Origin of the sequence: Afipia sp. DC4300-2b1, assembly GCF_049895725.1 — a bacterium.
GTDB classification, from domain to species: Bacteria; Pseudomonadota; Alphaproteobacteria; order Rhizobiales; family Xanthobacteraceae; genus Afipia; species Afipia broomeae.
In genome coordinates this window covers 576,138-632,744 of sequence record NZ_JAFCSX010000004.1, presented here as the reverse complement: position 1 = coordinate 632,744, position 56,607 = coordinate 576,138, and the positions used below count along the sequence as shown (strand labels likewise).

The following is a 56,607-nucleotide window of genomic DNA, read 5'->3' as shown; positions in this document are numbered from 1 at the left end:
CGCGGCTCGACGGTCGGGCGCAGGCAGCCAAGCGCATCGACGTCAGCATGAAACTGTTTTTCCGTCTCCTCGGTGACCTTGCGGATCGCCTCGTTCAGAGGAAGGCCCGGAAAGTCCCGCGCGGCGCGATCGTTGATCTTGTCATCGACATCGGTGATGTTGCGGACATACTTGACGTGGTCCGCGCCGTAGATGTGCCGCAACAAGCGAAACAGAACATCGAACACGATGACGGGACGCGCATTGCCGATATGCGCGAAGTCATAGACCGTCGGCCCGCACACATACATGCGCACGTTCTTCGGATCGAGCGGCCGGAACGGCAGCTTCTCCTTCGTCAGCGTGTCGTAGAGCTTGAGCTCCATGGAAATCGAATCCCTTGCCTTGCGGCCGGGTCGTCCTCCCATGATCTCGTTTGAGAAAAGACGGCTCCAGCCAGCGAATCGCTAGCTAATAATCTCGCGGCAAATGCCGAAAATGGAGACCGAACCGTTCATGGGCCGCACAATGGTCCAGCCGAGGGGACCGCGTCAAGGTCACACCTCCAGGATTTCGGCGTCTCATACCCCCGTTGCCACGGAATTGCCGCCCTTAATCATTCTTAACCGTTCGGGCTTAAGAATGGAGGCGCCTGTGCTTCTCCCGAACCGGTGCCACCATGCGATTCCTGCTCACACTGACTGCCTGCGTATGCCTGCTTGCCGCGACCGAGACCCGCGCCGACAGCCGCGTTTTCATCGTTGCCAATCAGTCTGACGGCTACGGCGTCGATGAATGTCTTGCCAAGGGTGAAAAATGCGGGGCTCCGGCGGCGCGCGCCTATTGCGAGTCACGGGATTTTGCGCAGGCTACCGGTTACCGCCGCGTCGATCCCGATGAGGTGACCGGCGCTATTCCGGCTTCCACAGGCGGGGCCCGCAGCAGCGGTGAGTTCGTCGCCATCACCTGTCAGCGCTAATAGCCTCGGTTCCACGGGGCTTCTTTTCGTCACGATTCTCTGCCTTATCTGGCCCCTGAATCGACGTGACCTTGCCGCCGGAAGCTTGTATGTGAGCCCGTCGGCCGCGCCGCGGCCAGCCAGGATCGTGACAGCTTGCCGAATTCTACTTTCTCGCGATGGACTTTTGCCACCGCTGCGCTTGTGAGCGCGGCGCTGTTGACCCATGGCGCGATGGGACAACAGGGTTTTCCGCCCCCACCGGCGGCCCAGCCCGGAACCGCAAATCCGATCTGCCAGCGGCTGGTCGGGCAGTTATCGGCCATCGACGGCGGCGGTGGCGACAACGCCAAGGCGGATCAGATCCAGCGTTATGTAGAGGCGCAGAGCCGGCAGCAGGCCGAACTGGAGCGCGTGCAGGACCAGGCCAAGCGCCAGGGCTGCGACAGTTCGGGATTTTTCTCGCTGTTCAGCGGCCAGTCCGCGCAGTGCGGCCCGATCAACACGCGAATCCAGCAGATGCGGTCGAATCTCGATCAGATCACCGGCAATCTTGAGCGGTTGCGCGGCGGCGGCTTTGGCGGCTCGGAACGCGAGAACCAGCGTCGCTCAGTGTTGATGGCGCTCGCCCAGAACAATTGCGGCCCGCAATACGCGGCACAACTTCGCAACAGCGGCGGCGGAAGCTTCCTCGACAATCTGTTCGGCGGCAATAATAACCCCGGCAGCGCGCCAACGGACAACGGTGCGGCATCCGGCACCTATCGCACGGTCTGCGCACGAAGCTGCGACGGGTTCTATTTCCCGATCTCGTTCGCCACTGTGCCCAGCCGTTTCGCCGACGATGAACGCACCTGCAAGGCGCTGTGCCCCGCCGCGGACGCGACGTTGTTCACCTATCGCAATCCCGGCGAAGACATGAATCAGGCGGTGTCGATCAGCGGCCAGCCGTATTCGCAGTCGCCGAATGCGTTCAAATATCGCCAGGCATTCGACAAGTCATGCAGTTGCAAAGCGGTCGGCCAGACCTGGTCCGACGCGCTGAAGAATATCGACGACAAGGCGGCTGCCGCCCAGCAAGGCGACATCATCGTCACTGATGAAAGCTCGAAGAAGATGTCACAGCCGCAAAAGGCGGCTCCAGCATCGGCGCAGAAGAAATCAGGCACCGTCGCAACGCCCGCGAACGCACAACCGTTGCCAACCGGCACGGCGCCAGAAACGCCCCCTGCTTCAGGTGACAAGCCGATCCGCTCGGTAGGACCGACGTTTATTCCGGCGCGTTAGCGTTCAGACGCCCCTCACGTAAAGAGCTGCCGCGGGTTGCGATTGGCCTCGGCGAAGTCGACGAGCAGCTTGTTGACCTCTTCCGGCCGCTCCTGCTGAATCCAGTGTCCCGCACCGTCGATGATATGCTTGCCGGACAGGTTGGGCACGTTCTCGTGCATCGACTTGACCTCATCCGCCGCCATCAGCAGTACGCCATCAAGGGAGCCGGCGATGAAAATCGACGGCTGCCGCAACTTGGCCTTGTCGAGAAACGGTGTCAGCAGCCAGTTACGATCGAAGTTGCGATAGAAATTAATCGGCCCGCGAAAGCCAGATTTTCTGAATTGCGCGGCAAAGAAATCGATGTCGGCTTCGGTGAGCCATGCTGGCATCTTCTCAGGGATCGCCAGATTGTCGACCATGCGCGTGTTCTTGGGAAACGACGCGAACGTGAAGGACGCATCGCTTCGCCGGCAGTCGCCTGATGCTGAATAGAGAATGCCCAGCAGTGAACGGCGCACATCCTCCTCCAGCTCGCGCTCAACACGGCCGGGCTGCTGGAAGTAATCCTGATAAAAATGCTTCTCGCGCGTCAGATTGAAGAACCTGACAAGCGGGCGCACTGCCCGACGCGGAAGAAACGGGACGCTGAGGTGCGCGACAGCGTGAAACATATCCGGGCGCAGCAGCGCGGTCGGCCCCGCGATGATCGAGCCCCAGTCATGGCCGACCAGAATCGCCTTGTCTTCGCCGACGGCATGGACAAGCCCGACAAGATCGCTCGCGAGATGAAGAATGTCATACTCTTCGATAGAGGCTGGCGCTTCGGTATCGCCATAGCCGCGCAGATCAGGGGCAATCACACGAAAACCGGCCGCGGCGAGCGCCGGAATCTGATGACGCCACGAATACCAGGATTCCGGCCATCCATGACACAGCAGCACCAGCGGCCCCGTCCCCGCCTCCACGTAATGCAACCGGATGCCATTTGTGTGAGCGAACTTGTGCTGAACGGTATCGATCGTCATTTTCACCCCCGGATAATCTCGGCAACGCCGAAGTATCCGGACGATTTAGATGACGAAAATCATATGAGTCCATTGCGGCGAAGCGCATAGCCGCAATCCGGATCGATCGGAATTCTGTTTTAAACTTAGCTGTGTGCGAAAATGACCGATCCATACGTGCAAATCAAATGAGCCGGATTTTTCCCGCGCGCACGCATGACTGATCAGCCTTCGAACGCCTCGGCCGAGCCGCGGCTCGATCGCGTCACCAGCGAATGATCCGGAGCGGCAGGCGCTTTTCCGTTGTCGCGAAACTTGTTGATGATCGGATAGCGGCGATCGCGGCCGAAATTCTTGCGCGTCACCTTCACGCCGGGCGCGGCCTGACGGCGCTTGTATTCTGCGATGTTGAGCAGACGCGCGATTCGGGTCACCGTGTCGATGTCGAAGCCTTCGGCCACGATCGATGCGACCGAGTCTTCGCGCTCCACCAGCCGCACAAGAATGGCGTCCAGCACATCGTACGGCGGCAGCGAGTCCTGATCGGTCTGGTTCTCGCGCAATTCGGCAGTCGGTGGACGCGTGATGATGTTGGGCGGAATGACTTCGCCGGACGGACCAAGCGCGCCCTCGGGCTTCCATGAGTTGCGCAAGGTCGAAAGCCGGAAAACCTCGGTCTTGTAGATGTCCTTGATCGGATTGTAGCCGCCGTTCATGTCGCCATAGAGCGTGGCGTAGCCGACTGACATTTCCGACTTGTTGCCGGTGGTCACCACCATTGAGCCGAACTTGTTGGAAATAGCCATCAGCAGAACGCCGCGGGTGCGCGCCTGCAGGTTTTCCTCAGTGACGTCCCGCTCCCGGCCCGCAAAGACCGGCTTGAGAATGTCCTCGAAGCCGTGAACCGCAGCGGCAATCGGCAATACCTCGTACTGGATGCCGAGTTGCTTCGTCAGCTTCGCCGCATCATCGAGTGATTCCTGCGCGGTGAAACGGAACGGCAGCATCACGCCGCGTACCTTGTCCGCGCCAAGCGCATCGACAGCGATGGCCGCGCACAGCGCTGAATCGATACCACCTGAGATGCCGAGCAGCACGCCGGGAAAACCGGCCTTACCCACATAATCGCGCAGGCCGAGAACACAGGCAGCATAGTCGCCCTTGTCGCCGTCGAGCACCGGCGTCACCGGCCCCTTGCAGGTCCAGCCGCCGTCGCCCTTTGTCCATCGGACGGTCGTGATGTTTTCAACGAACCCCGGCAATTGAAACGCCAGCGAGCGGTCGGCATTCAACGCGAACGACGAACCGTCAAACACCAGTTCATCCTGTCCGCCGACCTGATTGAGATAAACCAGCGGCAATCCGCTTTCGGCCACACGCGCGACCGATACAGACAGGCGCATGTCGTTCTTTTCGCGCGTATAGGGCGATCCGTTCGGCACGATCAGTATTTCCGCGCCGGTCTCCGCGAGGCATTCGACAACGTTCTCGTAATCTTCGGACTCTTCCATCCATGTGTCTTCACAGATGGGGACGCCGACCCGCACGCCGCGGATGGTCACCGGCCCCGCCGCCGGCCCGCGCGCGAACACGCGCTTTTCGTCGAATACGCCATAGTTCGGAAGATTGGCCTTGAAGCGCAGCGCCGCGATCCGCCCCGCGTCGAGCAACGCGCAGGCGTTGTAGAGCTTGCCGTCCTCGACCCAGGGCGTGCCGATCAGCACAGCCGGACCGCCGTCGGACGTTTCGCGCGCCAGCATCTCGATCTCGGCGCGGCATGCGGCCTGGAATGCCGGTTTCAGCACCAGATCTTCCGGCGGATAGCCTGCGATGAACAGCTCAGGGAGGACCAGCAGATCAGCGCCGTCGGACACCGCCTGTTTCCGGGCAGCACGGGCCTTCGCGGCATTGCCGGTGACGTCACCAACGATGGGATTGAGCTGTGCGAGCGTGATCGTGAGCTGGGTGGCTTTGGTCATGACCGCATTTAGCCCGCTCCGCGAGAAGTCCGCAATTGCTCAATATGAGCATAAATCAGATGAGACCTATGCGCTCCGCGATGGCGAACAGCCAGACCCCTCCGGCGATCACCAACGTGACGCCGACGGCCGCCGACCCCATGTCCTTGACCCGGCCGATCTGCTTGTCGTGGTCGGTCGTCAGGCGATCGGCCAGTTTCTCGATGGCCGTGTTCAACAATTCGACCACCATCAGCAGCAGCACGATACAGATCAACTGGATCTTGCGTTCCGGCGACACGCCGATCAGGAAAGCCAGCGGCACGGCGATAACAAGTGCGACGACCTCTTCACGGAAAGCCTGCTCGGAACGGAAGGCAAACGCCAGTCCGTTCCGGCTGTTGATCGTGGCGCTCCACATCCGCGACAGCACCTTACGGAGCATTAGAAGCCCGCGACGGCCGGCATTGGCTTCGCTTTGCCGGAGCGATCCTGCTTGAGCAGTTCGGCAATCAGGAACGCCATGTCGATGGACTGCTCGGCATTCAGGCGCGGATCGCAGACCGTGTGATAGCGGTCATTGAGATCCTCGTCGGTGATCGCGCGCGCGCCGCCGATGCATTCGGTGACGTCCTGTCCGGTCATTTCCAGATGGACGCCGCCCGCATGGGTGCCTTCGGCCGCATGGATGGTGAAGAACGACTTCACCTCCGACAGCACGCGGTCGAACGGCCGGGTCTTGTAGCCGGACGTCGACGTGATCGTGTTGCCGTGCATCGGATCGCACGACCAGACCACCGAACGCCCCTCCCGCTGCACGGCGCGGATCAGTTGCGGCAGATGCGCGTCCACCTTGTCCGAACCGAACCGGTTGATCAGCGTCAACCGGCCGGGCTCGTTGTCCGGATTGAGGACATCGATCAGCTTGAGCAATTCATCCGGCTTCAGCGACGGGCCGCACTTCAGGCCTATCGGATTCTTGATGCCGCGGAAGTATTCGATGTGGCCATGATCGAGCTGACGGGTGCGGTCGCCGATCCAGATCATGTGGCCCGTGGTCGCGTACCAGTCGCCGGTCGTGGAATCCACGCGCGTGAAGGCCTGCTCATAGCCGAGCAAGAGTGCCTCGTGGCTGGTGTAGAAATCGGTCGAACGTAGTTCCGGATGACTCTCCAGATCGAGACCGCAGGCGCGCATGAAGTTGAGCGCCTCGGAAATCCGGTCGGCCAGTTCCTTGTAACGGCGCGACTGCGGCGAATCCTTCAGGAAGCCGAGCATCCACTGATGCACGCTGCCGAGGTTGGCGAAGCCACCGGTCGCGAAGGCGCGCAGCAGATTCAGCGTCGCTGCCGACTGGCGGTACGCCATCAACTGGCGCTGCGGATCGGGCGTGCGCGCTTCCTTCGTGAACGCGTTGTCGTTCACGATGTCGCCGCGATAGCTCGGCAGCTCGACGTCGCCCTGCTTTTCCGTCGGCGACGAGCGCGGCTTGGCGAACTGGCCGGCGATGCGGCCAACCTTCACCACCGGCAGCGCGCCGGCATAGGTCAGCACCACCGCCATCTGCAGCAGCACGCGGAAGAAATCGCGGATGTTGTTCGCGCCATGTTCGGCGAAGCTCTCGGCGCAGTCTCCGCCCTGAAGCAGGAAGGCCTCACCGGCAGCTACGCGGGCCAGCGACTTCTTCAGGTTGCGCGCTTCACCTGCAAAAACCAGCGGCGGAAACGTAGCAAGCTGCGCCTCGACATCGGCCAATGCCTTCGCATCGGGATAGTCTGGCACTTGCATGACTGGCTTCTTGCGCCAGCTGTCGGGCGTCCACCGCTCGGACATGACTGAAACTCCTCAGGAAACGGCAATCTTGTGATGCGCCGGGTTATACACAGGTGGGTACGGTCTTGCCAGATGCAAATCGGCATGAAGTCTCAAGGACTTGCCCGGACTGAAAGCCCGCTTCCGCTCACTGTGGCGCAAGGAGACGGCTATTCCGCCGCCTGACGGACGTGCCGGGCGCTGGGCGTGCGCAGGGTCACGAGTTCTTCGGCGGCCGTCGGATGGACCGCCATTGTCGCGTCGAAATCGGCCTTGGTCGCCTTCATCTTGACGGCGATACCGACCACCTGGATCAGTTCGCCCGCCTCCGGCCCGACGATATGGCAGCCGAGAATCCGGTCGGTCGCGGCATCGACGATCAGCTTCATCATGATCCGGGATTCGCTTCCCGACAGTGTCGATTTCAGCGAGCGGAAGTCGGTCTTGTAGATGTCGACGTGGGTGAACTGCGCCCGCGCCTCCGCCTCGTTCAGTCCGACCGTGCCAACCTCGGGCTGAGTGAAAACCGCCGTCGGAATGTCAGCATGATCGACACGCGTCGGCCGCTTGCCGAATACTGTATCAGCGAAGGCATGTCCTTCGCGGATCGCAACGGGCGTCAGATTGAGACGATGCGTGACGTCGCCAACGGCGTAGATATGCGGCACGTTGGTCTGCGAAAAACCATCCACGGCAATGCCGCCGTTGATGGGGTTCAGCTCGACACCGGCCTTCTCAAGTCCGAGACCTTTGACATTCGGATGCCGGCCGACCGCAAACATCACCTGGTCCGATGCAATGCTTGAACCGCTCGACAGATGCGTGGTGAAGGCGTCGCCGTGCTTTTCGACCTTCGTGACGATGCAGCCGGTGATCACGTTGATACCCGACTTCTCCATCTCCTTGCGAACGTGCGCCCGCACATCATCGTCGAAGCCGCGCAGGATATTTTCGCCGCGATAGATGACGGTCACGTCAGAACCAAGTCCGGCGAAGATGCCGGCGAACTCCAGCGCAATATAGCCGCCGCCCTGAATCACGATGCGTTTCGGGAATTTCCGGAGGTGGAACACCTCATTGGACGAGATCACATGCTCGATGCCCGGAATGGCTTCGCCGTGGTTTGGCGCGCCGCCGGTGGCGATCAGCACATACTTTGCGTTGACGGTTTCGCCGGTCGAAAGCCGCAGCCTGTGCGCATCCTCGAACGTCGCGCGCGCCTTCACGATTTTGGCGCCGGCCTTTTCCACGTTGAACGTGTAGGCCGCCTCGAGCCGGGCGATTTCCTTGTCCTTGTTGGCGATCAAGGTCGGCCAGTCAAACGTCGCGGGTGGAATGGTCCAGCCGAAACCCGCAGCGTCCTCGAGTTCATGCCGGACATGGGACGCATAAACCATCAGCTTCTTCGGGACGCACCCGCGGATCACGCAGGTGCCGCCCATCCGGTATTCTTCGGCGACCATGACGTTTGCACCATAACCGGCGGCGATCCGGGCAGCACGTACGCCGCCGGAACCACCGCCGATTACGAACAGATCAACGTCCAAGTCCGCCATCTGGAATTTCCGATCGTGCTTAGATTTCCTTGCCGCGCTTCTTCATTTCAGCACGAAACTTTCCGTTGATTTCTTCGCCGAACTTCTGCGCCCATTGATCCATATATTGACGCGCGGCGTTGAATGCCACGGGCTCCTGCGCGATCACCTTGACGCCAAGCGGCGACTTGTAGAACGCGGCGAGCTCTTTCAGTTCCTGCTCGGTGAAGGCCGTGGCGTAAATCCGCGCCATTTCCTCGCCGATCTCCTTTTCGCGGCCGGCGAGATCCTTCGCGACCTGAACTGCAACCTCGTTGAGGTCCTTCTGGTAGTTCAGGTTGGCCTGCAGCAGCACGTCCTTGGTCCGCTGCACGAGACCGGGAACGGCGCCCTGATAGATCGCGCTGACATTCTTGGACGCCAGGATTTCCTTGGCATAGCCGATGGCCGCGGGGGTCGGCGGCTTCGGAGCCTGCGCCACCGCGCTGCCCAGCATCAGGCCCAGCACTGCGCCTGCCGCGAGCAGAACGTTCGAAAACTTCCTCATATCAATTCTCCTCAATTGCGCACCACACTAGCGCCGTTCAACAACGCGAATACCCTGAGGGCCTGCGAGCACAGCCGTCCGCGCAAGACCGATAAACAAGCCGTGCTCCACCACGCCAGGGATCGAATTCAATGCTGCCGCCAGTCTGGGGGAATCCGGTATCCGCCCAAGGTGGGCATCGATAATCCAGTGGCCGCCATCGGTGACGAAAGCATGGCCATCCTTGGCCTTGCGGACACCCATTTGCCCGGAAACGCCTTTTTCAGCAAAGACCGCCTCGATGGCCCGGCGGGTCGCGCCGAGGCCAAACGGGATGACTTCGATCGGAAGCGGGAAGCGGCCGAGGGTCGGGACCCATTTCGATTCATCCGCGATCACAATCATTCGGTCGGATGCTGCCGCGACGATCTTCTCGCGCAGCAAGGCCCCGCCGCCGCCCTTGATAAGCTCGAGATTGGGGTCGATTTCGTCGGCGCCGTCCACGGTAAGGTCGAGCCGATCGACCTCGTCCAGTGTTGTCAGCAGGACACCGCAGCGCTCGGCGTCAGCACGCGTCGCTTCCGATGTTGGAACGCCAACGACTTTGAGACCTGCCTTCACGCGTTCGCCTAGCAGCTCGACGAAGTGTTTGGCCGTAGAGCCCGTGCCGAGCCCAAGCTTCATGCCGTCCCGCACCTGCTCGACCGCGCGCGCCGCCGCCTGCTTCTTTAGATCGTCCATCGACATCGTATCCTCGACGTTCCGTTCCCGTGGAACGCGAGGCATATAGCGCGGTTTCCGCGGCGGTGGATACGGCCTTGAGACTGAAAAACGGCCAAAAAGGCCGGACATAAGTCCAATCCTGCCGCAGCCCTTGCATGATCCGGCTTCGCCCGCTAGCGATCCGCCATGACCTCCTCCCCCCTTATTGTCTTCGATCTCGACGGCACTCTCGTCGATACAGCTCCCGATCTCGTCGGTGCGCTGAATTTCGTCCTCCAGCGCGAGGGGCTGCCACTCGTGCCGGTTGCATCCGCTCGCACCATGATCGGCGCCGGTGCGCGGAAGCTGATCGAGCGCGGGCTCGAACTCGAGGGCCGCGCCATGAGCGTTGCGGACATCGACCGGCTGACCGTCGACTTCATTGCCTATTACAGGGAGCACATCGCGGACGCTTCCAAGCCGTTCGAGGGCCTCTATGCCGCCCTCGACGAACTGGAGGGACGCGGTTTCAGGTTCGCCGTTTGCACCAACAAGCTCGAGGGGCTTTCAAAGCTTCTGCTCGCGAAACTGGACATGACAAAGCGCTTTGCGGCGATTTGCGGCGCCGACACATTCGGTGTGGCAAAGCCCGACCCGACCATCCTGCGCCAGACCATCGCCCGGGCCGGCGGAGACGTCTCCAGATCGATCATGGTTGGCGATTCCGGCCCGGATGTTGGGGTTGCGCGCCGGGCCGGTATTCCGGTAATTGGGGTCGCGTTTGGGTACACAGAAATCCCGATCGCGGAACTTAAACCCGACATTGTCATCGGTCATATGCGGGAACTGCCAGGGGCCGTGAAAAATCTGGCGGCTTCTTTTGCAAGCCAATGAAAGGTATACGGTTTTGCCTGTTCACACAGATTCGGAACCGGCGTTAACCTTTGCGTAAGGAATGTACCGCGCCCGGTTGCGCGGACATAATGACACTTCTAAGGTCCCGCGCGGGGACTATGCGGCTATCACCGCATCACATGACGGATGCACCATGCGTATCATTGTTGTCGTCGCGGCGGGCCTTGGCCTGGCGGGCTGCTCATCGTTCTCCATGCCTGACATGTTCAAATCTACGCCGCCGAGCGCAACGATTCAGCTTGAATCGCTGCCGGCGGGCGCCGAGGCGCGTGCGTCGAGCGGCGAGACCTGTAAAACCCCCTGCTCGCTTTCGGTGGTGGCCGCCGAGAATTTTTCCGTGACATTCTCGCTGCCGAAGTACCAGCCTGAAACCGTGCCCGTTCAGCTCCTCAGAGATCCCAGCGGTCCTGGCGTGACGGTCGACCCGAATCCTGTCTATGCGGAGCTGCAACCGGCGCTTCCCGGCAAGAAAGGCGCGCGCGGTGCACCCAAGGCCGCTCCAAAAGCCAAAAAGCCACGCTCTGCGCCGGCCGCAGCCGCGCCCGCAGAGGAGTCGCCGTTTCCGCCGCCGCCGGCCCGCTGACACCGTTCCATTAGTGCTGTCTGCATAAGCTGGATTCGTTTGTAAGCGCGCTTCATCGTGCCTAGATTGTGCTTGGGATACCACGGCGGGCGCGGCCCGCCGGGTAAAGCAAATATGCATGGCGCTGAATGAGCGAACCTTTTACAAGTTCCCTGTCCACGACATCTGCGATGACCGACCCCTTCGGGCGGTCGATCAGCTACTTGCGCGTCTCGGTGACGGACCGCTGCGACCTGCGCTGCTTCTATTGCATGTCCGAAGACATGACGTTTCTGCCCAAATCCGACCTGCTTACGCTTGAGGAATTGGACCGGCTGTGTTCGGCGTTTATCGCCAAGGGCGTCCGCAAGCTGCGCCTGACCGGTGGCGAACCTCTGGTTCGGCGCAATGTGATGTCGCTCGTACATTCCCTCTCGCGCCATCTCGAAAGCGGCGCACTGAATGAATTGACACTGACGACCAACGGTTCGCTGCTCGAGAAATTTGCCGCCGAGCTCAAGGACAACGGGGTACGTCGTATCAACGTCTCGCTTGATACCCTCGACGCCGCGAAATTCCGGGCCATTACGCGATGGGGCGACCTCGACAAGGTGCTGCGCGGCATCGAGGCTGCGCGCTCCGTGGGCCTCAAGGTCAAGATCAACGCCGTGGCGCTCAAGAACTTGAACGAGGACGAGATTCCCTCGCTGATGGAGTGGGCGCACGGCAAGGACATGGACCTCACCCTGATCGAGGTGATGCCGATGGGCGATATCGGCGAGGGCCGGATCGACCAGTACCTGCCGCTGTCACTGCTCCGTGCCCGCCTCGCCGCCCGCTATACCCTGACCGACCTGCCGGACGACACCGGCGGACCGGCGCGCTACGTCCGCGTCTCCGAGACCGGCGGCAGGCTCGGCTTTATCACGCCGATGACCCATAACTTCTGCGAATCCTGCAACCGCGTCCGGGTCACCTGCACCGGGACACTCCACACCTGCCTCGGCCACGAGGACGCCTCCGACTTGCGCAAGCCTCTGCGGGCATCCAGCGACGACGCCCTCCTCGCAGCCACCATCGACCGGGCGATCGGGCTCAAGCCGAAGGGCCACGATTTCATTATCGACCGCCGCCACAACCGGCCAAGCGTCAGCAGGCACATGAGTGTGACCGGCGGCTAGGCTGCAAATATTGCTGGAGTGCCCAAGTTTCTTGACATTAATTTCCTGCCGGTTGGCTCAGTTGTGAGTCAGCCATCTTTCCGTCGCAAAACCTCCAAACTTCCAATTGACGGCGGCGTAAGTCGCTGAAATGGTGCCGCCGCGTCATAATGCCTCGGCAGAGTAGAGCCGCGCCTCGCGCATACGAGGCAAGAAAAGGCAAATGCATGTAGATTGATCCGGGGGGATGAATTGGACATCGTAAAATTCACGCGCGTTGTTGACGGCATCAGTGATGTCGCCGGCTACATAGCGAAATGGCTAGTGCTTCTCGCCTGCCTGGTGAGCGCAGGCAATGCGGTGGTTCGTTACCTGATCAGCTACAGTTCGAATGGACTGCTGGAAATCCAGTGGTACATGTTCGGCGGCATTGTGCTTTTCGGGGCGGCGCAGACCCTTCGTCTTAACGAGCACGTCCGCGTCGATCTTCTGTATTCGTCCGTCTCAGACAAGACGCGGCTGTGGATCGATATCTTCGGATTTACGATCTTTCTGCTGCCGGTTATGGCGTATCTGACCTATCTGACGTGGCCGTTCTTCTACAATTCCTTCCAGTCGAAGGAACTGTCGATGAACGCGGGTGGATTGATTCTGTGGCCCGCCAAGGCTCTGCTTCCCACTGGTTTCGCATTGCTCTTCCTTCAAGGTCTCGCCGAACTTGCCAAGCGCATTGCGGCGCTCGCCGGTGCGATCCGCATCGACACGCACTACGAAGCTCCTCTGCAATAGCAATCGAACGCACGAGACGGGATTAATTGATGTTTTCGCACGGCATATTCCCCCCGTTGATGTTCGGGACCATGATCCTGTTCATGCTGATCGGGTTTCCGGTCGCATTCTCGCTGGCCGCGGTTGGATTGTTCTTCGGCATTCTCGGAATCAATACAGGACACTTCGATCCGTCTTTTCTGCAGGCCCTGCCCTTCCGTTTCTATGGAATCATTTCAAACGATCTGTTGCTGTCGATTCCGTTCTTCACCTTTATGGGCGCGATTCTTGAGCGCTGCGGTCTCGCCGAAGACTTGCTGGAGGGCACCGGCCAGTTGTTCGGAAAGATCCCGGGTGGTCTCGCCTATGCCGTAATCATCGTCGGCGCCATTCTTGGCGCAATAACCGGCACCGTTGCGGCCTCCGTCATCGCCATGGGCGTGATCTCGCTGCCCATCATGATCCGCTACGGTTACGATATGCGGCTCGCGACCGGCGTCATTGCAGCGTCCGGCACGATCACGCAGTTGATTCCTCCGTCGCTCGTGCTGATCGTCCTCGCCGACCAGCTCGGCAGGTCCGTCGGTGACATGTATCTCGGTGCAATCGGCCCTTCGATCCTGCAGGTCGCGATCTTCTTGCTCTACATCGTCGGCGTATCCCTTCTCCAGCCGCACAAGATGCCGCCCATCCCTGAGTCCGCACGTGAGCCGATGGACTGGAAGCTCGTCCGCCGCGTGCTGTGGGGCATGATCCCCTCCATCGTCCTGATCTTCCTTGTTCTCGGCACCATCGGCCTTGGTCTCGCAACCCCCACCGAGGCCGGCGCCATGGGTGCAGTGGGCGCGATGGTTCTGGCAGCGATGCATCGCCGCCTGACCTGGCCGCTGGTCGAACAGGCCATGACGTCCACGATGCGCCTGACGTCGATGGTCGTGTTCATTCTCATCGGCTCGACATGTTTCAGCCTCGTGTTTCAGGGCATGGACGGCGCACGCTGGATCGAACACCTGCTGACCGGCCTGCCCGGCGGGGTCGTCGGCTTCCTGATCTTCGTCAACATCTTCGTTTTTTTCCTGGCGTTCTTCCTCGACTTCTTCGAGATCGCCTTCATCATCATTCCGCTGCTTGCACCTGTCGCCGCCAAGCTCGGCATTGATCTCGTGTGGTTTGGCGTCCTGCTGTGCGTCAACATGCAGACGTCGTTCATGCATCCACCGTTCGGCTTTGCGCTGTTCTATCTGCGCGGCATTGCCCCGCCTGAAGTCAAAAGCTCTGACATCTACTGGGGCGCAATGCCCTGGGTGCTGATGCAGGTCATCCTCGTCATCATCGTGATCTACTGGCCGGGCGCGGTGACTTACTGGATCGACACCACCAAGATCGACACCACCAACATCAAGATCGAAATTCCTCAGATCGAAATGCCTCAACTCGATCTCGGACCATCGAAATAATCGAAGCCAACCGAATAACGAAAGAGCCCGGCCTCGTATGAGGCCGGGCTCTTTGTTTTTCAGCTTAGAGCGATCAACTCAGCTCCGTGTGCGCGACCTGACCTGGAAACTGTTGAAGCCGTATTCTGCAACCTGCCACCACGTGTACTGGTCGTTGCGGTAAGCCGCCATCGCTTCATAGATCTTCTTGAAGTTGGGATTGTTCGCCGACGTTTCTGCATAGACCTCATTGGCGGCCTTCAGCGAGGCATCCATGATCGATGCAGAGAACGGACGCAATTGCGTCCCCCCGGCCACCAGCCGCTTCAGCGCGGGAGGATTGTAGGCATCGTAGCGTGCCTGCATCGTTTCGTTGGCAAGCGTCGATGCCGTCTTGATGATGGACTTGTAGCTCGCTGGCAGCGATTCCCATTTGGCGAGATTGACGAGATTGTGCAGCGTCGGTCCGCCTTCCCACCAGCCGGGATAGTAGTAGTACTTCGCGACCTTCTGGAAACCGAGCTTCTCGTCATCGTAAGGCCCGACCCACTCGGCTGCGTCGATGGTTCCTTTCTCAAGCGACGGATAAATGTCGCCGCCCGCCACCTGCTGCGGCACCACGCCGAGCTTGGTAAGCACACGGCCGGCAAAGCCGCCGATCCGCATTTTCAAGCCGCTCATATCGGACGGGTCTTTCAGCTCCTTGCGAAACCAGCCACCCATCTGGCAGCCGGTGTTGCCAGCCGCGAAGCCGATGACGTTGTGGCCTTTCAGGAATTCGTTGAACAGTTCGCCGCCACCGCCGACCTGTAGCCACGAGGTCTGCATGCGGCTGTTGAGGCCGAAGGGAACGGCGGTGCCGAGCGCGAAGGTGGGATCCTTGCCGACATAGTAGTAAGCGGCCGTGTGGGCCATCTCCACGGTGCCGTTCGAGGCGGCATCCAGCGCCTGCAGGCCCGGCACGACCTCGCCCGCGGCAAAGACCTGAATCTGGAACTTGTTGTCGGTGGCTTCGGCAACAGCCTTCGAAAACACCTCGGCCGCACCGTAAATGGTGTCGAGAGATTTCGGAAAACTGGACGTCAGGCGCCATTTGATTTCAGGCGACGACTGGGCAATGGCGGGTGATGCAATCGCCGCACCGGCTGCGCCGATACCCGCGACCTTGATAAACTCGCGACGTTTCATGATGACTCCCTGAATGTGATTTTGTGTGTTTTCTGCCCTTCTTTTCGAGGCTTGGAACCGGAGCATGGAGCAACCCGGTACCAATATCCATGCTGATTTCTTCCACTGCACCGCAAAATTAAAGCCCGGCCTCTTTCGAGGCCGGGCTGGTTCAGACTGCTTCGGTGAACGAAATCAGCCGCGGGTGCGCGAGCGGATCATGAAGCTGTCGTTGGTGTATTCGGCGACCTGCCACCACAGATACTGGTCCGAACGGTAGGCCTGCATCGCATCGATCGCCTTCTTGAAGTCGGCGTTCTTGGCGGAGATTTCAGCCCAGAGCTCGTTGGTCGCCTTCAGGCACGCGTCGAGCACCTCATTGGTGAACGGACGCAGTTGCGTGCCGCTGGCCACCAGACGCTTCAGTGCGCCCGGATTCTGCATGTCGTACCGTGCAGGCATCCAACCGTTTACGTGTGCCGCCGCGTTGGTCAGAATCGCCTGATAGTTCTTCGGCAGCGCGTTGAACTTCTCGAGGTTGGTGAACGCGTGAACCGTCGGTCCGCCTTCCCAGAAGCCTGGATAGTAGTAGAACTTCGCAACCTTGTTGAAGCCGAGCTTTTCGTCGTCATACGGACCGACCCATTCGGCTGCGTCGATGGTGCCTTTTTCCAGCGACGGATAGATGTCGCCGCCAGCAAGCTGCTGCGGGACGACGCCGACCTTCGCCAGCACCTGACCGGCAATGCCGCCGATGCGCATCTTCAGGCCCTGAAGATCGGCGACGGTCTTGATCTCCTTGCGGAACCAGCCGCCCATCTGCGTGCCGGTGTTGCCGCAAGGCAGACCCATAACGCCGAACTTCTTGTAGAACTCGTTTGCAAGCTCGTTGCCGCCGCCCTGATCGAGCCACGAATTCTGCATGCGCGTGTTGAGACCGAACGGCACCGACGCGAAGATCGCGAACGTCGGATCCTTGCCGACATAGTAGTAGGAAACCGTGTGGCACATTTCGACCGTGCCATTCGAAGTCGCATCAAGCGCCTGCAAGCCGGGAACGACTTCGCCGGCGGCGAATACCTGAATCTGGAACTTGTTGTCGGTCATTTCGGCGACGTACTTCGAGAGCTGCTCGGCGCCGCCGTAGATAGTGTCGAGCGACTTCGGGAAGCTGGACGTCAAACGCCACTTAACTTCCGGGGACGACTGGGCGATGGCTGGCGAAGCGACCGCAGTGGCGGCGGCTCCGGCAGCAGTTACTTTCAAAAAATCACGACGCTTCATTAGGCATCTCCTTTTGGGGGTGTTTCTTTTTGAAATCCCTCTGGAACGGTCTCTAGCACGGAAGTCGATTTGCGGAAAACGCGGGAACGCCGCATCAGGAGCGGATTAAACGAAAGTCGAATAAGGCCTCAAATCAGGTAAAAAGAGGCATTCCAGGGCGTCAGGTGGAGACCGCCGCGCCCACCAGTTGCCTTTTGATCTCGGTGCCGATGGCCCGATAGATCGCCGCATGGGCACCGCCCGGCTCGCTGTCCACCACTGGTGTGCCGGCATCAGACGACGTCCGGATGGTCATGTGCAGAGGGATTTCACCAAGGAACGGAACCTTGAGCCGCTCCGCCTCCTGCCGCGCGCCGCCATGCCCGAAAATATCGGAGCGCGTACCGCATTCAGGGCATTGGAAGTAGCTCATGTTCTCGACAATGCCGAGCGTCGGGACGTTCACCTTATCGAACATCGCGATCCCCCTGCGCGCATCGATCAGGGCGAGATCCTGCGGCGTCGAAACGATGACAACGCCCCGCAGCGGCACCTGCTGGGCAAGCGTCAACTGCGCGTCCCCCGTTCCGGGCGGCATGTCCACCACCAGCACATCGAGTTCACCCCAGGCGACGTCCCACAGCATCTGCCGGATCGCGGACATGACCATAGGACCGCGCCAGACCATCGCGGTCTCTTCCTCGACGAGGAAGCCGATCGACATCAGCGGCAGCCCGAAGCGGACAATGGGGATCATTTTCTTCGCGTCGTTCAGCGCTGGCTTTTCGCGAACGCCCGTCAGGCGCGGTACCGATGGGCCGTAGATATCGGCATCGAGCAATCCCACCCGCAGACCGAGATCGCGCAGCGCGAGGGCAAGATTGAGCGCCGTGGTCGATTTACCGACACCGCCCTTGCCGGACGCCACCGCGATAACGGAGCCAATACCGGGAATGGCGGCCTGCTTGCTCATCGGAGAATCCGCTGGCGCGCCTTGCGGCCGATGCTGAGCAACGGGCTTTACCCCGTGCGAATGCTGGTGCGGCGCCGGGGCTGCGGCAGGGCCGGGTTTCCGCTCGGCGGTTAAAGCGACCATCACTGTCGTGACGCCGGGAATCGCCCGAACCGCGGCCTCGGCCTTGGCGCGAACGTCTTCCCATGCCCGCGCCTCTTTGGCGTCGACATTGATCGAGAAGAAAACCTTGCCGTCCGAGGCCATAATTTCGGAAAGCACCTTGGCATCGGCAAGCGGCACGCCACGCGGCGATGCTATGGCGCGAAGCGCTGTAAGAACCTGGGTTTTATCGACTGCCACAACATATCTCCCGGCATTACCCCCGGGGGCCGCCGCTTGTGGCCTTCATACGCGCGTCACCTGTGCCGTCAACGGCCTTGCAAGGCCGTCCATCATTCGCATAGCTGTCGGCATCCCACATGCCGGGAACTCCGGCCAAAACACACCAGCAGTTCAGAGAGCAAGATATGGCAAAAGTCGCATTTCTCGGCCTCGGCGTCATGGGATTCCCCATGGCGGGACATCTCGCCGCCAAGGGCGGCCATGAGGTGACCGTGTACAATCGCACCGCTGCCAAGTCGAAGGCATGGGCCGAGAAATTCGGTGGCCGCGCCGCCGCGACACCGAAGGCGGCCGCCGAAGGTCAGGATTTCGTGATGGCCTGCGTCGGCAACGACGACGACCTCCGTGCCGTGACCATCGGCGCCGACGGAGCATTTTCGGGCATGAAGCCCGGTGCCGTTTTTGTCGATCACACCACGGCATCAGCCGAGGTCGCCCGGCAACTTGATGCCGAGGCCACCAAGCGCGGATTCCAGTTCATCGACGCGCCAGTTTCCGGTGGCCAGGCCGGCGCGGAAAACGGCGTGCTGACGGTCATGTGCGGCGGCGCAGAAGCCGCCTACAAGCAGGCAGAGCCTGTCATCGCCTCGTATGCCCGGATGTGCAAATTGCTCGGCCCTGCCGGCTCCGGTCAGCTTACCAAGATGGTCAACCAGATCTGCATCGCGGGTCTCGTCGAGGGATTGTCGGAGGGAATTCATTTCGCCAAGAAAGCCGGGCTCGACGTTGGGGCGGTGATCGACACCATCTCGAAGGGAGCAGCACAATCCTGGCAGATGGAAAACCGCTACAAGACCATGAACGAAGGCAAATTCGATTTCGGCTTCGCCGTCGAATGGATGCGCAAGGACCTTTCGATCTGTCTCGCGGAAGCTCGCCGCAACGGTGCAAGCCTGCCGGTCACCGCGCTGGTCGATAATTTCTACGCTGAAGTCGAGAAAATGGGCGGCAAGCGCTGGGATACATCGAGCCTGCTGGCACGGCTGCAGCGGTAACAATCCTCCGCCTGGTACGACACACAAGGCGGCGCGGTATCCCGTGCCGCCTTTCTTCTATTTGACGGGTGCGAACAGACCATCCCGCGACACCGAAATTCATACTTCCTTAACCCGATTAAATTGACCTTTAAGCCACCTCTTAATGATTTAGCGCCAGAAATAGCGGGGAGCAGTGCGCGCTCGTATGAGCCGGCGCAGCATTGGCAATTGTTCGGGAATTTGTCGCGTAAAAATGAGTGAGACCGCCGACAAAAAAGAGCTCTCCGCGACATCGGCGGAAACACCGGCGCGCAGCCGCCGGGCCGCTTCGCAGCGCGTGCGCGAAGCCCGTGACCGCCTGACGTCGACCAGCGGAACACGGCCGGCCTTCGACCATGAGTTGTTGCGGCAATACGCGCAGACGCGCATTTCAGCGTCGCTGGTCGTTATCCTCCTCGTGGTCTCGACGGGCATCCTCGCGAGCTTCTGGATTCCGGCCGTCGCCGCCGTGGTCTGGACCGCCGGAATCCTTGCGATCCACGGCATCGTCATTCGCTTCTGCTCCAAGTTTCTTGCCGTTACGTCCTCATCGCCTGCGATCACGCGCAAGTGGCGCATGCGATTTGTGGGACTGGATCTGCTTTACGGATTGGCCTGGACCCTCGTCCTGATCCATCCATCAGGCATCGATGTCGTCTCGAACACGTTGATGCTGTTCGTGATGCTGCTGGTCATTGCCGTTTCCAGCATGCTGGCGGCAAGCCTGCCGATCGCTGCCTTTGCGGCAACCGTTCCGGTTTCGGCGGCAATCGCGGTGAATTTCATCCTTCGCGGGACCTTCGATGATTACATCCTCGCAGCGCTCGCGGTGACTGCGGAAGGCTATTTCGCCCTGCTCGCTCATCGTCTGCATTCGACCACGCTTGCGACGCTGGAAGCCCGCGCCGAGAAAGATGCGCTGATCGGCGAACTCGAGCAGGCCAAGGCGATCTCCGATGAGGCCCGCTACCGGGCCGAATCCGCCAACGTTTCGAAGTCGCGCTTCCTCGCCCAGATGAGCCACGAGTTGCGCACGCCGCTCAACGCGATTCTCGGATTTTCCGAAGTCATGAAGAGCGAGATTTTCGGCGCACATGCCGTCGAGGTTTACAAGGATTACTCCGCCGACATTCACAACTCCGGCGTCCACCTCCTGAACCTCATCAACGAAATTCTCGATCTGTCGCGCATCGAGGCCGGGCGCTACGAACTCAACGAAGAGCCTGTCTCGCTGGTGCATGTTGTCGCGGATTGTCACCACCTGCTGAAACTGCGCGCATCGAGCCGCGGCATCACGATTCATGAAGTTTTCGAACAGGACATGCCGAAGCTGTGGGGTGACGAACGCGCCACGCGTCAGGTCGTGCTTAACCTGTTGTCGAACTCGATCAAGTTCACGCCGCAGGGTGGCGAAATCTGGCTCAAGGTCGGCTGGACAGCGTCGGGCGGACAATACCTCAGCGTCAAGGATACCGGCTCGGGCATTGCCGAAGACGAGATTCCGATCGTGCTGGCATCCTTCGGCCAGGGTTCGAACTCGATCAAATCCGCCGAACAGGGCGCCGGCCTCGGCCTGCCGATCGCCAAGAGCCTGATCGACATGCACGGCGGGACGTTCACGCTCAAATCGACCCTGCGGGTAGGTACGGAAGTGATCGTCACCTATCCGCCTGAGCGCGTGATGACGGCGCTGGCGCCGATGCGTGAGGAGTCCCCCCCCCTCCAGCCCGACAGGTCGCCAGAAGGACTCGCCGGGGATCGGAGCCGTCCGCGTTACAAGCCGATCATGAATGCGGGAACCGGTTTGTAGAACATCTTGCGCGAGCGATGAAAATGTCCATCAGTACAGTTCATGAAACAAGAAACGCCTTGCATCGCCGTCTGCTTCATCGATCCGAAGAGCAAGCTCTGCCTCGGCTGCGGGCGAACCCTGCCCGAGATCGCGCGCTGGCACAAAATGGACAACGGCGAGCGGCTCGGCATCATGGCAACGCTGCATCAGCGCATGCTCGATGCGGGTCTGGAGATTCGAGCGCCGCGACCCGAGCGTCAGACCAATCCCTGAGCGCGGCAGGTGCCGCATGATACGCGCCTTCACAATCCTCGCCGTGGTGGTCTCGTCTGTCGGCTTCCTGCTGTCGATGTCGCATCCTGTTGCGTTCGCCAGCATGAAGGGCGCCTTGATCCGCGCCACGGACCAGACCCTGAATGCAAAACCGGCACGCGCGGTTGAAATTGCGCGCAGCGACAGCGGTGAATTTTCGCTGCGCGCGAAGATCAATGGATTCAGCACGCCGATGGTGATCGATACGGGCGCCACATCCGTTGTCCTGACCTATGAAACCGCGAAGGCCGCCGGCCTGCCACTGGAACTGCTGGACTACAGTGTGGATGTCGAAACCGCCGGCGGGCGCGTGCGAGCTGCGCGCCTGACCCTTGATCGTCTGTCGGTCGGCAAGCTGGTGGAACGCTCGGTGCCGGCGCTGGTGGTGCCGCGCGGCCAGATGAAGTCCAACCTGCTCGGCATGAGCTTCCTCAACCGGCTGGAAAGCTGGGAAGTTCGCCCCGACAAGCTGATGCTGCGCGGATATCCGTAAATCTGTCTTACGCTGCGATCGGCGCTGCGGAACGCGGTTCGACAATCGTGAGCGCCTCACGCAACGAATCCGTACCCGCGCCCGGCTTCGTGCAGACTTCCGCAAGATAACGGCGAAACGCCCGGGCACCCGGTACGCCATGAAACGCGCCGACCAGATGCCGCGTGATCGAATGCAGCCGTGTCCCGGCGGCAAGCTCGCGCTCTACGTATGGCATCAGCGCTTCGATGGCGTCATGCATGGTCGCGTGCGGCGCGGCTTCGCCGAATAGCTCCGGATCGACACTCAGCAACCGCCATGGCTCCTGATAAGCCGCACGTCCAAGCATCGCACCATCGACATGATCGAGATGCTGCTTGGCGGCTGCGATCGAGGTGATGCCGCCATTGATGACGACCGGCACGGCGGGCAACGCCGCCTTCAGGCGATAGACCCGGTCGTAGTGGAGCGGCGGGATGTCGCGGTTCTCTTTCGGCGACAATCCGTTCAGCCAAGCCTTTCGTGCGTGAACGACCAGCGCATCCGAGCCTGCCGCGATCACCGCCCGGCTCAGCGTGTCCAATGCAACTTCCGGATCCTGATCGTCGATACCGATGCGGCACTTCACCGTGACCGGAATTCTCACAGCCTGCTTCATGGCGGCGACGCATTCCGCAACGAGTTGCGGCTCTGCCATCAGGCACGCGCCGAAATTTCCGCCCTTCACGCGATCAGAAGGACAACCGACATTCATGTTGATCTCGTCGTAGCCGAAATCTTCGCCGATCCGCGCAGCTTCCGCGAGATCACGCGGATTGGATCCACCGAGCTGAAGCGCGACAGGATGCTCGCTGGCGTCGAAGCTCAGCAGGCGCCGGCGAGCGCCATGAATAATGGCGCCCGTGGTCAGCATCTCTGTGTAGAGCCGGGCACGCCGCGTCAGCAGACGGTGGAACACGCGGCAATGCCGGTCCGTCCAGTCCATCATCGGCGCCACGGAAAATCGGATACTGCTGTCAATCACGCGTCAGCCTCGGTCACCGGCTATCCATGCCGATTTGATCGGTCATTTCATAGCACCGGCTGCAAGCTATACCAGCCACAAACGCGTAAATATCCGATGCGTTTCACCGCGCAGGGCTGCTTCGCAGGCAGACCGCTTGACAGGTTCCTTTCTGGAACTAACCTGAAACCCATTGCCCACGGGGTTTTCGGGGCCGCAACAAAACACGCGACGGATGTCAGTACATGGCCGACAAGACAATAACCGCGGAACTGGCGGGCCGGGTCATCTCCTTTCCCGAGATCGGCACCGAGGTGAGCGCGGGTGACGATCTTATGCTGATCGAATCCATGAAGATGGAAATTCCGGTTGCCTCGCCTGCAAGGGGCAAGATCAAAACCATTCTCGTCCAGATCGACGACATGGTCGATGAAGGCCAATCGCTCATGGTTCTTGAGATCTGAGCCACAACCGCGTCCGGGAGAAACACAATGCGTTCGACAGCGTGGCAGGACAAAACCGACGAAATCGACGAGCGGCGCAAGCTGGCGCTTCAGCAAGGCGGCGAGATCGCAGTCCGGAAGCAGCACGACAAAGGCCGCCACACCATCCGCGAGCGGATCGAGCGTGTCCTCGACACGGACAGCCTGAAAGAGGTCGGTCCGATAGCAGGATCGGGCGAACGCGCGGAAGACGGCACGCTGTCGTTCACGCCAGCCAATTTCGTGCTTGGCATCGGCAAGATTGCCGGACGTCACTGCGTGGTGGCTGGCGAGGATTTCACCATGGGCGCGGGATCGCCCAACGCCGCCGGCCTGCGCAAGAGCATCTACACCGAAGACCTCGCGCTGCAGTACCGGATTCCGCTGGTGCGTTTTCACGAAGGCTCGGGTGCGAGCATCACCGGCAGCGGGGGCAAGAAAGTTCAAACCCTCCCCGGCGCTGTCTACGAACGCAGCCGTTTCGAATCCATCGCGCGATGCCTGGGAACAGTGCCGGTCGCCAGCGCTGCTGTTGGGGCAGTCGCCGGATTTCCAGCCGGACGCCTTGCGGCGTCGCATTACACCGTGATGACGAAAACGACGTCGCAAATTCTGACCGGCGGCCCGGCGCTGGTTGAGCGCGCCCTCGGCGTCAAGCTGACCAAGGAAGAACTCGGCGGTGCGCAGGTCCACGAAAAGAGCGGTCTCGTCGATGACGTGGTGGAAGACGAAAACGCAGCCTTCGATGCCATCAAAAGGTTTCTGTCCTATATGCCGCAGAACGTATGGGAGTTAACGCCACGCGGAGCCAATGATGATCCGGTCACGCGCGAAGCTCCTGAACTGGCCGATATCATCCCGGCCAACCGCAAGCGCATCTACAACATGCGGCATGTGGTGGAAGCGATCGTCGATCGCGGCTCTTTCTTTGAAATGGGAAAGAAATACGGACCGGGGCAGATTACGGGGTTCGCGCGCCTGTCAGGCTATGCGGTGGGCATCTTTGCAAGCGATCCAAAACACAACGCCGGATCGCTCACCGCGGCAGGCGCGCAGAAACTGAGACGCTTTGTCGATCTGTGCCAGACCTTCCACCTTCCGATCGTCACCTTTGTCGATGAGCCTGGCTTCATGATCGGCCCCGATGCAGAGCGCGACGCCACCATCCGGCACGGCGCTTCGGCGCTGATCTCGGTCGCACTCTCCACCGTTCCCTGGATGGCGGTGCTGGTGCGCAAAAGCATGGGCCTTGCCAACTACGCCCATATGCCATCGGGCTGTCATGTGCTGGCGTGGCCTTCGGCCGAAAGCGGCGCGTTGCCCGTGGAAGGCGGTGTCGCTCTGGCGTTCCGGCACGAAATTGCGGCGGCGGCCGATCCTGCGGCGAAACGGCTCGAACTCGAAGACCAGTTCGCCGCGTTGCAATCACCCTTCCGCAAAGCCGAAGCTTTCTCGGTTCACGACCTTATCCATCCGCGCGAGACCCGCTCTCGGCTGTGCGACTGGATCGAACTGGTACAGCCCGGCCTGGCACATCAGCTCGGGCCTCCGCAGTTCTCATTCAGACCGTAGCCAATGCCGGCGCCAGGGATGGCGCCCGCTCGGGGAAGACCTGTCGCTCCCCGTGCGTGCCGTCGGAGTTTCACTCGGCGGCGGTGCGCACCTCTGCACGTTCCGCTCGCGCGGCGCAGAATTTGAACTCCGGAATTTTACCGAACGGATCGAGCGCGGGATTGGTCAGAAGATTCGCCGCTGCCTCGGCGTAGCAGAACGGCATGAACACCATGTTCTCCGGCACATCCCGGTCCGAGCGAACCTTGACTTCAATGGCGCCGCGGCGCGTTTCCAGCTTGATGAAATCTCCCGGCCACACGTTCAGCCGCCGCATGTCCTTTGGCGACATGAAGGCGACGGCTTCCGGTTCGATGCTGTCGAGCACGCCGGATCGGCGCGTCATAGACCCGGTGTGCCAGTGTTCGAGCACACGGCCCGTCGAAAGCACCATCGGATACTCGTCGTCCGGTATCTCGTCCGGCGCAGTGACACGCGCCGGCACGATCTTGCCGCGGCCACTCTCGGTCGGGAAACCCGTGGTGAAGATGATCTCGTTGCCCGGCTTGAAAGGATCGTCGACCGGATAGGTCACCGCTCCTTCGCGTTCCAGGCGCTCCCAGGTGATGTTCTTCAGCGACGGCATCAACTGCGTCATCTCGTGGAATACATCGGCAGGACCGCTGTAATTCCAGTCCAGCCCCATCCGCTTTGCGATCTCCTGAATGATCCACAAATCCTGACGCGCATCGCCGGGCGGCTTGACCACCTGCCGCGCGATCTGCACGCGGCGGTCCGTATTGGTGAACGAGCCGACCTTCTCGGCAAACGCCGAGGCCGGCAAGATCACGTCGGCATGAAACGCGGTCTCAGTCACGAACAGGTCTTGCACGACCAAGTGGTCGAGCATGGCCAGCGCCTGACGCGCGTGCTGCAAATCCGGATCCGACATCGCGGGATTTTCACCCTCGATATACATGCCGGTAATGTCACCGGCATGGATCGCATCCATGATTTCAACCACGGTCAACCCGCGCACCGGATCGATCTCGTGCCGCCACAGATGTTCGAACGGATCACGCAGATCGGTACGCCCGACCGGCTGATAGTCCGGCAGGAACATTGGAATCAAACCCGCGTCCGAGGCACCCTGCACATTGTTCTGTCCGCGCAGTGGGTGAAGGCCCGTACCGGGACGGCCGACCTGCCCCGTGATCAATGCCAGAGCAATCAGGCAACGCGCATTATCGGTACCATGGACGTGCTGGCTGATGCCCATGCCCCAGAAAATGAGCGACGACTTCGCCGTCGCGTACATGCGGGCGACTTCGCGCAGCGTTTCAGCGGGAACGCCGCAGATCGGCTCCATCTTCTCCGGCGGGAATTCCTTGATCTTCTCCTTGAGGTCGTCGAATCCCTCGGTGTAGCCGGCGATGTACTGGTCGTCGGTCAGACCTTCGATGATGATCGTGTGCAGCATCGCATTGAGCATCGCGACATCGCTGCCCGGCTTGAATTGCAAATGCATTGTGGCTTGGCGTGACAGCGTTTGCCGGCGCGGATCCATCACGATCAGCTTGGCGCCCTTCTTCGCTGCGTTCTTGATGAAGGTCGCAGCAACCGGATGATTGACCGTCGGATTAGCGCCGATCACGATGATGACTTCGGCATCCGCCGCTGCGGCGAACGGGGCCGACACGGCACCGGAGTTAAGCCCCTCCATCAGTGCTGCGACCGACGAGGCATGGCACAGCCGCGTGCAATGATCGACGTTGTTCGATCCAAATCCGGTGCGCACCAGTTTCTGGAACAGATAGGCCTCCTCGTTGGAGCCTTTGGCTGACCCGAAGCCGGCAAGCGCCTTGACGCCCTTCTCGTCGCGGATCTTCACCAGACCCTGTGCAGCGATATCGAGCGCCTCTTCCCAACTCGCTTCGCGAAAATGCGTAAACGGATTGGCGGGATCGACCTGATCGGTCGAACTCTTCTTGGCGTTCGGCAGCCGCACCAGCGGCTTGGTAATGCGGTGCGGATGATGAATGTAGTCGAAGCCGAAGCGACCCTTGACGCAAAGCCGGTTGTGGTTGGCTGGACCATCGCGGCCCTCGGCATAGACAATCTTCTCGTCCTTCACCTCATAGGTGACCTGACAGCCAACGCCGCAGAACGGACAGAGGGAATCGACTTTCTTGTCCGGATAAACCGTCCGTGTCTGGTTGGCGTCGAGATACGCCGAGGGCATCAGCGCGCCTGTGGGACAGGCCTGAACGCATTCGCCACAAGCGACGCAGGTGGATTCGCCCATCGGATCGTCAAAGTCGAACACGATCTTGGCGTCATGGTTGCGGTAGGCCATGCCGATCACGTCGTTGACCTGAACCTCGCGGCAGGCGCGCACGCAAAGTCCGCACTGGATGCACGCATCGAGATTGACGCTCATCGCCGGATGGCTTGTATCGCTCGACCAACGATCGTTTGCCGGAAAGCGGCTTTCAGTGACGTTGACCTTGTCGGCCCAGTTCCAGAACTTGGAATCGGGATCGTGCGATGTCTCGCGCGCCGGCTGGTCGGCGACCAGAAGCTCCATCACCATCTTGCGGGCGGAGACGGCGCGCGCGCTCGCGGACTTTACCTTCATGCCGACGTTGGGCATGCGCTTGCAGGAGGCAGCAAGCACACGCTCGCCCTCGATCTCCACCATACAGGCGCGGCAGTTGCCGTCGGCGCGGTAATCCGGCTCCGGCGAATAGCAAAGATGTGGAATCTCGGTGCCTTCGCGCTTGGCCACCTGCCAGATAGACTCGCCCGGCTGGGCCTCGACCATTTTCCCGTCGAGCTCGAATTGAATCTTGGTCATTCTGCGGCTTCCTTGGGCGCGAATTCCTCGGGAAAATATTTGATGACGGTGGTCAGCGGATTCGAAGCCGCCTGCCCCAGGCCGCAAATCGATGCATCGCGCATCGCCTGACTCAATTCATCGAGCAGGTCACGGTTCCACACCTTCTGTTCCATCAGCGTCGCGGCCTTTTGCGTGCCGACGCGGCATGGCGTGCACTGGCCGCAACTCTCGTCCTCGAAGAACCGCATCAGGTTCAGCGCAGCGTCCTTGACCTGATCCTTGTCCGACAGGATGACCACAGCCGCCGAGCCGATGAAGCAGCCGTACTTTTCCAGCGTTCCGAAATCGAGCGGAATGTTATCCATCGACGCCGGCAAAATGCCGCCCGACGCTCCCCCCGGCAGATAGGCGTGGAAGTTATGGCCATCGGCCATACCGCCACAGAATTCATCGATCAGTTCACGCACCGTCACGCCCGCAGGCGCAAGCTTCATGCCTGGATTTTTCACCCGGCCCGAAACGGAATAGCTGCGCAGACCCTGACGTTCGTTACGGCCGTGCGACTTCCACCAGTCCGCGCCCTTCTCAACGATGTCACGCACCCACCACAGCGTCTCGATGTTGTTGATCAGGGTCGGCAAACCGAACAGACCGACCTGGAAGGGATACGGCGGCTTGTGGCGTGGCAATCCGCGCTTGCCTTCGATGCTCTCGAGCAGCGCGGATTCTTCGCCGCAGATATACGCGCCGGCTCCCCGGCGCAGATGCAGCTTGGGACCACCCGGCGGCAGTTTTTCAATTTCGCGCTCGATGATTTCGCGTGAGGCCGGATACTCGTCGCGCAGATAGATGTAGACATCAGGCGCCTCGACGACATACGCACCGATCAGCATGCCTTCAATAAAGCGATGCGGGTCGGTTTCGAGGTAATAGCGATCCTTGAACGTCCCCGGCTCGCCTTCGTCGCCGTTGATCGCCATCAGCCGCGGACCCGGTTCTCCCAGCACCGCGCGCCATTTGCGGCCGGTCGGAAAGCCCGCTCCGCCAAGCCCGCGCAGGGAGGCGTCATCGAGCGCCTTCAGCAAATCTTCTTTCGTCATCGCGCCGGAGCGCAGCCTGTTCAGAAGCGCGTAGCCGCCCTTGGCGACATAGGCATCGTAATCGACGTACTTCGGCAGATGCGCATGGGTGTCGCCGGCTTTCGCCGCAGCCAGCACACTTTCGACGCTCGCGTGATCGACAAAGTGATGTCCCACTTCGGCGGCCGGCGCAGTGTCGCAGCGGCCGACGCACGGCGCACGCACGACGCGCACGCCGGGACCCGCACCCTTCTTCAATTCGCCCAGCAGCGTCTCCGCGCCCATCGTCGCGCAAGTAAGAGAATCGCAGACCCGGATCGTCAGCGGCGGAACATCGGGCTGGCCTTCTTTGATCACGTCGAAGTGCGCGTAGAAGGTCGCGGTCTCGAACACCTCCGAGAAAGCCAGCTTCATCTCATCCGCGAGGGCGGCAAGATGCGCTGCGGAAATCTGATGGTACTTGTCCTGAATGAGATGGAGGTGCTCGATCAGGAGATCGCGCCGCCTCGGCCGGTCCCCCAGCAAAAGCTCGATTTCATGCGCCGCGGTCGGGTCGATCTGACGGCCCTTCGGGGTGGCCTTGGCTCGCCGCCTGCCCTCGCCAGGATGATCGAATGGCTGAACTTTCAGGACGTTATGGCTCATTCGAATATCTCATTTCCGGTGTTTCGAGCCCGAACGATAGCTTCTGGCATTCAGTATGCCAAGAATTATTCTATTCAAGAACCAGATAGTTCCATTCAGGAATCGTATCGCGGGCTATAGCCGCCGATCGTCGGCATCTCTGGCAATATGAAATCGAGTTCAGGTAGCGGTGGTCGGGAGCCGAGCGAGACCGGTGCCACCAACAGGCTCATCCGGCCCGTGTCTCAGCGGATACCGGGCTTATCCCGATCCAGACCTTTGGCGGCCAGATCGTCGAGATAACTCTGGAGGCGCAGATCGGCGTTGGCCCCAAGATCATACAGAAAGGCCCACGAGTAGATCCCGGTGCTGTGCATGTCGTCGAAACCGATTCGCACTGCATAGTTTCCGACGGGATCGACGGAGAGAATGGCAACGTTGCGCTTGCCGCCGACAGTTTTCCGCTCAGCCTCAGAGTGCCCCTGTACCTCCGCGGACGGGCTGGTCACGCGAAGCAATTCGGCAGACAGGCTGAAGGTTTTTCCGTCGTCGAACGCAATGCTCAGCGAGCGCTTGTCCTTGGCAAGCCGGATTTCCACCGGCCACGGGGTGGGCTCGCTCAAGCGACCGCCCCATCCGTCTTTTCAATCATGAATACAATGCGCTTTTCGGCGCGTTCGATGATCTCCACGCGATCACCGGTTTCCCGGATCAGGTTAGGAATGTCGATGACAGAGAGCGGATCAGTACAATGCACCTCCAACCGGTCGCCTGCGGTGAGGCCCCTTAGCGCCTTCCGCGTCTTTAGCACCGGCAGCGGGCATTTGAGCCCTGTCAGATCGAGCTTGGTCATGGTCATGCTTCTCAATGGCGGACACTCAATCCAGCGTCAACGATCACGAACGCTATTTCTTGCAGCGCATCATTTTGGGCGGATTTATTGCAGTTTTGCTTGATCCTGACGTGCGACGAAAGCGCGACAACAGGCAGCTTGCTTTGCCCGGTTCCCGGGCACAAAATGCAGCCAGAACAATTGATTTGCTGGGGAACGTCATGAAAATCTTTATCGTCGCATTGGTTTTCGCAGGGATCTCCGCCGCTGCGGTGTCGATGCTCCTCAACAAGTTTCAGGAGCCTGGCTACGTCGCGTTCACGACGAGCGGAGCGCGCGTCGGCGATCCCGGCCATAATCTGATCGGGCCGAGCTGAGCGCCTAAATCAGACTCCCGTAATCCAGAAAACCCACCGTCTGGCCGGGCTTTATTGACGTGACCTCTTCGCCGAGTTGAACGAGCCCATCGGTATCGACCAGCGACGAAAGTAGCCCCGCTCCTTCACGCGGAAATTTCACCGCTTCGAGGACGCCATCGTCCGCCATGCGCAGGCTGACCCGGACATATTCCCGGCGTCCGGTTTTCTTGGCGTAGGTAAAGGCAGAGCGCACGGGCATCGGCACCGGACTTTTCTGTGCTGTTCCGGCAAGTGCCAGAACTGTCGGACGAACGACGTAAGTAAACGTCACAAAGCTCGCCACGGGATTCCCCGGCAATCCGATAAACGGCGTGCCGCCGATGACCCCCATCGCAACCGGGCGCCCCGGCTTGATCGCCATCCGCCACAGCACCAGCGTACCGACGCTCTCGACCGCGGCCTTGACGTGATCCTCCTCCCCCGTGGACACGCCGCCCGAGGTCAGGATCAGGTCGTGACGGCTTGAAGCGTCTTTCAACGCTGCGGCAAGAGACGCGCGGTCGTCGCGCAGAATGCCAAGATCGCTGACCTCGCAGCCGAGCCGCTTCAGCAGCGCAGTCAGCATGAAGCGGTTGGAGTCGAACAACTGCGCGCCGGCGCGCGGAGCACCGGGCGAAACCACTTCGTTGCCGGTCGAAAACACAGCGACCCGCAGCCGCCGCCTCACCTCGACGCGCGTCAATCCAAACGCTGCGATGAGTGCGATGTCCTGGGGACGCAGCCGCCGGCCCGCCGGCAACGCGGCATGACCTTCGGCGATATCCTCGCCCACAGGCCGCACGTTCGCTCCAGCCTTGAGGCCCGGCGGCAGCACAACCTTGCCCGACTGGTCGAGACGCACATCTTCCTGCATGAACACAGTGTCCGCACCCGCGGGCATCGGCGCGCCGGTGAAAATCCGGATTGCCTGTCCCACTGCTAGTGCGCCTGAGATTGACGATCCAGCCTGGATGCGGCCGGACACCGGAAACGATCGCTCCTTGTCGCGCGGCAAATCGGCGCTGCGCACGGCATAGCCATCGACGGCGGAATTGGTGAACGGCGGCAGCGCCAACGGCGCTTTAATGTCGGAGCTGAGAATTCGGCCGTCGGCCTCACTCAGATCGACCCATTCGGTGTCTGCCACGGCCTCGACGCGACTCGCGATCGTCGAGACAGCCTCATCGACCGACATCATCGGGCCGCCGAACGCGAAGCAGTCGTCCGAGAGTTGTGCCATCGGCGATCAGGCTCCCGCAGCCTCATGGGCGAGCACATCCTCGATCCGCACCGCGGCCGCCCGCATGATGCGCGAGACAGCCGGAATGTCATCGAGATGCGCGGACGGCAGAGCCGTATTTACCGCGATATCGGCTGCGATGCCGACGATAGTCGGGTCTTTGGGAAACATCAGCGGTTTGCCATTCGCGGCGCGATGCACTTCGATCTTGGGATGCCGGTCAGCCTTGAAGCCTTCGACGATCAGCAAATCAACGCGTGACATTTTGGACAGCAACTCAGCCAGTGGCGGCTCGGGCGCGCCCCGCAGCTCATGCATCAATGCCCAGCGGCGGCCCGAGGAAATCAGCACTTCGGTTGCACCTGCCTGCCGGTGCTGCCACGAATCCTTGCCGGGAATATCGACGTCGAAGTTGCTATGGGCGTGCTTCATTGTCGAGACACGCAGGCCCTCAGCAATAAGGTGTGGAATCAAGCGGGTCAGCAGGGTCGTCTTGCCCGCACCGCTCCATCCCGAAAGACCAATCACCTTCATACCCTGCTCCGAAACTCAAAAGGACTGCCCGGCCACGCCGGACAGTCCTTTATATAGGTATGAGCCTTATCGATAGACGGAATTATTCGGCCGGCATGGCCCGTGGGCTGCCGGTGTCAGGGGCGCGGCCCTTGGCCTGTTCTTCCTCAACCCAGAGCGAGTGATGCTCCTTGGCCCAGTTGAGGTCCACCTCGCCGGTGCCCATAGCGTCGAACGCGCCTTCCATACCGACCGTGCCGATGTAAATGTGCGCCATAATGCCCGCGATGAACAACACGGCGATGATCGCATGAATCACCGTCCAGAACTGCAATGCAGTCACATTAGCGGGGATGTACGGAAACAGCATAAACCAGCCCGATACCGACATCAGCAAGCCGCCGATAATGACCATCCAGAAGATGCCCTTCTGGCCGGCATTGAAGCGCTTTGCCGGCGGGTGCTCGCCGTTCTTGAGCATGCCCCCGCCCTTCCTGATCCACACGAGATCGAGCTTCCCCGGGATGTTATCCTTCACCCAGATCAGGAACATGATCACGAGGCCAAGCATGAACGGGAATGCGAGATAGTTATGCGCGATCTTGCCCCACGCGGTCAGCGTGGAGAATGCTTCCGCTCCGAATATCGGAAGGATCAGTATGCGGCCGAAGCTGATATTCAGGCCCGACAGCGCCAGAATGATAAAGCAGCTCGCCGTCAGCCAATGGGTGAACCGTTCGAAGCTCGCAAAGCGAAGAATCTTGATGCCGGACAATCCATGCTCCACGCGGATGCGGCCGCGCACCATGAGAAAGATCGTGAGCAGCGCGAGCATGCCGAGGATGGCAACGCCGCCAATAACGGGAAGCGTGTGGCGCTGGAAATCCCGCCAATCCTTTCCGGCGGGCTGAATCAGACTCCTTGCCATCGGATCAGGAATGGTGATCCGCCCGGTAATTTTGTCGCCTTCCTTCAGCGCCTTGAGAAGCTGGTCTTCATGCACAGCGTCGGCGGTGGGCTTGAACGATAGCTGCGCGGCGGCTGGCTGAGCCAGCACAAACAGCACCGCGACGGCGGCACATACGGCCTTAAGGGTTGAGAGCGAGATCGACATCAGCACGACCTTCCAGTTTTCAATCAAGAACAACTTCGGACACGTTGTCCGAAGGCCGCTGGGGCCTTCGGGACTGCGCCCTAGCCTGTCGGCGAGTCGCTATAGGCTGTCTTCCAGCCCCACATGCCCGAACCGTAGCCGCGCTTCATCACGCGTTCCTTGTAGATCTCGGCAATGATGGCACCATCGCCGGCCAGCAACGATTTGGTCGAGCACATCTCGGCGCAAATCGGCAGCTTGCCCTGGGCAAGACGGTTGGCGCCGTATTTGGCATATTCGGCCGGCGAGTTATCGGCTTCCGGACCACCCGCACAGTAGGTGCACTTGTCCATCTTGCCGCGCGAGCCGAAGTTTCCGACCTTTGGATACTGAGGCGCGCCGAACGGGCACGCATAGAAGCAATATCCGCAACCGATGCAGAGATCCTTCGAGTGGAGCACCACGCCGTCTGCCGTGGTGTAGAAGCACGACACCGGGCAGACCGCGGCGCAAGGTGCGTCGGTGCAATGCATGCAGGCCATGGAAACCGAGCGCTCGCCGGGTTTGCCGTCATTGATGGTGACGACGCGCCGGCGATTGATGCCCCAAGGCACTTCATGCTCGTTCTTGCAGGCGGTCACGCATGCGTTGCACTCGATGCAGCGGTCGGCATCACAAAGAAATTTGACGCGAGCCATCGTTTATTCTCCTCTCACGCCGTTTGAATCTGGCACAGGGTCACCTTGCCCTCGTGCATACCTGTGACCGGGTCGTAGCCGTACGATGTGATCGTGTTCACGCTCTCGCCGAGCACGATCGGATCCGCACCCTTCGGATATTTCGAGCGCTGATCGACGCCCTGGAACCAGCCGGAGAAGTGGAAGGGCATGAACGCCACGCCCTTGCCGACGCGATCTGTGACGAGCGCCTTCATGCGCGCCTTCGACCCGTTTTCCGGTCCGGTAACCCAGACCCAACCGCCGTCCTTGATGCCACGCTCGGCCGCGTCGGACGTGTTCACTTCGACGAACATGTCCTGCTGCAATTCGGCGAGCCAGCGGTTCGACCGCGTTTCTTCGCCGCCGCCTTCGTATTCCACGAGGCGTCCGGAGGTGAGGATGATCGGGAATTGCTTGGCAAGTCCCTTGTCCACTGCCGCCTTCTGAATCGAGAAGCCGAGGTTGGCCATGCGGAACTGACGCCCGTCGGGCCGCGTCGGATACTTCGCCACCAGTTCCGGCCGCGCCGTGTAGATCGGTTCGCGGTGAACCGGCACCGGGTCCGGCAGATTCCACGCCACCGCGCGGGCCTTGCCGTTGCCATAGGCCATCACGCCATGCTCCAGCGTGACGCGGATGATGCCGCCGGACAGGTCAACCGCCCAGCCCACACCGTCCGGATTGTTGCCGCCGATCTTGTTGATGGTGGCGAGTTCGGCCTCGGTGAGATCCTTGTCCCAGCCGAGCTTCTTCAGCACGCCATAGGTGAATTCGGGATAACCATCGGTCAACTCCGAGCCCAGGCTATAGGAGCCTTCGGCCAGAAGATTGACGTTCTTCACCGAACCATCGGGTTGCTTCTCCTCGTACACCACACCGAAGCGCGCACGGAATGTGCCGCCACCATCCTTCACGTGAAGGTTCGTGTTGTAGAGAGTATGCGTTCCCGGGTGCTTGATCTGGGGCGTGCCCCAGCACGGCCACGGCAGCCCGTAATAGTCGCCGCCGACTTCGGGCTCGTCTTTCTTGGCGCGCAGCGTGACCAGGTCGAATTTGCCCTGGTTCTTCATGTGCGCTTTCAGCCGTTCCGGCGACTGGCCGGAATAACCGGTCGAGAAACCGCCACGATTGATTTCGCGCAGAATATCTTCAGGAACCGGACGATTGTTTTCCACCTTGATGTTCTTGAACATCAGATCGGCGAAGCCGAGCTTCTTCGAAACCCGATAGATAATCTCGTAGTCATCCTTCGACTCGAAGATCGGCTTGACGATCTGCTCACCCCACTGCAGCGAACGATTGGATGCCGTGCGCGAGCCTGATGTCTCGAACTGGCTACAGGCCGGCAGCAGGTAGGTGCCGTTCTTGCGTTCCGAGATCGCGGCGAACGTCGTCGGATGCGGATCGGCGACCACGAGCAATTCGAGCGCTTCAAGGCCCTTCACCATTTCGGTCATGCGGGGGATGGTGTTGCCACCATGACCCATGATGAACACACCCTTCACGGTGTCGCGCTGATCGACGTCATCCGGCTTGGCAAGCGTCGCATCGAACCAGCGGGTCCACGGAATGCCCGGCAATTCCATGTTCTGCTTGCGCGTGCGGGCCGGACGGCCCGCCTTTGCCGGCACTTCGTCGAAACGCGCCTGCAAGTAATCATAATCGACTTCCCAGACGCGGGCCCAATGCTTCCATGCACCTTCGACGAGACCATAATAGAGCGGCAACGACGTGATATCGAGGCCGATATCGGTCGCGCCCTGCACGTTGCAGTGGCCGCGGAAGATGTTTGCGCCGGTCCCGTAAGAGCCGACGTTGCCGGTCGCGAGCAAAAGATTGCAGTAGGCGCGGACGTTGGCGGTCCCGACGGTGTGCTGCGTGCCGCCCATGCACCAGATGAATGTGGCAGGCTTCTGTTTGGCGAATGTCTCGGCGACCTTCTTCAATTGCTCGCCGGGAATACCGCTGACGCGCTCGACTTCTTCCGGCGTCCATTTGGCGACTTCGGCACGAATCTGATCCATGCCGTAAACGCGCTGGGCGATAAACTGCTTGTCTTCCCAGCCGTTGTTGAAGATGTGGTGCAGCATGCCCCAGATCACCGCGATGTCGGTGCCGGAGCGGAAGCGCACGTACTCGGTCGCGTGCGCAGCCGTGCGCGTGAAGCGCGGATCGAGCACGAAGACGTTGGCACGGTTGATTTCCTTGCCCGTCAGAATGTGCTGAAGCGAAACCGGATGCGCTTCGGCGGCATTCGATCCCATGAAGACGATGGTCTTCGAGTTGCGGATGTCATTGTAGGAGTTCGTCATCGCGCCGTAGCCCCAGGTGTTTGCAACACCCGCGACCGTGGTTGAGTGACAGATGCGCGCCTGGTGATCGATCGAATTGGTGCCCCAGAACGCCGCGAACTTGCGGAACAGATAGCCGCCTTCGTTGGAGAACTTCGCCGATCCAAGCAGGTAGACCGAGTCGGCGCCGGACTTGGCGCGGATCTCGAGCATCTTGTCGCCGATCTCGTTGATGGCCTGATCCCATTCGATCTTCTGCCACTCGCCGTTGACCAGCTTCATCGGATACTTCAGGCGGCGATCGCCGTGCACCAGTTCGCGCACCGACGCGCCCTTTGCGCAGTGCGATCCGCGATTGATCGGACTATCCCAACCTGGCTCCTGACCGACCCAAACGCCGTTCTGCACTTCCGCGATGACCGTGCATCCGACCGAACAATGCGTGCAGATGTTCTTTTTGACCTCCGTCGGCGCACCGACGATTTTCGGTCCGGCCTGCGCCTTGCGCACCGATCCGAGTGGCATCAATCCGATAGCTGCGCCGGCGCCCGCAACGAGTCCTGAGCGGCGCAGGAAGGTTCGGCGATCGAGAACACCGGATGCGAGGCCCGCGGCAATGCCCTGCAAGCGTGCACGGCCGGCGATTCCTTCTTTTCTCTTGATCAGCATGTGCGTGCTTCCATCAATAACGGTTGACGCGATAGTAGTTTTTGACGTCCGGCGAATCGGCCTTGTAACGAGCCTTGACGCGCTCGGCCTGCGACTCGTCCGCCTCCGCCTCGGTTGCCAGCGGCACAGCAGTCGCGGCCGCAGCGACGACGGATCCGCCCATCATGAAGAAGCGGCGACGATCTAGACCCTTCGCATCCTGCGGCGCCTCTGGAGATGCCTTGCTCTTGGACGGTTTGCTCATCGCGGTCTCCTTCCAGTCAATTTTCCAGTTCAGCTCTCACGTCACTCGGACAGTGTGAAAGCCTGTGATTCCAGTTCCATGAAGATGCGGCCGACGCGCCCGACAGCGCGATAGAACTTGACCGATTGCGAAATCTCGAGATCGGCGAACATCCGCGCGGCCCAGGGCTTCAGATGCCGCTCGAAGAACCGCGCCTGCGCTGCGAAGTCCGTATCGAAGTCGCCGCGCGCAAGACCAGCCATGACCTCGAGCAGAATTGCGATGTGATCTTCCGGCTCGCGCGCCGGTCCAGCGCGCTCAATTCCGAGGACGTCGAAATCTTCACGGACGCGCGCGAGCGGCCGCTCGTGCAGGAAGCCCGTCAGATAATAAGAGGCGTAGGGCAGCAGTTCCCCTCGCCCCAGTCCGATGAACAGATCGAAAAATTCCTTGGCGACCACGCGCTCGTCGAACTGCGCCGCCGCGGCGGCGAGTTCGATATGCGCCATGCCGAGATCGGACGCGTCGCCTTTGAGCATCGCGACCTTGGACAATATGTCTGCGGTCGGCGCTTTGCCCAGCAGCAGCGACAGCAAGCCGTACTCCGCGGCGCGAAGTTGATCGATTTCGTCGATGTCTGATTTCGCTGGCATATGCTCCCCGGCTGATCCGTAGAGGTCGGGGCGGAGAACGAAACGGGGGACCTGTGTCAGAGACTCAACGGCCAAGACTCTCTCAGCCGGAATACGCGACCAAGCCGAAACCGAAGGCTGTGCAATTCCAATGGCCCTCGCCAGGGAGGCGACGCCGCCTGCTGCCTTTATGGCCTGCTCTAGTCCCGAGTCCCGCATGGTACGAACCGAGTTCCCCCCGCCGTGCCTTAAAATCAGGCATCTGGTCTGGAATTATTCTAGTTCCAACTAGTACCATAGGTTCGTCCTATGCCTCAAAAACTTTTGTCTAAATCCTTGGTTTTGCAGAACCATGCCGCCGCACCTGATGTTGCGACGCATTAGATCTGGTTTCGTCGACAGCTTGCGCAACCTCAATCCGGTCCTGCTCAGTTTGCTTGAAATCAGCGGCAACAGGCGTTGTGGTCGAGGACGGGTCAGACACTCTCACCTGTTGGAGTGGTAGATCCGCTTCTGAATTTTGCAGCGCAATACCCGAATCATCGCTCGCAGCGGCGGGTGCGTCACTATGAGGCAGGCTATCCGACGATTGCTGAGCGCTGGATGATTCCTCGCCCATGATCTGCAAAACCATTTTTGCAATATCAGTGCCGGCCGCGATCTCGCTGTTTCCCGGCACACCGCCCGGCGTGTTCCAGTCATACGCATAGTCCAGCGCCGGATTGACATAATTGCGGATCGCGGGATCCAGCGCCCAGGATTTTCGCAAGGCTGCGTTTCGCAAACTTTCGGGCACACCCTTGCGCAGGAAGCCGGTTATATCGGTGGTTTCCGTAATCTCTTCCAGCTTCGGCAAGCTTGAGAGATCAAACTCCTCGGCATCGCCTTCAACAACTGGCGCGGGTGCAGCATCGCCCTCTTCGGCCGATCCTTCAGCGGTGCCATCAGTCTCTGGCTGCTTCGCATCCTGTTTGCGTTGCGACCAGCGTGAAAGGAAACTCTTCTCGGTATCCTTCTCGTTCTTACTCATGCGCCGCCTTTCCGCTCCCCGGATGGATCGCCGCCGCGCCTGCGATTAACATTTGCCTGATCACGTTTACGCTTGTGGAACACCTGCTCGACGTGAAACTCATCGACGAAAGCCGCGATCCACGCAGCGATATCCGGTGGCATCGGTACGGTGCCGATCACGTCCGTGCCACTTTCGAACATCGCCTCACCTTCAGTCGGATCGGCGGTGACCTTGGTCAATTCGAGTTCCGGTCCGCCGTCCTGACGCCGCAGCGCGACCCATATCTGCGGCGACCCATCGACAAGATTGTCTCGGTAATTGGCCGTCTCTGCGCTGAACAGATCGATAAATGCAGCCCCAGCGTAGTATAGCGTCGCATCGGCCTCCTGCGACAACACCGTCCAGGGCGCGGTCGCGGGCACAGTCTCAAGAATGGAGACGGGCGACCACATATGGTCGATCCATGGATTGTCGATCGCGCGGCGACGCAAGACCACGCCGACTTCACGGGACGCTTCGGTCATATCTGAACCTCCCGTTACCGGTGAATCACGCAACATTCGCCGCTGGCGCAAGCGGCAATCCCGCAACAAGGTTCTGCGGCTTCAGGCGCACCACCTTGTCCGCGCCCATCGCCAGAATGAGATAAACCGGCTTGTTGCCGACGCGTTCATCCACGAACCGCGAATCCTCAAATGTCATACGCATCAGCGCCACGATCCGCTCGGCGGCATCTGCGCCGGGCGCATCGCCATTCCACAGCGCGTTACCGATCCGGGTTCCCTCGCTGTCGAGCCCGACGAACCAGCGCCAGTCGCGATCTTCGATCGAGGCGACAGGCTCCACCTTCACAGCGACACCCAGAAGATGGGCGATCCAGCGTTCGATCACCCGGCAGAGCGCATCACGCGCTTTCGGATTGCCGCCAAGATTCATAACCATCGCATGCGCGTCAGATCGCGACCAATAGGTCCAGGCATTTTCGTCATCCATGACGTCCATCTCGCCGAACGCCTGCGGCTGGAGCATGGCGGTCAACGGAGAGGTGTGAAGATCATGCTGTGCATGATGCTGCGCCTCAACGACTTCGGCATCAGCAAGCAGCAGCGCGCCATTGTGAACCGTGGCTTTCTGACTTCGATAGAACAATTCGGCCGCGCGCAGCACATACGGATCGTCGCAGCCTTCAAGGGCGTTGCGCAGGATCAGGTGACACAGTTGCGAGAGAAAGATCGGCGGCAGATCGCCGGCACCCTTACGCGCGAGTGCCACATACACGGCCTCGAGCGATGGCGCCGCCATCAGCCGATCGCGAAACGCCGTCATGAACGTCCAGTTTTCGCGCGCATCAGCGTCGGCGAGCGCCGCAATGTCGGCTTTCGATACTGGGCGAAGTGGGTCCGCGAGCAGACTCGCGTGCAGATCACGTTCAGCGTCGCAGGCATCGTCGGGCGGCATTAGTTCCGGCCGAGCCAGATACGCCATGATCAATTCCGGCGTCGCAATCAGACCGCCATGATCGGCCCGGCGCGTAAGATGATGGCCTGAAGCAACCCAGAATTCTCTCATGTCCGGTCCGTCTTTGTGAGCCCAAGAAGATCGACTTCCTCGGCGGGTTCGTCGCCTTCGACCTCATGAAAGGTAAAGGCGCGTGCATGGCTGTGCAATCGATCCCCGCCCGGTTCGGCCGCGCGCGGCTTTAACGTCCGAAAGCGCTCGCGGATTTCTCCATTCTCAACGCTCCGGGCGACCGCCAGCAACGTTTGTGGCTCGTGGTCACACAGCGAAGCCGCAAACGCGACTTCTTCTTCAGCGGCAGAGCGCGCGGCCTCGATGTTCGGTGCGCCGAACTTCGCCATCAATTGCTCCGCAAGCCGATCGATCACGCCTTGCCGCTCGGCCTCGGATGCCTCGATCACGACCGCAAGCGTCGACCAGCCCAGACTCTCGATTCCGAGAAAACCGGACCGCAGAGCAACCCGTTGTTTCTGTCCGAGGGTCGCGGGATCGCTGTCCCAGAATACGAACGCACCGGATACTGCCCATTCGCCGGGCTCGGCGGCACGCTCGAACACGAATGTGTCCGAGGGATCGAGCCTGATCGTGCGCGGCAGTTTCAGCATGTCCGCCTCACCCAAGTTTCGGGGCGCGGTATTCGGGATCATACCATGCGACCCTGGCCAGCCCATCGAGCAGGCTGTCGCGCTCTGGCGGATTTTTCGCGGAGGTACTGAGAAGCAGATCGCCATTGACGTCGATTCCGCGCCTCTGGCCGGCCGCGTGCGGCGTAAGCCGCTCCAGATAATCGCGCGCAATCGGCTCGAAACCCCGCTCGTTCCACCGGTCGAACGCCGCCATGAAATGGCGAGCGAAACTGCCGACGATCGCCTCGGTCTCGACCATTTCGAACCCTTCGTTGAGCAGGGCAACGCCGCCTGCCGCAACGGTTTCCTCGACATGCGCCATGTCTGCGGCGCGCAGAATGACGCCGAACACAAGCCACTCCGGAATTTCATCCTCGCGGCAGTCCTTCGGCCAGCCAAGCCGCCCGCCACCCAGCACACCGCCGTCGAACAGGATCGTGTCCGGCCAGGTGAACTGTACCTCCCGCTCCGGCGGGCAATGCACCGCGATAGCGTCCCCGATCGCATTCATGCCGGCAAAGAAAGCGCGGCGTGCCGATGTTAACGGCTGGTCCGGCTCGAGAATGACGGCGAACTCGACCAGGTCGTAGCGCCGGACCCAGACCAATGTTCCCGCGCCGGCTTCGGCTGCAATAGTGCAGCCGTGCGCAAACGCGTCGCCATACTCGCGAAGCGATACGAGCGTGTACCCCGGAGGCAGATCGAGCGGCTGTTCCGCTTGCGCGTGACGCGAAACCATCATCGTAGAAAATTTCCCTAAGCTCTTTGTATTTGGGCAGTCTATGCTATTCCGGTCAAGCGGCCGGGCGCTTGCGCGAGCCGTTACCACGGCACCATATGGTTGAAATAGCCACTCTGAGCAGACGCCAAGGGTCAAGGTTGCAGATCATGAACAGCGCAAAGTCCCGCCTTCTGGTTTGCAGTTGCGAAAAGAGCATGCCGCTCGATGCGCAGGCAATCGGACGCGGATGCGGGGCGCACATGACACAGGCCAACCAGCTCTGCGGTCTGGACCTCGCCCAGTTCAAGGCGGCGCTCGCGGAAGGCCAAGCGATCACGGTCGCGTGTACGCAGGAAGCGCCGCTGTTCAAGGAAGCCGCTGAGGACTTTCCCGACATTCCCCTTACCTTCGTGAACATCCGCGAAACCGGCGGATGGTCGAAGGATGCTGCGGCGGCTGGGCCGAAAGCCGCGGCGCTGATCGCCGCTGCTTCTGAAGAAATGCCGCCGATTTCGCTGGTCACACTGGAAAGCGGCGGTGTCGCGCTGATCTATGGCCATGATGACGTTGCCATCGACGCGGCCAGGCGTCTTGCTGACCGGCTCGACATCACCGTCATTCTCACCAAACCCGGCGAAATCACGCCGCGTGCGGTCAATGAGTTTCCGGTGCTGAAAGGCACGATCCGCAATGCGCGCGGATATCTCGGCAACTTCGAACTCGCCATCGACGATTACGCTTTGCCGGCACCTTCCTCACGAAGCAAGCTCGTGTTCGGCGCTTCGCGCGATGGCGCAACGTCGGCCTGCGACCTGATTCTCGATCTCAGCGGTGGCCTGCCGCTGTTTCCGGCGCACGAACTGCGGCCCGGCTATCTGCGCGCGGATCCGCGCGACCGCGCCGCCGTCGAGCGCGCGATTGCGGAAGCCGGCAACCTTGTCGGCACGTTCGACAAACCGCGCTTCATACACTTCGAAGAATCACTCTGCGCGCATTCGCGCTCCAACATCACAGGCTGCACGCGCTGCCTCGATCTGTGCCCAACCGGCGCGATCACACCGAACGGGAATGCCGTCGCGATCGATCCCAACATATGCGCCGGCTGCGGGTCATGCGCATCGGCCTGCCCGACCGGAGCGGCATCCTATTCCCTGCCAAGCGCCGATGCGCTGATGCGCCGCTTGCGCACATTGCTGCAAACCTATCGCAAGGCGGGTGGCGAACAGGCGGTCGTGCTCTTTCATGACGGCGACCACGGCGAACCGTTGATCGACGCGTTGGCGCGATTTGGCGACGGCTTGCCGGCCAACGTGCTCCCGGTTCGCGTCAACGAAGTCACGCAACTCGGACCGGAATCCCTCGCTGCGGTCTTCGCCTATGGCGGCACAGGCGCCGCGCTGCTGATGCGCGCACAGCCAAGGCACGAAACGGCCGGACTGCGGCGCGCGGCCGATATGTCAGGGACGATCGCCGCTGCGCTCGGCTTCGGCGACGGCCTTGTCCGTATTCTGGAAACCGACGATCCCGATCAGTTGCGCGCGATGCTCGACGCGATGCCGCGTGGCGTTGCTTCCTCGAATCCCGCGAGCCTCATTCCGCGCGGCGCCAAGCGCGGCGTGCTGGAAACCATGTTCCGGGAACTGCATCTCGCGGCCCCTGCTCCAGTCGATGTCGTTCCGCTCGCGGCCGGCGCGCCATTCGGCACCGTTAAGTTGAATGTGGAAGGCTGCACGCTCTGCCATGCCTGCGTCACCGCCTGCCCGACCAACGCGCTTTCCGACAATCCCGACCGGGCGATGTTACGTTTTACCGAAAGCCTCTGCGTTCAGTGCGGGCTATGCGAAGCGACCTGCCCCGAGAATGTGATCACGCTGGAGCCGAGGCTCGATTTCCAGGCCTGGAATGCACCGCTGCGTGTGCTGAAGGAAGAAGAACCCTTCCATTGCATCGCGTGCGGCACGCCGTTCGGCACCAGGAGCTCGATCGAGCGCGTGCTGTCGAAGTTGCAGGAAAAGCACTGGATGTTCGAAGGCGCCAACGCGCGGCGGCTCGACGTCATCAAGATGTGCGCGGACTGCCGGGTCGAGGCTGTCGTCAATGAAAGTTTCGATCCCCACGCCGCACCGCAACGGCCGCCCGTGATGTCCACCGAGGATTATCTGCGCGCGCGGGAAAATAAGAAGAACGATCCTTTCGGATCGCAATGAACCGGGCGCACCGCGAGCGCGATCGGTCGGGAGATCGAATTTGTCAGTTACCCATGCCACCCCCAACCCACCCGCGACATCGAAGGCCGCGGGCATTCCCGGCGTGAAGCACGTCGTTGCCGTGGCCTCCGGCAAGGGCGGCGTCGGCAAATCCACGACCTCGTGCAACCTCGCACTCGGATTCGCGGCGCTCGGACTGAAAGTCGGTATTCTCGACGCCGATATCTATGGCCCGTCGCAACAGAAGCTGTTCGGCCTGCGCGGCAAACCGCGTCTGCTCGGTCCGCGCATGCTGGAGCCGCTGGAGCGCTTCGGGGTTAAAGTCATGTCGATCGGATTTCTGGTCGAGGAAGACAACGCCATGGTCTGGCGCGGGCCGATGGTGATTTCGGCCATCACGCAGATGCTGCGCGAGGTCGCGTGGAACGATCTCGACATTCTCGTCGTCGATCTTCCGCCGGGTACCGGCGACGTACAACTCACGATGGCTCAACAGACACCGCTGGCGGGTGCGGTTATCGTTTCAACGCCGCAAGATATCGCTTTGATCGATGCACGCCGCGGCATCGAGATGTTCAAGAAGGTCAACATCCCGATATTGGGCCTGATCGAGAACATGGCGAGCTTCTGCTGTCCGACCTGCAACCATGTCACGCCGATCTTCGGCCACGGCGGAGCGCGGCTTGACGCGGAAAAGCGCGGCATCCCCTTTCTCGGCGAAATCCCGCTGGACATGGCGATACGCCAGACATCAGATGAAGGCCGTCCGGTCGTTGCCACCGACCCGGAAGGCGTTCATGCGAAGCACTATATCGGCATCGCACGCCAGCTCTGGACGTCCATCACCACCGGCGCCGCGGTCAGACCCGCGCCGCGTATCGTGATCGAGTAAGCCATGACGGAAACAGTTCAAGCCAGGTCGACAAATGCGAGAAAGGACCAGCCGGTCCCGCGCGTGATGCCGGACCCGAAGAACCCGCGCCTCACCGAGCGCGTCACGGGGATCGACCAGACCGGCGCGCCTGTTGAGATCGGCGTACCGGTCGAGCGGCCGCTAACCCTCTACCTCAATTCGCAGGAGATCGTCACCATGATGACGATCAACGACTATCCTGAATATCTCGCGCTCGGTTATCTCCTCAACCAGAACATGCTGAAACCCGACGATGTCGTGACCGAGGTGGTCTACGACGACGATCTCCAGGTCGTGGTCGTCTACACCGAGCGCGGGACCAACTTTGAAGAGAAGCTGAAGAAGAAAACGCTCACCTCCGGCTGCGCACAGGGCACCGCCTTCGGCGATCTGATGGAAGCCATCGAGGGCGCGGTCCTGCCCAAGGCGGAATTGCGCACATCATGGCTCTATCAGATGACCCATGCGGTCAACACCGCGCCCTCGCTCTATCTCGAAGCCGGCGCCATCCACGGCTGCGTGCTGTGCAAGGAAGGCGAACCGATCTGCTACATGGAAGATGTCGGACGGCATAACGCGGTCGACAAGATCGCGGGCTGGGCCTGGCGGCACAAGGTCGATGCTGCCGACAAGATCATGTACACCACCGGGCGCCTCACCTCCGAGATGGTGATCAAGACCGTGCGAATGGGCATTCCCATTCTGGTGTCACGCTCCGGTTTCACAGCGTGGGGCGTCGAACTGGCGCGGCAGGTCGGCTTAACGCTGATCGGGCGGACCAAAGGCAAGCGATTCATCGCACTGTCCGGACAGGAGCGGATCGTCTTCGACCAAAGCCTGCAATTTGTCGCCGAGGAATCCGCGCGGCACCGGCGCAAGGGCAGCGACGATGACTGAGGACCGGCCGTCGACAGTCGGTGTTCTTCTCGCAGGCGGGCTGGCGCGGCGCATGGGCGGCGGCGACAAGCCGATGAAAACCATCGGCGGCCGCACCATCCTCGAGCGCGTGATCGCGCGGCTTGCGCCGCAATGCGACGAGCTCATTCTCAACGCCAATGGCGACCCTGCCCGCTTCGCGGCGTTCGGGCTTCCTGTCGTCGCAGACACCGTTGAAGGATTTGCAGGTCCGCTCGCCGGCGTCCTGACGGCGCTCGACTGGGCGGCCGAACACAGGCCGGATGTCGAATGGGTCCTCAGCGCAGCGACAGACTGTCCGTTTCTGCCGCGTGATCTGGTTGCGCGATTGCAACGTGCGCGGATCGCGGAAGACGCCCAGCTTGCGGTCGCAGCTTCCGGCGATCAGACCCATCCGGTGATCGGACTTTGGAACGTCGCCCTGCGCGGCGACCTGCGGCACGCGCTGGTGGTGGAAGACATGCGCAAGATCGATCGCTGGACCGCCCGCTACAAGCTGGCGACAGTGACCTGGCCGGACAAGCCGATCGATCCGTTCTTCAACGCCAACACCGTCGGGGACGTCGTAGAGGCCGAGCAACTCGCGGCACTCGACGGCGCTTGACCTGGACCTACTATGCCGGACGGAATCCCGCCCGCTCCAGCGCTGCACGCGTTTCCGGCGATATGAGCGAGTCCAGAAAAGCCCGTACGGCGGGCCGCGGCTTTCGCGCAGTCACAAGTGCAAAGTCGTAGTGCTCCTCGGCAAACGGAATAAAGCCCAGCCCGGCGGCGCGCGCGACCGGCGCAATGGTCATGCCCCAGTCGGCACGCTTCTGCGCCACCGCCGCCGCGACGGCATTGTGCGAGCGCGGCTGGTTCCAGTAGCCATCCGGTTTCACACCATCGAGCAAACGATCGATCAGAATGCGCGTGCCCGCGCCCTGATTGCGGTTGACCATCAAACACGACGGGTCTTTCAGCGCAGCAAGCACAGCATCCTCCGCACTGAGACCTTCGAAGCGTTCGTCTCCCGCACGGAACACAATGCCTTGCATGCGCCGGTAGCCCGGCACGAGTTCAAGACCGGGGACAAGAAACGGCGTGTTGTATGTGTCGGTTTTCTCATCAAAGAGATGGATCGGGGCGAGATCGCATTCGCCGCGCCGCGCCGCGGCCAATCCGCCGAGGCTTCCCACCGAGATCGAACGGACAGATAGTCCGGCGCGCGCCAGCGGAGCTGTGACGACATCAAGCCCGGTGCAATGGCTGCCGACAATCACCAGATCAGGCACACGGACATGCGGTGTGAACAGCATCACCTCGGTGTCGGTTCCTGCCGGCATCTGGTCCGCGAGCGCATCGATCTTCAGGAATCCGTCGGCCTGCGCAAACGACGTGATCGCGCCGGAACCCTTGCCTGACGGATAGGCAATCAATCCCTCATCCCCCTCGACCAAGGACACCATGACGAATTCGGTGCGGCCAAGCTCCGATGCGATGCGCACCGGCACCTTTGCCGTCACACGCGCATCGTTGCGCGGCGGAAGTCCCGCGAGGCGGCGCAACACCGGCACGATCATGTCGTGAAATGTGAACATCGCCGACGTCGGAAATCCCGGCAGGATCACGACCGGCTTGCCATCGCACACTGCGAGGCACAGCGGCTTTCCCGGCTTCAGCGCAACGCCATGCGCGACGATGCCCGGTTTGCCGAGCCGCGCGACAATGCGATGGGACACGTCGCCCTCGCCTTTCGAGGTTCCTCCGGACAGAAGCAGCATGTCGCTGGTTGCCAGCGCCTCGCGCATTACAGCTTCGAGCCTATCCTCGTCGTCCGGGAACGCGCCGAGAAAGACAGCGTCGCCGCCATCTTCCGAAACCGCAGCCGCAACGATCGCGCCGTTGGTGTCGTAGATCGCAGCCGGACGCAGCGGGAGGCCAGGTTGAACGAGTTCGTCGCCGGTTGAAATGATCGCAACGCGCGGTTTCTTCGTTACCAAAACACGCGCGATACCCGATGCGGCGAGCATGCCGATCTCGCGCGAGCCCACCAGCGTGCCCGCGCGCAGCAAAATCTCGCCGCGCGCGATATCGGAGCCGGCATAGGACACGAACTGCCCCGGCGAGACAGCACGCCGGATCTCGATCGCGTCATTGCGCAGCGGCTGCGTATGCTCGATCATCACCACGGCATCTGCGCCGCGCGGAATGGGACCGCCTGTGGCAATCGGCGTTGCGGAGCCTTGCACCACCGGCAATTCCGGCGCAGTGCCGCAGGCAATTGTCTCATCGTTCAGCCGCAGGTGAACCGGCGACGCCTCGCCTGCAGCCTCCAGATCGGCGGAACGAACGGCAAACCCGTCAACGTTGGAACGGTCGAACGGCGGCACGTCCATGGCGGCCACCACATCGCTCGCCAAAGCCAGACCGAGCGCATCCGAAAGCGCGCGTTCCTCGACCGCAAGATCGCGCGGAAACAGCGCAGCCTCGAATCGCGCGAGCGCTTCCTCACGCGACAGGATCGTGAGAAACTGATCCTGATCCGCGCCATCGCGGCTTGAAGCTGGACCTGACTTGTTCATTTCACTTAACTCATGACACTTCGCGAAGGGAAAGCGCGCCGACCGGCATTCCGGCGGCATGACCCTCGCTGTTTCCCGCCACGGCGAGCCAGGCGTCGGCACTGATAATGGCATCGAGCGAAAGCTGTCCTGCCGCAAGCGGCATCCAGACCTGATCCGACATTTTCAGCAGCACGATTTCGGCAACACCGATAGCGGAAGAAATCTTGCGCGCAAGGGGGCGTACCATTTCCTGCCGCGGCAGTCGTGCGGTCAGCATGTCCAGCACCGGTTGAACCAGCGCAAGGCAAGCGCCCAGTGCCTGATCGGGCAAGCCCGGCAGCGCGACCACCGGCGTTGCGCCGATTTTACCAACGGCCGCCGTGCGTCCCGGCTGGAGTGCTAGTCCATACGCCAACAGCATGCCGCATTCCTTGATGGCGTGGATTGTCGCATCCGTCCGGCCGCCGCCTGTGCCGCCGACGGTTAACAGCAGATCGCAAGTCTCCACGCCAACCGCGGCGACTATCGACGCCGCGTCGCGTCCGTTGGTTTTCGACATCGTCACGCGAGCGCCTGCGGCTTTCGCGAAATCGAAAATAAATTGTGACGACGCTGTGCTGCTGTCCGCCGCCTGCACATCGATCACGCGAACTTGCGGAGATCGAACCGCCACGTGCGCAAGTCCAGCCGCGCGGGCAGCAAGCACATCGAGTGAGCCGACAATCCGGCCCGCTTCAACAATCGATCGTCCCGGCGCAAGATCATCTCCGGCGCGGCGGACTCCCTGACCGGGTACGGCTTCGGCCACAACCTGACACAACGGCCCAGCCTGCTCGACCAGATCGGCATCCAGCACGCAATCGCAATTGTCCGGGAGACGTTCCCCGGCCTCGACCCAGCGCGGCGACTTTGCAAGCTGCAACGGCGAATAGGACGATGCGCCCACAATGTCGTGCGCGCGCAACGCCCATCCGTCAGCGATTGCCGTATTGAAAGCGGGCAATTCCGCTTTCAACAGCGGAATCTCTGCTGCGACACAGCCGATCGCCTCCTTCAGCGGCACTTCAATGGCATCAACGGGCTTCAGGTCGCTGCACAGCAACCTGAGCGCAACATCGAGTGGCGTGAGCGCCGCCGTCAAACGCTGTGTCTGAATCATGCCTGATGGTGGACCATCTGGCGGCGGCTTAGCAACCACCGCATGGTCCTGCTCAGACACGCCGTCAGGAGGCCTTCTTTTCAGCGTTCGGGAAGAACAGTTGCTTGCCATTGACCTGATAGGCGGCGATCGCCGCTTGTCCCTCAGGCGAGATCAGCCAGTCGATGAAGCTCTGGCCGAGATCCTTCTTTACCGTGGGGTGTTTTTCAGGATTCACAAGAATAACGCCGTACTGGTTGAACAGCCGCCTGTCGCCTTCGACCACAATCGCGAGATCGCCGGGGTTCTTGAACGACAGCCAGGTCCCACGATCGGAAACGACGTAGGCATTCATCGCACCCGCGGTGTTGAGCGCGGCGCCCATGCCCTGCCCGATCTCGCGGTACCACGGACCCTTGGCGGTTTCGAGATCGACTCCGGACTGCTTCCACAAGGCAAGCTCGGCCGAATGGGTGCCTGACTTGTCGCCGCGCGAAACGAACGGAGCGGCCTTTTCCTGAATGGTTTTCAACGCAACGACAATGTCCCTGCCCTTGACGCCTGCAGGATCGGTTTTCGGGCCGATCAGGACAAAGTCATTATACATGACATCGAAGCGCTTCACGCCCTGCCCTTCGCTGACGAATTTTTCTTCCTGCGCCTTGGCATGCACGAAGACAACGTCGGCGTCGCCGCGCCGCGCCGTATCGAGCGCCTGTCCGGTGCCCTGCGCAATCACCTTCACATCAATGCCAGTCTTGGCTTTGAACAAAGGCAGGATGTAACCGAACAGACCGGAATCCTGCGTCGATGTCGTCGAGGCGACGACGATGGACTTGTCCTGGGCGGAGACTGGCGTCGCAAGCGCGGCGGCAAGCAGCGAGACGACGAGAGCATAAGCATATCGATGTGTCATAACCTGTCCTTTTAGTGTTCAAACGACGAGATCGCCGCGTACGAAAGCCGCAGCTTCCGGTGTCGACGGGTTCCTGAGAAAGTCTTCGGCAGGTGCCTGTTCGCGAACGGTGCCGCGCACCATGAAAACGACATCGCCGGCAAGCCGCCGCACCTGGCCCAGATCGTGCGATGCCATGACGATCTTGATTCCGGATTGCGCGGCAGCGCGGACAATCTCCTCGACGCTGCGGGTTGCCGCCGGATCGAGGCTGGCGGTCGGCTCGTCGAGCAGAAGCAATTCGGGATCTCGCGCCAGCGCCCGGGCAAGAGCCAGCCGCTGCTGTTCACCGCCGGACAAACGGCGGGCGGGACGCATGGCAAGTTCAGCGAGACCGACGCGTTCGAGCAGTTCCGCCGTGCGCGCGGCGACTTTCTCGCTCGGGTAGTCCGCGTGTGTCAGCCCATACGCAATGTTGGCGGCCGCAGTCCGGCGCAACATCACCGGGCGCTGGAACACGAACGCACGCCGTGTCGGCTTGACGTCAGCGCGGCCGCCCCAGGTGATCGCGCCTTCTGTTTGCACCGAAAGCCCCATGCAGAGCCGCAACAACGTACTCTTGCCTGCTCCGTTCGGCCCCACCACCACGGTCGGCGCGCCGGATGCGAGCGTCAGGCTCAGGCAATCGATAATGGTCGTCGCGCCTGCGCGAACGGAGACGCGATCGAAAACCACGGGCAGATCGGTGACCGGCGCGCGCATGCTCACCCCGCCTGCCGTTCGGACCAGATCCGCGCGCCCCACGCAGCGGCGTTGATCGCAAAAACCAGAGCGACCAGAATCAAACCGAGCCCCAATGCAAGCGGCAGGTTTCCTTTCGATGTCTCCAGTGCGATCGCCGTGGTCATCGTCCGGGTGAAGCCGTCGATGTTGCCGCCGACGATCATGACGGCCCCCACTTCTGCCGCGGCCCGGCCGAAGCCGGCGAGCAATGCGGTCAGCAGACTGAAGCGCGCGTCCCACAACAGCGTCGTCATGCGGCCAAGCGGACCGACGTCCATCGCCGACAGTTCGTCGCGATATTCTGTCCAAAGATCTTCAATGGTCTGGCGTGCAAGTGCGGCGATGATCGGCACGATCAGGATCGCCTGCGCAATCACCATGGCGGACGGCGTGAACAGAATGCCGAGCTCGCCGAGCGGTCCGGAGCGCGAAAGAAGCAGATAGACCACAAGACCCACGACCACCGGCGGCAAGCCCATGAAGGCATTGAGAAGGACCACGATGGCATTGCGCCCCGGAAAGTGCGTGAGCGCGAGGACGGCTCCGAGGGGCAAACCAATGCAGGCCGCGAGCACGACGGCCGAAAGGCTGACAGCGAGCGACAGTTTGACGATGGCAAACAACGCTGCATCGCCGCTCACGATCAATTGCCAGGCGTTCAGCCCATCCAGCATTCCGTTTCCTCCCTATGCGTTGTCCTGCATATTTTTCGATGGTGTCAATGAATTGAAAATATGCAGGAATATTCATATAAACGCAGAATGGAAATGCTGACGACCAGTGAGGCATCCGATTACCTCCGCCTTGGCGAGCGCAAGCTCTACGAGCTGGTCGCCGAGGGTGCGATCCCCTGCACCAAGGTCACCGGGAAGTGGCTTTTCCCGCGCGATGAACTCGACCGCTGGATGCTGTCGGGCCTGATGCGGCCGGCCGGAATGGCCACATCCCAGCCGCCTTTGATCATGGGCGGAAGCCAGGACGCGTTGCTGGAATGGTGCCTGCGCGAATCCGGCTCCGGTCTCGCCACTCTTGTTGAAGGGACCGAAAGCGGCGTCGGACGCGTCCTGCGGGGCCAAGCCATCGCCGCGGCAATTCATTTTCACAGCGACAATGAGGATTCAGGCGAAGATCCCAACGTCGCAGCAGTGCGCGCCATGGCCGGCCTGCACGATGCGGTGCTGATCGGTTTCGTGCGGCGTGAGCAGGGCCTTCTGCTCCAGCCGGGAAATCCGAAAAACCTCTCAGGGCTCGCGGATGTCCTCACGCGCGGTGCAACCATGGCCGTGCGGCAGCCCGGTGCGGGTGCTCAAATGCTGCTGGAAGTTCTTCTGAAAAAGCATGGCGCGAAGCCGAAAGACCTCCGCCGGCTCGAGCCCCCCTGCTTGACCGGACCCGATCTCGCAACAGCGATCCGCGCGGGCGAAGCCGATTGCGGCATTGCGACGCGGGCTGCCGCCAAATCAGCGGGTCTCGATTTCGTGCCGTTGCTCTGGGAAAATTTCGATCTGGTGATGCGGCAGCGCTCTTACTTCAAGCCGGCGCTGCAAGCCTTGGTCGGCTTTATTTCAAGAAAGCCGCTCCGACAACGCGCAACCGATCTCACCGGCTATGACGTTTCGCCCGCCGGGACCGTCCGCTTTTTTGCGTGAGTGAGTTACACCGCTATTTCGTTTTCGTGTCCGGCGGGCAATCCGGGCTCACCTGCATCGGCTTGCCGTCGCTTTGAACAGTTGGAGCAGCAGAATTGGCATGCCCTCCTGCGGACGGCAGAATAGCGCTTTTCTCCATCGCCATGGAATTCGTCGACGACGAATCCGCCGCCTTGCCCGTCGTTGTGCCGGGGGCCGTGTTGCAACTCGTTTCCGGCTTGTCAGCCGACGGTGCCGGCGTCTGTGCGAAGACAGGCGTCGTTGTGAGAACGCCCACAAGAATCGCTGCGGTGATCCGGTCAATCATTTTGAGGCTCCTGTGAGCGGAAAACATCAAGTATCCGAACAAGGCAAACGCCCATCCGTGCTCATTGTTCCGTTGCAGCCAGTGACGCGCTGACGCAGTGCCTCTTGGGCAGCACTTTATTGGACAGGACTTTCATGCTTCTCTGGACAAGGAATGAAAATGGCTTTCCGAGAAGGAACCACCGGTGCAAGGCGTTGACCGTCGCAACATAAGGGACCGGTTTCGCCTTTTGCTCGCGGTCAGTGTACTCGCCGCGGCAATCGGTGCGATTCCTGCCATCGCGCAGTTACGCGGCCACGGCGGTCCGGTTCGGGCGCTTGCGATTTCATCCGACGGACGAACACTGCTGTCCGGAAGCTTCGATGGCAGCGCGATTCGCTGGTCGCTTGATCGCGACGCTGCCGAACAAGTGCTGCGATTTCACGCCGATGCCGTCAATGCAACCGCCCTCTTCAGGGATGGCCGCGCAGCAACAGCGGGCGCTGATGGCCGCATTGCAATCTGGACGCCGGGCAAACAGCAGCCTGACAGCGTATTCGAAGGCCACACGGCCCCCATCGCCGCGTTAGCGCTGTCACCGGATGGAGCAATCCTCGCTTCGGCAGCGTGGGATCACACCGTGCGACTCTGGCCGCTCGCTGGCGGCACAGCGCGCGTGCTCGAGGGCCATACGCAAAACGTCAACGGCGTCGCATTCAGCCCCGATGGCAAATCTCTTGTCAGTGTCAGCTACGACCTCACGGTTCGCATCTGGCCCCTCGACAGCACGGCATCGCCAGCCACTGTGACCCTGCCCGCTCCTCTGAACGCGGTGATCGTGTCCGGTGACGGCGAGATCGCCACCGCCGGCGCAGACGGGAAAATCTATTTCCTCACCGGCGCGGGAAAACCGGATGGTGAAGCTGCCGCAGGGCCGATCCCGGTGATTGCAATGGCAGCATCGAAAGATGGTGCATTGCTCGCGGCAGCGGATGTCCGGGGCTCGGTCGCCATCCTCGATCGCAAAGCGCGCGCACTCGCCCGCAGGCTTGTCGGACCTGGACTTCCGGTGTGGTCGGTGGCGTTCATGCCGGACAACGGCACGCTTTTGACCGGCGGCGCCGACAGCGTGATCAGGCGCTGGAACGCACGCACCGGGGAGCCGATCGGAGCGACGATTCAGGAGAATCCGAACGACCCGCTTGCCGCCTTCGCTGGTGACCGCGGGGCCGAAATTTTTCGGGCTTGCGTGGCATGTCACACGCTCGCACCGGATCAAGGCAACAAGGCTGGTCCGACGTTATCAGGAATTTTCGGACGTAAGATCGCAACGCTGCCGGGCTACAATTTTTCAGAGCCGCTGAAAAAGCTCGACATCGTCTGGACGCCGGAAACAGTGTCGAAGCTGTTCGAGGTCGGCCCGGCGGTCTATACGCCGGGCACAAAAATGCCGGAACAACTGATCGGGTCGCCCGAAGACCGCAACGCGCTGGTGCAGTTTCTGGCGCGTGCCACGAAGAAGTAAGAGCGGCAGTTTTCAGGTCCGCAGGCCGGGCGCCTCGTGACCGGTGCGCGCCACATACTCCGTATAGCCGCCGCCGTACTGGTGGATGCCCTCAGGCGTCAGTTCAAGCACCCGATTGGACAACGCCGCAAGGAAATGCCGGTCATGCGACACGAACAGCATGGTGCCTTCATATTGCGACAGCGCTTCGATCAGCATTTCCTTGGTCGCCATGTCGAGATGGTTGGTCGGTTCGTCCAGCACGAGAAAGTTCGGCGGATCGAACAGCATCTTTGCCATCACCAGCCGCGCCTTCTCGCCACCTGACAGAACGCGACACCTTTTCTCAACGTCGTCGCCGGAGAATCCAAAGCATCCGGCCAGCGCACGCAGCGAACCCTGCCCGGCCTGAGGAAACGAATACTCCAACTCCTCGAATACCGTGCGTTCGCCGTCGAGCAGATCCATGGCGTGCTGCGCGAAATAACCCATCTTCACGCTGCCGCCCAGACTCACCATTCCATTGTCCGGCTCTGTGGAGCCGGCCACCAGTTTCAACAGCGTGGATTTACCCGCGCCATTGATGCCCATGACGCACCAGCGCTCCCTGCGCCGTACCGAGAAGTCCAGCCCTTCATAGATGCTGCGGCTACCATAGCCCTTGTGCACGTTCTTCAAGCTTACGACGTCTTCGCCGGAGCGCGGCGCCGGCAGAAACTCGAAAGCCACGGTCTGGCGGCGCTTCGGCGGCTCGACACGTTCGATCTTGTCCAGCTTCTTGACGCGGCTCTGCACCTGAGCCGCATGCGAGGCGCGCGCCTTGAACCGCTCGATGAACTTGATCTCCTTGGCCAGCATCGCCTGCTGCCGCTCGAACTGCGCCTGCTGCTGCTTTTCGGCAAGTGCGCGCTGCTGCTCGTAGAATTCGTAGTTGCCCGAATATGACGTCAGCGAGCCACCGTCAATTTCCACCACTTTGGTCACAATGCGGTTCATGAATTCGCGATCATGCGAGGTCATCAGCAGCATGCCCTCATACCCTTTGAGGAATTCCTCCAGCCAGATAAGGCTCTCAAGATCCAGGTGGTTGCTCGGTTCGTCGAGCAGCATCGCATCGGGCCGCATCAGCAGAATACGGGCGAGCGCCACGCGCATTTTCCAGCCGCCCGAAAGCGCACCGACGTCGCCATCCATCATCTCCTGACTGAAACTCAGGCCTGCGAGAACCTCGCGCGCACGACCTTCCAGTGCATAGCCGTCCAGTTCCTCGAAGCGGTGCTGCACCTCGCCATAGCGCTCGATAATGGCGTCCATCTCGTCCGCCTTGTCGGGGTCCGCCATGGCGGCCTCGAGTTCTTTCAACTCCGCAGCCACGGAACTGACCGGCCCGGCCCCGTCCATCACCTCGGACACAGCGCTGCGGCCCGACATCTCACCGACGTCCTGACTGAAGTAGCCGATGGTCACACCGCGATCGACGGCCACCTGACCTTCATCAGGAAGCTCCTGGCCGGTGATCATACGGAACAGTGTCGTCTTGCCTGACCCGTTCGGACCGACGAGGCCAACCTTTTCGCCCCTCTGAAGCGCTGCGGAGGCTTCGATGAAGAGAATCTGATGGCCATTCTGCTTGCTGATATTGTCGAGACGGATCATGTGCACACGAGTCAGGGGAAAAAGTTGCGCCGTCTTAGGCCATGTGGCGCGGCCACGGAAGGGTGCGTATCACCACCAGACCAC

The 56,607-nt window shown here is 61.2% G+C and carries 54 protein-coding genes and 1 pseudogene (1 of these 55 cut by a window edge); 20 read left to right on the top strand and 35 right to left on the bottom strand.

The annotated features are described in order from the left end of the window. Positions 1–365, bottom strand: partial view of a cysteine--tRNA ligase gene (gene cysS / locus ACP7AL_RS19420; protein WP_425993553.1) — the 5' portion only. It extends 1,045 nt beyond the left edge of the window; only the first 365 of its 1,410 coding nucleotides appear in the window; it begins with the start codon at positions 363–365; its stop codon lies beyond the left edge, outside the window. A gap of 293 nt (positions 366–658) precedes the next feature. Between cysS and ACP7AL_RS19415 the strand changes: the two genes are divergently transcribed. Both ACP7AL_RS19415 and ACP7AL_RS19410 read left to right on the top strand, forming a co-directional pair. After that, on the top strand, positions 659–958 hold the full coding sequence (locus tag ACP7AL_RS19415) for a hypothetical protein (RefSeq protein ID WP_425993552.1): 300 nt from the start codon (positions 659–661) through the stop codon (positions 956–958). A gap of 135 nt (positions 959–1,093) precedes the next feature. Continuing rightward, complete coding sequence (locus tag ACP7AL_RS19410; protein ID WP_425993551.1) at positions 1,094–2,224, top strand: DUF2865 domain-containing protein; 1,131 nt, start codon at positions 1,094–1,096, stop codon at positions 2,222–2,224. A gap of 14 nt (positions 2,225–2,238) precedes the next feature. Here the strand turns inward: ACP7AL_RS19410 and ACP7AL_RS19405 are convergent, their stop codons facing one another. The 7 genes from ACP7AL_RS19405 to rpiA form a co-directional block, all read right to left on the bottom strand. Then, positions 2,239–3,234, bottom strand: coding sequence for an alpha/beta fold hydrolase (locus ACP7AL_RS19405; protein WP_425993550.1), 996 nt, complete (start codon positions 3,232–3,234; stop codon positions 2,239–2,241). A gap of 203 nt (positions 3,235–3,437) precedes the next feature. Continuing rightward, positions 3,438–5,192, bottom strand: coding sequence for an NAD+ synthase (locus tag ACP7AL_RS19400; protein WP_425993549.1), 1,755 nt, complete (start codon positions 5,190–5,192; stop codon positions 3,438–3,440). A gap of 55 nt (positions 5,193–5,247) precedes the next feature. After that, positions 5,248–5,601, bottom strand: a complete 354-nt coding sequence (locus tag ACP7AL_RS19395; RefSeq protein WP_024920969.1) for a diacylglycerol kinase — start codon at positions 5,599–5,601, stop codon at positions 5,248–5,250. Between the two features lie 14 nt (positions 5,602–5,615). Beyond that, positions 5,616–7,004 (bottom strand): class II 3-deoxy-7-phosphoheptulonate synthase, encoded by a 1,389-nt coding sequence (locus ACP7AL_RS19390; protein WP_006020020.1) that lies wholly within the window; start codon positions 7,002–7,004, stop codon positions 5,616–5,618. A gap of 149 nt (positions 7,005–7,153) precedes the next feature. After that, positions 7,154–8,539 carry a glutathione-disulfide reductase gene (gene gor, locus ACP7AL_RS19385; protein WP_425993548.1) on the bottom strand — a complete coding sequence of 462 codons (1,386 nt, stop codon included), beginning with the start codon at positions 8,537–8,539 and terminating at the stop codon, positions 7,154–7,156. Positions 8,540–8,558: 19 nt separating this feature from the next. Continuing rightward, positions 8,559–9,065, bottom strand: a complete 507-nt coding sequence (locus ACP7AL_RS19380) for a DUF2059 domain-containing protein (protein ID WP_006020018.1) — start codon at positions 9,063–9,065, stop codon at positions 8,559–8,561. 27 nt (positions 9,066–9,092) lie between these two features. After that, on the bottom strand, positions 9,093–9,791 hold the full coding sequence (rpiA, locus tag ACP7AL_RS19375; RefSeq protein WP_425993608.1) for a ribose-5-phosphate isomerase RpiA: 699 nt from the start codon (positions 9,789–9,791) through the stop codon (positions 9,093–9,095). A 162-nt stretch (positions 9,792–9,953) separates the two neighbouring features. Here rpiA and ACP7AL_RS19370 point away from each other — a divergent pair, with 162 nt between their 5' ends. The 5 genes from ACP7AL_RS19370 to ACP7AL_RS19350 all read left to right on the top strand — a co-directional run bounded on the left by ACP7AL_RS19370 (position 9,954) and on the right by ACP7AL_RS19350 (position 14,608). Next, complete coding sequence (locus ACP7AL_RS19370; RefSeq protein WP_425993547.1) at positions 9,954–10,640, top strand: HAD-IA family hydrolase; 687 nt, start codon at positions 9,954–9,956, stop codon at positions 10,638–10,640. Positions 10,641–10,794: 154 nt separating this feature from the next. Beyond that, complete coding sequence (locus ACP7AL_RS19365) at positions 10,795–11,244, top strand: PEGA domain-containing protein (protein ID WP_006020015.1); 450 nt, start codon at positions 10,795–10,797, stop codon at positions 11,242–11,244. 128 nt (positions 11,245–11,372) lie between these two features. Continuing rightward, complete coding sequence (gene moaA, locus ACP7AL_RS19360; RefSeq protein WP_425993546.1) at positions 11,373–12,404, top strand: GTP 3',8-cyclase MoaA; 1,032 nt, start codon at positions 11,373–11,375, stop codon at positions 12,402–12,404. Positions 12,405–12,641: 237 nt separating this feature from the next. Next, entirely contained in the window at positions 12,642–13,172 is a 531-nt protein-coding gene (locus ACP7AL_RS19355; RefSeq protein ID WP_425993607.1) for a TRAP transporter small permease subunit, read from the top strand. Positions 13,173–13,201: 29 nt separating this feature from the next. Next, on the top strand, positions 13,202–14,608 hold the full coding sequence (locus ACP7AL_RS19350) for a TRAP transporter large permease (RefSeq protein ID WP_425993545.1): 1,407 nt from the start codon (positions 13,202–13,204) through the stop codon (positions 14,606–14,608). A 78-nt stretch (positions 14,609–14,686) separates the two neighbouring features. Here the strand turns inward: ACP7AL_RS19350 and ACP7AL_RS19345 are convergent, their stop codons facing one another. The 3 genes from ACP7AL_RS19345 to ACP7AL_RS19335 form a co-directional block, all read right to left on the bottom strand. Then, positions 14,687–15,775, bottom strand: a complete 1,089-nt coding sequence (locus ACP7AL_RS19345) for a TRAP transporter substrate-binding protein (protein ID WP_425993544.1) — start codon at positions 15,773–15,775, stop codon at positions 14,687–14,689. 174 nt (positions 15,776–15,949) lie between these two features. After that, positions 15,950–17,038: a TRAP transporter substrate-binding protein gene (locus ACP7AL_RS19340; protein WP_425993543.1), complete on the bottom strand. Its 1,089-nt coding sequence runs from the start codon at positions 17,036–17,038 to the stop codon at positions 15,950–15,952. 160 nt (positions 17,039–17,198) lie between these two features. After that, entirely contained in the window at positions 17,199–18,332 is a 1,134-nt protein-coding gene (locus ACP7AL_RS19335; RefSeq protein ID WP_425993542.1) for an Mrp/NBP35 family ATP-binding protein, read from the bottom strand. Positions 18,333–18,451: 119 nt separating this feature from the next. Here ACP7AL_RS19335 and ACP7AL_RS19330 point away from each other — a divergent pair, with 119 nt between their 5' ends. The 4 genes from ACP7AL_RS19330 to ACP7AL_RS19315 all read left to right on the top strand — a co-directional run bounded on the left by ACP7AL_RS19330 (position 18,452) and on the right by ACP7AL_RS19315 (position 21,987). Beyond that, complete coding sequence (locus ACP7AL_RS19330) at positions 18,452–19,369, top strand: NAD(P)-dependent oxidoreductase (protein ID WP_425993541.1); 918 nt, start codon at positions 18,452–18,454, stop codon at positions 19,367–19,369. 235 nt (positions 19,370–19,604) lie between these two features. Next, positions 19,605–21,200, top strand: coding sequence for a sensor histidine kinase (locus ACP7AL_RS19325; RefSeq protein WP_425993540.1), 1,596 nt, complete (start codon positions 19,605–19,607; stop codon positions 21,198–21,200). A gap of 42 nt (positions 21,201–21,242) precedes the next feature. Then, positions 21,243–21,455: a DUF1289 domain-containing protein gene (locus tag ACP7AL_RS19320; RefSeq protein ID WP_425993539.1), complete on the top strand. Its 213-nt coding sequence runs from the start codon at positions 21,243–21,245 to the stop codon at positions 21,453–21,455. A 16-nt stretch (positions 21,456–21,471) separates the two neighbouring features. Further along, on the top strand, positions 21,472–21,987 hold the full coding sequence (locus ACP7AL_RS19315) for a TIGR02281 family clan AA aspartic protease (protein WP_006020005.1): 516 nt from the start codon (positions 21,472–21,474) through the stop codon (positions 21,985–21,987). Positions 21,988–21,994: 7 nt separating this feature from the next. Here the strand turns inward: ACP7AL_RS19315 and dusA are convergent, their stop codons facing one another. After that, entirely contained in the window at positions 21,995–22,990 is a 996-nt protein-coding gene (dusA, locus tag ACP7AL_RS19310; RefSeq protein WP_425993538.1) for a tRNA dihydrouridine(20/20a) synthase DusA, read from the bottom strand. 224 nt (positions 22,991–23,214) lie between these two features. On the opposite strand from dusA, the gene ACP7AL_RS19305 reads away from it, so the two are divergent. Together ACP7AL_RS19305 and ACP7AL_RS19300 are read left to right on the top strand one after the other, a co-directional pair. Then, complete coding sequence (locus ACP7AL_RS19305; protein WP_006019909.1) at positions 23,215–23,433, top strand: acetyl-CoA carboxylase biotin carboxyl carrier protein subunit; 219 nt, start codon at positions 23,215–23,217, stop codon at positions 23,431–23,433. A 27-nt stretch (positions 23,434–23,460) separates the two neighbouring features. Beyond that, positions 23,461–25,023, top strand: coding sequence for an acyl-CoA carboxylase subunit beta (locus tag ACP7AL_RS19300; protein WP_425993537.1), 1,563 nt, complete (start codon positions 23,461–23,463; stop codon positions 25,021–25,023). 70 nt (positions 25,024–25,093) lie between these two features. Here the strand turns inward: ACP7AL_RS19300 and fdhF are convergent, their stop codons facing one another. From fdhF to ACP7AL_RS19280, 4 genes are all read right to left on the bottom strand, one after another. Further along, on the bottom strand, positions 25,094–27,859 hold the full coding sequence (fdhF, locus tag ACP7AL_RS19295) for a formate dehydrogenase subunit alpha (protein ID WP_425993536.1): 2,766 nt from the start codon (positions 27,857–27,859) through the stop codon (positions 25,094–25,096). After that, positions 27,856–29,565, bottom strand: coding sequence for an NADH-ubiquinone oxidoreductase-F iron-sulfur binding region domain-containing protein (locus ACP7AL_RS19290; protein WP_425993535.1), 1,710 nt, complete (start codon positions 29,563–29,565; stop codon positions 27,856–27,858). The genes fdhF and ACP7AL_RS19290 overlap by 4 nt, the downstream gene beginning before the upstream one ends. A gap of 224 nt (positions 29,566–29,789) precedes the next feature. Beyond that, positions 29,790–30,167: a gamma-butyrobetaine hydroxylase-like domain-containing protein gene (locus ACP7AL_RS19285; RefSeq protein WP_425993534.1), complete on the bottom strand. Its 378-nt coding sequence runs from the start codon at positions 30,165–30,167 to the stop codon at positions 29,790–29,792. Further along, positions 30,164–30,403, bottom strand: coding sequence for a sulfurtransferase TusA family protein (locus ACP7AL_RS19280; protein ID WP_024920986.1), 240 nt, complete (start codon positions 30,401–30,403; stop codon positions 30,164–30,166). Before ACP7AL_RS19280 ends, ACP7AL_RS19285 begins: the two co-directional genes overlap by 4 nt. Positions 30,404–30,411: 8 nt before the next feature. Between ACP7AL_RS19280 and ACP7AL_RS19275 the strand changes: the two genes are divergently transcribed. Next, positions 30,412–30,753, top strand: coding sequence for a hypothetical protein (locus tag ACP7AL_RS19275; RefSeq protein WP_425993533.1), 342 nt, complete (start codon positions 30,412–30,414; stop codon positions 30,751–30,753). Positions 30,754–30,757: 4 nt separating this feature from the next. On the opposite strand, the gene glp is transcribed toward ACP7AL_RS19275, so the two are convergent. The 12 genes from glp to ACP7AL_RS19215 all read right to left on the bottom strand — a co-directional run bounded on the left by glp (position 30,758) and on the right by ACP7AL_RS19215 (position 42,052). Next, positions 30,758–32,014, bottom strand: a complete 1,257-nt coding sequence (glp, locus tag ACP7AL_RS19270) for a gephyrin-like molybdotransferase Glp (RefSeq protein ID WP_425993532.1) — start codon at positions 32,012–32,014, stop codon at positions 30,758–30,760. A 6-nt stretch (positions 32,015–32,020) separates the two neighbouring features. Then, the gene (mobB, locus tag ACP7AL_RS19265) at positions 32,021–32,548 is read right to left on the bottom strand and encodes a molybdopterin-guanine dinucleotide biosynthesis protein B (protein WP_006019901.1); all 528 of its coding nucleotides are present in this window, start codon (positions 32,546–32,548) and stop codon (positions 32,021–32,023) included. 82 nt (positions 32,549–32,630) lie between these two features. Further along, positions 32,631–33,641 carry a formate dehydrogenase subunit gamma gene (locus ACP7AL_RS19260; RefSeq protein WP_024920989.1) on the bottom strand — a complete coding sequence of 337 codons (1,011 nt, stop codon included), beginning with the start codon at positions 33,639–33,641 and terminating at the stop codon, positions 32,631–32,633. 80 nt (positions 33,642–33,721) lie between these two features. Beyond that, a complete protein-coding gene (gene fdh3B, locus ACP7AL_RS19255; RefSeq protein WP_006019899.1) occupies positions 33,722–34,318 on the bottom strand; it encodes a formate dehydrogenase FDH3 subunit beta in 597 nt (198 codons plus the stop codon). Between the two features lie 14 nt (positions 34,319–34,332). Then, the gene (locus ACP7AL_RS19250; protein WP_425993531.1) at positions 34,333–37,299 is read right to left on the bottom strand and encodes a formate dehydrogenase subunit alpha; all 2,967 of its coding nucleotides are present in this window, start codon (positions 37,297–37,299) and stop codon (positions 34,333–34,335) included. 13 nt (positions 37,300–37,312) lie between these two features. Beyond that, entirely contained in the window at positions 37,313–37,543 is a 231-nt protein-coding gene (locus ACP7AL_RS19245) for a hypothetical protein (protein WP_006019897.1), read from the bottom strand. Positions 37,544–37,584: 41 nt separating this feature from the next. Further along, positions 37,585–38,373: a Cro/CI family transcriptional regulator gene (locus ACP7AL_RS19240; protein WP_425993530.1), complete on the bottom strand. Its 789-nt coding sequence runs from the start codon at positions 38,371–38,373 to the stop codon at positions 37,585–37,587. A 109-nt stretch (positions 38,374–38,482) separates the two neighbouring features. Next, positions 38,483–39,184: a DUF3306 domain-containing protein gene (locus tag ACP7AL_RS19235; RefSeq protein WP_425993529.1), complete on the bottom strand. Its 702-nt coding sequence runs from the start codon at positions 39,182–39,184 to the stop codon at positions 38,483–38,485. Further along, positions 39,181–39,690, bottom strand: coding sequence for a DUF3305 domain-containing protein (locus ACP7AL_RS19230; RefSeq protein ID WP_006019894.1), 510 nt, complete (start codon positions 39,688–39,690; stop codon positions 39,181–39,183). Before ACP7AL_RS19230 ends, ACP7AL_RS19235 begins: the two co-directional genes overlap by 4 nt. A 25-nt stretch (positions 39,691–39,715) precedes the next feature. Beyond that, complete coding sequence (locus ACP7AL_RS19225; protein WP_425993528.1) at positions 39,716–40,735, bottom strand: DUF6352 family protein; 1,020 nt, start codon at positions 40,733–40,735, stop codon at positions 39,716–39,718. Next, entirely contained in the window at positions 40,732–41,289 is a 558-nt protein-coding gene (locus ACP7AL_RS19220; RefSeq protein ID WP_425993527.1) for a DUF6505 family protein, read from the bottom strand. The genes ACP7AL_RS19225 and ACP7AL_RS19220 overlap by 4 nt, the downstream gene beginning before the upstream one ends. Positions 41,290–41,296: 7 nt before the next feature. Beyond that, entirely contained in the window at positions 41,297–42,052 is a 756-nt protein-coding gene (locus ACP7AL_RS19215) for a biotin/lipoate--protein ligase family protein (protein WP_425993526.1), read from the bottom strand. Between the two features lie 146 nt (positions 42,053–42,198). Between ACP7AL_RS19215 and ACP7AL_RS19210 the strand changes: the two genes are divergently transcribed. From ACP7AL_RS19210 to mobA, 4 genes and pseudogenes are all read left to right on the top strand, one after another. Next, positions 42,199–44,238 carry a 4Fe-4S binding protein gene (locus ACP7AL_RS19210; RefSeq protein ID WP_425993525.1) on the top strand — a complete coding sequence of 680 codons (2,040 nt, stop codon included), beginning with the start codon at positions 42,199–42,201 and terminating at the stop codon, positions 44,236–44,238. After that, positions 44,216–45,130, top strand: a pseudogene (locus ACP7AL_RS19205) (Mrp/NBP35 family ATP-binding protein); the annotation flags it as partial. The gene ACP7AL_RS19210 and the pseudogene ACP7AL_RS19205, both read left to right, overlap by 23 nt. Before the next feature lie 3 nt (positions 45,131–45,133). Further along, positions 45,134–46,048: a formate dehydrogenase accessory sulfurtransferase FdhD gene (locus tag ACP7AL_RS19200; protein ID WP_425993524.1), complete on the top strand. Its 915-nt coding sequence runs from the start codon at positions 45,134–45,136 to the stop codon at positions 46,046–46,048. Further along, entirely contained in the window at positions 46,041–46,670 is a 630-nt protein-coding gene (gene mobA, locus ACP7AL_RS19195; RefSeq protein WP_425993523.1) for a molybdenum cofactor guanylyltransferase MobA, read from the top strand. Before ACP7AL_RS19200 ends, mobA begins: the two co-directional genes overlap by 8 nt. Before the next feature lie 10 nt (positions 46,671–46,680). Here mobA and ACP7AL_RS19190 read toward each other — a convergent pair whose 3' ends face one another. From ACP7AL_RS19190 to ACP7AL_RS19170, 5 genes are all read right to left on the bottom strand, one after another. Then, a complete protein-coding gene (locus ACP7AL_RS19190) occupies positions 46,681–48,630 on the bottom strand; it encodes a molybdopterin biosynthesis protein (protein ID WP_425993522.1) in 1,950 nt (649 codons plus the stop codon). A gap of 10 nt (positions 48,631–48,640) precedes the next feature. Continuing rightward, positions 48,641–49,771 (bottom strand): molybdopterin-binding protein, encoded by a 1,131-nt coding sequence (locus ACP7AL_RS19185; RefSeq protein WP_425993521.1) that lies wholly within the window; start codon positions 49,769–49,771, stop codon positions 48,641–48,643. 64 nt (positions 49,772–49,835) lie between these two features. After that, a complete protein-coding gene (locus tag ACP7AL_RS19180) occupies positions 49,836–50,666 on the bottom strand; it encodes an extracellular solute-binding protein (protein ID WP_425993520.1) in 831 nt (276 codons plus the stop codon). An 18-nt stretch (positions 50,667–50,684) separates the two neighbouring features. After that, the gene (locus ACP7AL_RS19175) at positions 50,685–51,407 is read right to left on the bottom strand and encodes an energy-coupling factor ABC transporter ATP-binding protein (protein WP_425993519.1); all 723 of its coding nucleotides are present in this window, start codon (positions 51,405–51,407) and stop codon (positions 50,685–50,687) included. 2 nt (positions 51,408–51,409) lie between these two features. Beyond that, on the bottom strand, positions 51,410–52,102 hold the full coding sequence (locus ACP7AL_RS19170) for an ABC transporter permease (RefSeq protein ID WP_006019882.1): 693 nt from the start codon (positions 52,100–52,102) through the stop codon (positions 51,410–51,412). A gap of 87 nt (positions 52,103–52,189) precedes the next feature. On the opposite strand from ACP7AL_RS19170, the gene ACP7AL_RS19165 reads away from it, so the two are divergent. After that, positions 52,190–53,077, top strand: coding sequence for a substrate-binding domain-containing protein (locus ACP7AL_RS19165; RefSeq protein ID WP_425993518.1), 888 nt, complete (start codon positions 52,190–52,192; stop codon positions 53,075–53,077). 13 nt (positions 53,078–53,090) lie between these two features. Here ACP7AL_RS19165 and ACP7AL_RS19160 read toward each other — a convergent pair whose 3' ends face one another. After that, a complete protein-coding gene (locus tag ACP7AL_RS19160) occupies positions 53,091–53,384 on the bottom strand; it encodes a hypothetical protein (protein WP_425993517.1) in 294 nt (97 codons plus the stop codon). Positions 53,385–53,613: 229 nt separating this feature from the next. On the opposite strand from ACP7AL_RS19160, the gene ACP7AL_RS19155 reads away from it, so the two are divergent. After that, positions 53,614–54,888 (top strand): c-type cytochrome, encoded by a 1,275-nt coding sequence (locus tag ACP7AL_RS19155; RefSeq protein ID WP_425993606.1) that lies wholly within the window; start codon positions 53,614–53,616, stop codon positions 54,886–54,888. 12 nt (positions 54,889–54,900) lie between these two features. Here ACP7AL_RS19155 and ACP7AL_RS19150 read toward each other — a convergent pair whose 3' ends face one another. Then, entirely contained in the window at positions 54,901–56,523 is a 1,623-nt protein-coding gene (locus ACP7AL_RS19150) for an ABC-F family ATP-binding cassette domain-containing protein (protein ID WP_425993516.1), read from the bottom strand. Between the last annotated feature and the right edge of the window lie 84 nt (positions 56,524–56,607).

Bases quoted from the DNA above. Each gene is read 5' to 3' on its own strand.
- ACP7AL_RS19170 (WP_006019882.1), bottom strand. From the start codon at position 52,102: ATGCTGGATGGGCTGAACGCCTGGCAATTGATCGTGAGCGGCGATGCA.
- ACP7AL_RS19280 (WP_024920986.1), bottom strand. From the start codon at position 30,403: ATGACCATGACCAAGCTCGATCTGACAGGGCTCAAATGCCCGCTGCCG.
- ACP7AL_RS19230 (WP_006019894.1), bottom strand. From the start codon at position 39,690: ATGACCGAAGCGTCCCGTGAAGTCGGCGTGGTCTTGCGTCGCCGCGCG.
- ACP7AL_RS19370 (WP_425993547.1), top strand. From the start codon at position 9,954: ATGACCTCCTCCCCCCTTATTGTCTTCGATCTCGACGGCACTCTCGTC.
- ACP7AL_RS19165 (WP_425993518.1), top strand. From the start codon at position 52,190: ATGGAAATGCTGACGACCAGTGAGGCATCCGATTACCTCCGCCTTGGC.
- ACP7AL_RS19235 (WP_425993529.1), bottom strand. From the start codon at position 39,184: ATGAGTAAGAACGAGAAGGATACCGAGAAGAGTTTCCTTTCACGCTGG.
- ACP7AL_RS19380 (WP_006020018.1), bottom strand. From the start codon at position 9,065: ATGAGGAAGTTTTCGAACGTTCTGCTCGCGGCAGGCGCAGTGCTGGGC.
- ACP7AL_RS19290 (WP_425993535.1), bottom strand. From the start codon at position 29,565: ATGAGCCATAACGTCCTGAAAGTTCAGCCATTCGATCATCCTGGCGAG.
- rpiA (WP_425993608.1), bottom strand. From the start codon at position 9,791: ATGTCGATGGACGATCTAAAGAAGCAGGCGGCGGCGCGCGCGGTCGAG.
- moaA (WP_425993546.1), top strand. From the start codon at position 11,373: ATGAGCGAACCTTTTACAAGTTCCCTGTCCACGACATCTGCGATGACC.
- ACP7AL_RS19260 (WP_024920989.1), bottom strand. From the start codon at position 33,641: ATGTCGATCTCGCTCTCAACCCTTAAGGCCGTATGTGCCGCCGTCGCG.
- ACP7AL_RS19190 (WP_425993522.1), bottom strand. From the start codon at position 48,630: ATGAACAAGTCAGGTCCAGCTTCAAGCCGCGATGGCGCGGATCAGGAT.
- ACP7AL_RS19340 (WP_425993543.1), bottom strand. From the start codon at position 17,038: ATGAAGCGTCGTGATTTTTTGAAAGTAACTGCTGCCGGAGCCGCCGCC.
- gor (WP_425993548.1), bottom strand. From the start codon at position 8,539: ATGGCGGACTTGGACGTTGATCTGTTCGTAATCGGCGGTGGTTCCGGC.
- ACP7AL_RS19215 (WP_425993526.1), bottom strand. From the start codon at position 42,052: ATGATGGTTTCGCGTCACGCGCAAGCGGAACAGCCGCTCGATCTGCCT.
- ACP7AL_RS19345 (WP_425993544.1), bottom strand. From the start codon at position 15,775: ATGAAACGTCGCGAGTTTATCAAGGTCGCGGGTATCGGCGCAGCCGGT.
- ACP7AL_RS19220 (WP_425993527.1), bottom strand. From the start codon at position 41,289: ATGCTGAAACTGCCGCGCACGATCAGGCTCGATCCCTCGGACACATTC.
- ACP7AL_RS19210 (WP_425993525.1), top strand. From the start codon at position 42,199: ATGAACAGCGCAAAGTCCCGCCTTCTGGTTTGCAGTTGCGAAAAGAGC.
- fdh3B (WP_006019899.1), bottom strand. From the start codon at position 34,318: ATGGCTCGCGTCAAATTTCTTTGTGATGCCGACCGCTGCATCGAGTGC.
- ACP7AL_RS19250 (WP_425993531.1), bottom strand. From the start codon at position 37,299: ATGCTGATCAAGAGAAAAGAAGGAATCGCCGGCCGTGCACGCTTGCAG.
- ACP7AL_RS19185 (WP_425993521.1), bottom strand. From the start codon at position 49,771: ATGATTCAGACACAGCGTTTGACGGCGGCGCTCACGCCACTCGATGTT.
- ACP7AL_RS19245 (WP_006019897.1), bottom strand. From the start codon at position 37,543: ATGAGCAAACCGTCCAAGAGCAAGGCATCTCCAGAGGCGCCGCAGGAT.
- ACP7AL_RS19150 (WP_425993516.1), bottom strand. From the start codon at position 56,523: ATGATCCGTCTCGACAATATCAGCAAGCAGAATGGCCATCAGATTCTC.
- ACP7AL_RS19400 (WP_425993549.1), bottom strand. From the start codon at position 5,192: ATGACCAAAGCCACCCAGCTCACGATCACGCTCGCACAGCTCAATCCC.
- ACP7AL_RS19305 (WP_006019909.1), top strand. From the start codon at position 23,215: ATGGCCGACAAGACAATAACCGCGGAACTGGCGGGCCGGGTCATCTCC.
- ACP7AL_RS19175 (WP_425993519.1), bottom strand. From the start codon at position 51,407: ATGCGCGCGCCGGTCACCGATCTGCCCGTGGTTTTCGATCGCGTCTCC.
- ACP7AL_RS19330 (WP_425993541.1), top strand. From the start codon at position 18,452: ATGCCGGGAACTCCGGCCAAAACACACCAGCAGTTCAGAGAGCAAGAT.
- ACP7AL_RS19365 (WP_006020015.1), top strand. From the start codon at position 10,795: ATGCGTATCATTGTTGTCGTCGCGGCGGGCCTTGGCCTGGCGGGCTGC.
- ACP7AL_RS19160 (WP_425993517.1), bottom strand. From the start codon at position 53,384: ATGATTGACCGGATCACCGCAGCGATTCTTGTGGGCGTTCTCACAACG.
- ACP7AL_RS19200 (WP_425993524.1), top strand. From the start codon at position 45,134: ATGACGGAAACAGTTCAAGCCAGGTCGACAAATGCGAGAAAGGACCAG.
- ACP7AL_RS19315 (WP_006020005.1), top strand. From the start codon at position 21,472: ATGATACGCGCCTTCACAATCCTCGCCGTGGTGGTCTCGTCTGTCGGC.
- ACP7AL_RS19240 (WP_425993530.1), bottom strand. From the start codon at position 38,373: ATGCGGGACTCGGGACTAGAGCAGGCCATAAAGGCAGCAGGCGGCGTC.
- ACP7AL_RS19350 (WP_425993545.1), top strand. From the start codon at position 13,202: ATGTTTTCGCACGGCATATTCCCCCCGTTGATGTTCGGGACCATGATC.
- ACP7AL_RS19325 (WP_425993540.1), top strand. From the start codon at position 19,605: ATGAGTGAGACCGCCGACAAAAAAGAGCTCTCCGCGACATCGGCGGAA.
- ACP7AL_RS19300 (WP_425993537.1), top strand. From the start codon at position 23,461: ATGCGTTCGACAGCGTGGCAGGACAAAACCGACGAAATCGACGAGCGG.
- fdhF (WP_425993536.1), bottom strand. From the start codon at position 27,859: ATGACCAAGATTCAATTCGAGCTCGACGGGAAAATGGTCGAGGCCCAG.
- ACP7AL_RS19405 (WP_425993550.1), bottom strand. From the start codon at position 3,234: ATGACGATCGATACCGTTCAGCACAAGTTCGCTCACACAAATGGCATC.
- ACP7AL_RS19320 (WP_425993539.1), top strand. From the start codon at position 21,243: ATGAAACAAGAAACGCCTTGCATCGCCGTCTGCTTCATCGATCCGAAG.
- ACP7AL_RS19275 (WP_425993533.1), top strand. From the start codon at position 30,412: ATGGCGGACACTCAATCCAGCGTCAACGATCACGAACGCTATTTCTTG.
- mobB (WP_006019901.1), bottom strand. From the start codon at position 32,548: ATGAAGGTGATTGGTCTTTCGGGATGGAGCGGTGCGGGCAAGACGACC.
- ACP7AL_RS19415 (WP_425993552.1), top strand. From the start codon at position 659: ATGCGATTCCTGCTCACACTGACTGCCTGCGTATGCCTGCTTGCCGCG.
- glp (WP_425993532.1), bottom strand. From the start codon at position 32,014: ATGGCACAACTCTCGGACGACTGCTTCGCGTTCGGCGGCCCGATGATG.
- ACP7AL_RS19390 (WP_006020020.1), bottom strand. From the start codon at position 7,004: ATGTCCGAGCGGTGGACGCCCGACAGCTGGCGCAAGAAGCCAGTCATG.
- ACP7AL_RS19180 (WP_425993520.1), bottom strand. From the start codon at position 50,666: ATGACACATCGATATGCTTATGCTCTCGTCGTCTCGCTGCTTGCCGCC.
- ACP7AL_RS19225 (WP_425993528.1), bottom strand. From the start codon at position 40,735: ATGAGAGAATTCTGGGTTGCTTCAGGCCATCATCTTACGCGCCGGGCC.
- mobA (WP_425993523.1), top strand. From the start codon at position 46,041: ATGACTGAGGACCGGCCGTCGACAGTCGGTGTTCTTCTCGCAGGCGGG.